Source organism: Janthinobacterium sp. BJB401 (assembly GCF_013372745.1).
In the GTDB taxonomy this organism is placed as follows: domain Bacteria; phylum Pseudomonadota; class Gammaproteobacteria; order Burkholderiales; family Burkholderiaceae_D; genus Janthinobacterium; species Janthinobacterium rivuli.
The window spans coordinates 1-56,374 of the sequence record NZ_JABXFH010000015.1 but is presented as its reverse complement, the minus strand read 5'-3'; the positions used below and the strand labels follow the sequence as shown (position 1 = coordinate 56,374).

Here is a 56,374-nt window from a genome sequence, read left to right as displayed (position 1 = left end):
GCTGGTGGAAGACGATCCGATGATCGGGGAAAGCCTGGTCGAGGGCTTGCGCGGCGAGTGCTATGCCGTCGACTGGGTGCGCGACGGCCACGATGCGGAGCTGGCGCTGGCTGGTTTCGCCTACGATTTGATGCTGCTGGACCTGGGCTTGCCCGGCAAGCAGGGCATGGACGTGCTGCGCAGCATGCGTGCGCGGGGCGCCGAGTTGCCCGTGCTGATCATCACGGCGCGCGACGGCACGCCGGCCCGCGTGGAAGGCCTGGACAGCGGCGCCGACGATTACCTGGTCAAGCCCTTCGACCTCGACGAGCTGCTGGCGCGCATCCGCGCCTTGCTGCGGCGCCGGGTCAGCCGTTCGCGCTCCGTCATCGAGCATGGCGCGCTGATCCTCGACCTGGCCAGCCACGACGTCACGTTTGAAGGTGAGCTGATCAAGCTGCCGCCGCGCGAGTTTTCCGTGCTGCGTGCCTTGCTCGACCATCCGGGCAAGGTGGTGTCGAAGCGCCAGCTGAGCGAAAAGCTGTACGGCTGGGATTGCGAAGTGGAAAGCAATACCGTCGACGTGTACGTGTACCAGTTGCGCAAGAAGCTCGGTGCTGACAGCATCCAGACCGTGCGCGGCGTGGGCTACAAGATGCGGGTGGCAGCATGCTGACCATCCGCCGTCAGTTGCTGCTCGGTTTGCTGGCCGCCACCTTGCTGTGCGTGCTGGGCGCCGGCATTTCGCTGTTCCGCTCTCTGCTGGAAGAAACCAATGAACTGGCCGACTTGCAGCTGCGCCAGCTGGCCGTGGCCTTGCCCGACGAGTTCGAGACGCAGACGGGCCTGGCCGCCGCGCAAGACCCGGAAGAAGCGTTCGTGCTGCAGGCGTGGGATGAAGACGGCCAGCCCTTGCCCGTCTTGCAGGGCCAGCCGGCACTGCCGCGCTATGCGCTGGCCGGCTTTGCCGATGTCGTGCTGCACGGCGAGGACTGGCGCCTGTACGGCGAAACTCGGCGCGGCCGCTACGTGCAGGTGGCGCAGGCGCAGGCCGTGCGCGACCAGCTGGCCTGGCAGATGACCACGCGCGCTGGCGCACCGCTGCTGGTGTTCGCGCTGATCCTGGCGCTGCTGATCGTCGCCGTGGTCGGGCGCGCGCTGGCGCCGCTGCACCGGCTGGCCGAATCCGTGGCGGGCCGTTCGCCGGACGCCCTGACGCCGCTGGCGGCCGACGACATGCCGCCCGAACTGCGGCCCGTGGCTTTGGCGCTGAATAGCCTGATGGGGCAGTTCGAGGCGGCGCTGACGGCGCAGCGCACCTTTGTCGCCGATGCCGCGCATGAATTGCGCTCGCCGCTGACGGCGCTGAAACTGCAGCTGCAGGTGGCCGAGCGGGCCGGCACCGAGGAAGAGCGCCGCGTGGCCCTGGCGCGGCTGCACGAACGGCTGGATCGCAGCACGCACCTCGTGCGCCAATTGCTCAGTCTGGCGCGCCATGAAACGGCGTTGACTTCCAGCCAGCTGCACACGGTGGACCTGGGGCAATTGCTGGAAGCGGCCGTGGCCGACCACAGCGCGCTGGCCGACAGCCGGGCGATCGACCTGGGCGTGGTGGAAGCGCCGCCGGCCAGGGTATTGGTGCAGGCCGATCCCGACGGCTTGCAAGTGTTGCTGAATAACCTGATCGACAACGCCTTGCGCTACACGCAGCAGGGCGGCAGGGTCGACTTGCAGGCGGCGCTGGAAGAGGGCCGGCCGCTGCTGCGCGTGTCCGACAACGGCCCCGGCGTGCCGCAACAGCACCATGCGCGCCTGTTCGACCGCTTCTTCCGTCCCGACGGCAACGACGCCTGGGGCTGCGGCCTGGGCCTGTCCATCGTGCGCCACATCGCCGAGCACCACCAAGCCGACATCGCGCTGGCCGATGGGGAAGAGGGACGGGGCCTGCAAGTGACGGTGCGCTTCCCGCAGCCAGCCTGAAAGCAAAAAAAGCGGATGCCGGCGAGGGCATCCGCTTTTCAGTCACGGGCGAGGCGCTGAAAACGCTTACGCCAGCTCGGTGATGAATTGCTCGCGCGCAGGGCGCACTTTTTTCAAGTCCACGAGCCAGTCGCCTGCGTCGGCGCGGTAGCCGAGCGGCAACATGACGACGGAACGCAGGCCTTTTTCGCGCAGGTTCAGGATTTCGTCGACCTTGGCCGGATCAAAACCTTCCATCGGCGTCGAATCGACCTTTTCCTGCGCTGCGGCGATCAGGGCCGTGCCCACGCCGATGTAGGCCTGGCGCGCCGCGTGCTGGTAGTTGGTTTCCGCATCGCGCTGCGGATATGTGGCCAGGATTTGCTGGCGGTACGCTTCCCAGCCTTCGTTCTTGAAGCCGCGCACTTCATTGACCAGGTCAAAGCGCGCGTTGATGCGTTCTACCGTGTAATTGTCCCAGGCGGCAAACACCAGCAGATGCGAGGCGTCCGTCACTTGCGACTGGTTCCATGCGTGCGGCTTGATCTGCTCGCGCAGGGCCGGATTCGTCACGACGAAGACTTCGTAAGGATGCAGTCCGCTGGAGCTGGCCGTCAGGCGCACGGCTTCCAGGATGCGCTCGACCTTGTCTTGCGGCACCGTTTTCGTCGGATCCATCTTCTTGGTGGCGTAGCGCCATTGCAGTGTTTCGAGCAGTGCGGACATGTCAATCTCTTTCATAATGAATAGTTCAGATTGGAAATGATAGCGGATTCGGGCATTTCAAGTGCGCTGGACAAAAAAGTACCGGTATAGCGCACTCATGCGCGGTTGTCTACAGGCCAAGCATGGCAAGCTCATGTTGCGGGTAGCGGGCGCCCTGCACGGCAGCGGGCGTGATGGCGGCGCCGATGGCGGCCAGCTCGGTGTCGCTCAGAAATATCTGCGCGGCGGCCACGTTCTCTTCCAGGTGCGCCAGGCTGCGGGCGCCCGGTATCGGCACGATGTCAGTACCTTGCGCCAGCAGCCAGGCCAGCGCCAGCTGGGCCGCCGTGGCGCCGCGCGCGGCCGCCAGGCGCTGCAGTTCGGCAACGAGATGGGCATTGGCGGCCATCGCGGGCGGCTGGAAGCGGGGCAGGCTGTGGCGGTAGTCGTCGGGCGCCAGTGCGGCGCTGGAAGTTAGCTGGCCCGTCAAAAATCCCCGGCCCAGCGGGCTGTAGGGTACGAAGCCGATGCCGAGCGCGCGGCAGGCGGGCAGCACCTCGGCTTCCACGTCGCGGCTCCACAGCGAATACTCGGACTGCACGGCCGTGATCGGGTGCACTGCGTGGGCGCGGCGCAGGGTGGCGGCCGACACTTCCGACAGTCCCAGGTGGCGCACCTTACCGGCCCGCACCAGATCGGTCATGGCGCCGACGACATCCTCGATGGGCACGGCGGGATCCACGCGGTGCTGGTACAGCAAGTCGATGCATTCGATGCCCAGCCTGGACAGCGACGCTTCCACCGCCTGGCGAATATGCTCGGGGCGGCTGTCGACACCGGCCATGCGTTCCACGCCTTGGCCGTGGGGCAATATCCTGAAGCCGAACTTGGTGGCGATGTGGACCTTGCCGCGCAATTGCTTCAGGGCGCGGCCTACCAGGTCCTCGTTGACGTAGGGGCCGTAGACTTCCGCCGTGTCAATCAGGGTCACGCCCAGTTCCACGGCGCGGTGCAGCACGCGCAGCGAGGTGGCCTCGTCCGCGCCGCCGTAGGCAAAGCTCATGCCCATGCAGCCCAGGCCGATGGGGGCGACGCGCAAGCCGGAGTTGCCCAGTGTTCTGTGTTCCATTTTTCACTCCTCTTCAAAAAAAGATGCAAGGAGTATGGGTGAAGCAACATCATGCGATAAGATGGTTAATCCTGCATGTATTGCTGAATGAAACTCATGAATGATGGCTGATCTGAACGAATTGGCGGCCTTTGCCGCCGTCGCCCGCCTGCGCAGCTTTCGCAAGGCGGCCCTGGAACGGGGCGTGTCCGCCTCCGCCCTCAGCCATGCGCTGCGCGCGCTGGAAGAGCGCCTGGGCGTGCGCCTCCTGAACCGCACCACGCGCAGCGTCACGCCGACCGAGGCAGGGCAGATGCTGCTGGCGCGGCTGGCGCCGGCCATGCGCGAAATCGATGATGCCTTGCTGGACTTGAGCACCTTGCAGGATGTGCCCACAGGCAAGCTGCGCCTGAACGTGCCCCGTCCGGCCGCCCGGCTGCTGCTCGCGCCCATGCTGGCCAGTTTTGTCGCCTGCTATCCGCGCGTGCAGGTCGAAGTGGTCACCGATGACGGCATGATCGATATCGTGCGCGACGGTTTTGACGCGGGTATCCGCTTCGGCGAGCAGGTGGCGGCCGACATGATCGCCGTGCCCGTGGGCGCGCCGCAACCGTTCGTGGTGGTGGCGTCGGCCGCCTACCTGGCGGCGCATGGGGCGCCAAGCACGCCGCGCAACTTGCTGGAACACGCCTGCATAGGCCGGCGTTTCCCCAGCGGGCGCCAGTATGCGTGGGAATTCGAGCAGGACGGGGAGGGTGTCAGCATCGCCGTCGGCGGCCCGCTCGTGTTCGACGACGATGAATTGATGTTGCGTGCGGCCCGCGATGGCGCGGGGCTGGCATACGTGTACGAAGCCGATGCGCGCGCCGATCTCGCGGCGGGGCGCCTGGCGTGCGTGCTGGAGCACTGCATGCCGCCGCCGTCGCGCTACTTCCTGTATTACCCGAGCCGGCGACAGATGCCGGCCGTGCTGCGCGCCTTTGTCGACTTGCTGCGCGCGCCGGCGTAGTCAGCCGGCGGGCGGCGGGGCGGCATGTTCGACCGGCCACTTGACGGTAAACACGCTGCCGCCCGCCTTGCCACGCGTGCAGACGGCGCTGCCGCCATGCGCGCGCGCGATGGCTTCAACCACGGCCAGTCCCAGGCCGCTGCCCGCGTTCAGGTCGACCCTGGCGCTGTCGCCGCGGCGGAACGCTTCGAATACATGCGGCGCCAGGTCTTCCGCGATGCCGGGACCCGCATCCTCGACGCTCAGATAGTACTGGCCGGCCTGCACGCGGGTGCGCACGCGCAGCAGGCCCGGATGCGCATAGCGGCGCGCGTTGTCGAGCAGGGCCAGCACGATTTGCCGGATGCGCGCCGCGTCGCAGCAGACGGGATGGTCGGACAGGTGCAGTTGCAACGTAAAGCCCGCCGCTTCCATCTCCTGCGCCAGCAGGCGGCGCACTTCGCCGATTTCCAGGGTCAGGTCCGTCCACGCCATGCGCAGCTGCATGTGGCCGCTGTCGGCCAGGCTCAGGGTGCGCAAGTCCTCGATCAGCCGTCCCAGGTCTTCCACTTGCGCCAACAGGCTGGAAAACGGCACTTCCTCGGGCTTGAACACGCCGTCGACGACGCCTTGCAAGGTGCCGCGCAGGATGGTCACGGGCGTGCGCAGTTCGTGCGCGATGGCCGCATTCCACGTTTCGCTTTCCTTGGCGCCCCGCTGCAGGCGCTCGGCCATGCTGTTGAAATCGTCGACCAGCATGGCCGTCTCGCCCAGGCTGCGGTCGCCCGCGAAGGCGCGCGCGGACAGGTCGCCATGCGCCACGCGGCGCACGCTGTCCATCACGGAATTGATCGGTTTGAGGATGCGCGAAGCGAGCTTGAGGGCGAAAAAGGCGGCCAGGCCCAGGCCAAAGATGGTGATGGCGAAAATCCACAGCCATTCGACGGTGCTGGGCGACCAGTCGTCCGGCTCGGACAGCATGCCGGGATCGATCTTGAAGGCGATGGCAAAGAAGGTCCAGGAACCGATCCAGATGATCAGGATGCTGCTGACCATCAGCACGGACATCGACAGGATGATTTGCCGGTTCAAGCCTGTGAAGCGCATCAGAGGTCGCTTTCCAGGCGGTAGCCCACGCCGCGCAGGCTGGCCGGCATGTTCAGCACGCCTGCTTCTTCCAGCTTCTTGCGCAGCTTGCTGACGTGGCTGTCCACCGTGCGTTCCATCGAATTGCTCTCGGGCATGCACGACTCCAGCAATTCCAGGCGGCTGCAGACGCGCCGCGGCGTGCGCGCCAGGTGCGCCAGCAGGCGGAACTCCGTCAACGTCAGGCTGAGCATGAGAGGCTGGGCCATGCCATCGCGCAGCACGCTGGCCACATAGGTTTCCTGGTCGATTTCGATGGGGCCGCAGCGCAGGCGCTGGCCGCCCACCGGGTGGTGGCGCACGCGCGAACGGCGCAGCACGGCCGCCACGCGCGCCACCACTTCGGCCGGATTGAAGGGTTTGATGATGTAGTCGTCGGCGCCCACGCGCAGGGCAGCCAGCTTGTCGGCATCCTGGTCGCGGGCTGTGAGCATGATGACGGGCGTTTCGCCGCGCCGCCGCACTTCCGCCAGCACGCCCCAGCCATCGACACGGGGCATTTGCACGTCGAGCAGCAGCAGGTCCGGCGCCAGCGCCAGGTGCTGCTGCAGCGCTTCCTGGCCATCGTGCGCAAAGGCCGTGCGGTAGCCGTCGCGCTCGAGGTAGCCGGCGAGGATGCGGGCGATTTGCGGTTCATCTTCGGCGATCAGGACGAGGGCGGAAGGCGGCGTGGTGGCAAGGAAGGAGGGCTGGCTGGCGCTGTGATGATAGTTCATCCAAATAGTCTAGCATTCTTCACGCTCTCCATCGAATCTCCACATTTCTTTGACGAAACATCCACGCAAGGCTTTTATGCTGCGGCCTATCTGTCGACCGGACCGCCGGTTGGGATCTGCCATAGAGAAAGACCATGCATCCGAGCACCTTCACCAAAAAAAATAGTTTGATCGCTGCGGCGCTGTTCAGCCTTGCCGCCTGTTCCCAACCCGCGCCGGAAGAAGGCGCCGCACCGCCCGCCGCCGTCACCGTGCTCAAGCTGCAAGCGGCGCCCGTCGTCCTCAGCGATGAATTGCCGGGCAGGGTGGCCGCCTTCCGCACGGCCGACATCCGTCCGCAAGTGGGCGGCATCGTGCTGCGCCGCCAGTTCGAGCAGGGCGCCGAAGTAAAAGCGGGCCAGAAGCTGTTCCAGCTGAACCCGGCCCCATTCCAGGCGGACGTCGATTCGGCCGCCGCTGCCCTGCAGCATGCGGTGGCCACGGCCAAGCGCGCCAGCAGCCAGGCCGACAGGTTAAAACCGCTGGTCGAGGCGGACGCCATCAGCCGCCAGGCGTATGACGACGCCGTGGCCCAGCGCGAGCAAGCCGTGGCCACCGTGGCGCAGGCGCGGGCCAGCCTGGCGCGCCGCCGCCTGGACCTGGCTTTTGCCAGCATCGAGGCGCCGATTGCAGGGCGCATCGGCTCCGAACTGGTGACGGAAGGCGCGCTCGTGGGCCTGGCCGATACCACGCCGATGGCGCGCATCCAGCAGATCGACAAGGTGTACGTCGACGTGCGCCAGCCGGCCGCCGCGCTGGCCGCCTTGCAAGCCTCGGATACCGGCGGCGCGGACAAGCTGCCCGTGACCATTTTGGGCGCCGATGGCCAGCCTCATCCCGTCACGGGCCGCATCCTGTTCTCGGGCATCAGCGTCGATGCGGGTACGGGCGACGCCGTCGTCCGCGTGCTGGTCGACAATCCGCAGCGCCAGCTGCTGCCCGGCATGTTCGTGCGCGCCCGCATTGCCCGCGCCGTGCAGGCAAATGGCGTGCTGTTGCCGCAGCAGGCCGTCTTGCGCAGCAGCGGCGGCCAGGCGCAGGCCTGGGTCCTCGATGGCACGAACAAAGCCAGCCTGAAAACGATCACTGTGGGCGACGTGGTCGAGCACCAGTACGTGGTCAACGGCGGCTTGAAGGCCGGCGAAACCGTCGTCATCGAAGGCCAGGAACGCTTGCAGCCTGGCGCCACCGCCGCGCCGCAGCCGTGGAAGCCGGCCGTCGTGGCAACGGCGGCTGCCGCCAAGGCGCGTTGATGCCCACTTTGAATACAATGAAAGCCTAACGACATGCCTCAATTTTTCATCAACCGCCCCGTCTTTGCGTGGGTGGTGGCGGTCTTCATCGTCCTGTTCGGACTGATCGCCATACCGCAATTGCCGATTGCGCGTTTCCCTTCGGTGGCGCCGCCCAGCGTCAGCATCAGCGCCAACTACCCTGGCGCCACGCCGCAAACCATGAACGATTCCGTGGTCGGCCTGATCGAGCGCGAACTGTCGGGCGTCAAGCACCTGCTGTATTTCGAGTCGTCCACCGACACGTCGGGGTCGGCTTCGATCACCGTCACCTTCCAGCCGGGAACGAACCCGGAAATGGCGCAGGTGGACGTGCAGAACCGCCTGAAAGCCATCGAGCCGCGCTTGCCGCAGGCCGTGCGGCAAAACGGCTTGACGGTGGAGTCGGCGTCGTCCGGCTTCCTGATGATCGTCAGCCTGATTTCCGAGAATGGCCAGCACGATGAAGTGGCGCTGGGCGACTACCTGGCGCGCAACGTGACGGAAGAACTGCGCCGCATTCCCGGCGTGGGCAAGGTGCAGCTGTTCGGTTCCGAGCGGGCCATGCGCATCTGGGTCGATCCGGCCAAGCTGGTGTCGTACAACATCGCCATGGGCGAGCTGACGGCCGCCATCGCGCAGCAAAATGCGCAGATCGCGCCGGGCCGCCTGGGCGATTCGCCGGCCGTGCACGGCCAGCGCGTGACCATTCCGCTGACGGTGCAGGGCCAGCTGCAAACGCCGGCCGAGTTTGCCGCCATCGTCCTGCGCGCGAATGCGGATGGCTCGAAAGTGACCATCGGCGACGTGGCGAAAGTGTCGCTGGGCGCGCAAAGCTTCAACTTCAGCATCCGCGAAAACGGGCAAGCCGCGTCGGGCGCCGCCATCATGCTGTCGCCCGGCGCCAACGCCGTGCAGACGGCGGCCGCCGTGCGCGCGCGCATGGCCGAACTGGCGCACACCATGCCGGCCGGGATCAAGTATTCGGTACCGTTCGACACGGCGCCGTTCGTGAAAATCTCGATCGAAAAGGTGATCGTCACCCTGCTGGAAGCGATGGTGCTGGTGTTCCTCGTCATGTATCTGTTCCTGCAAAAGATACGCTACACCCTGATTCCCGCCATCGTCGCGCCGATTGCCCTGATGGGCACCTTCACGGTCATGCTGATGGCCGGCTATTCCGTCAACGTGCTGACCATGTTCGGCATGGTGCTGGCCATCGGCATCATCGTCGACGATGCCATCGTGGTGGTGGAAGCGGTCGAGCGCCTGATGGCGACCGAGGGCTTGTCGCCGAAGGAAGCGACGTCAAAAGCCATGCGCGAAATCACCGGTGCGGTCGTGGGCATCACCCTGGTGCTGACGGCCGTGTTCATCCCGATGGCGCTGGCCAGCGGTTCCGTGGGCGCGATCTACCGCCAGTTCACCCTGGCCATGGCCGTGTCGATTTTGTTCTCGGCGTTCCTGGCCTTGACCCTGACGCCGGCGCTGTGCGCCACCATGCTCAAACCGATAGGCCCGCACGACCATGACAAGAAGGGCTTCTTCCTGTGGTTCGACCGCCAGTTTGAGCGCATGACGGCCCGCTATGAAAAGGGTGTTGTGGCGATGCTCAAACGCGCCGGCCGCTCGATGGTCGTGTATGGCGCCATCGTCGCGGCGCTGGGCGTGGCCTTCATGCAGCTGCCGTCGGCCTTTTTGCCGGAAGAAGACCAGGGATACTTCATCACCTCGATCCAGCTGCCGTCCGACGCGACGATGGAGCGCACGCTCGATGTCGTCAAACTGTACGAGCAGCACGTGGCCACGCGGCCCGGCATCGAAGTGAACCAGTCTATTCTTGGCTTCAGCTTTTCCGGCGCGGGGCCGAATGCGGGCCTGGCCTTCACCATGTTGAAAGACTGGAAACAGCGCAACGGCGCCACGGCGCAGGAAGAAGTGGCGCTGGCGCAGGAGGCCATGTCGCAGGCGAAGGAGGGCGTGATCATGAGTTTGATGCCGCCCGCCATCGATGAACTGGGCAACTCGTCCGGCTTTTCCATGCGCCTGCAAGACCGCGCCAACCAGGGCATCACTGCCCTGCAGGCGGCGCAGAACCAGTTGCTGGGCCTGGCCGCGCAAAGCGGCAAGGTGGCGGGCGTGTATCCGGACGGCTTGCCACCGGGCGCCAGCGTGCGCCTCGATATCGACCGCACCAAGGCCGAAGCGCTGGGCGTGTCGTTTACGGCGATTGCCGACATGCTGACGGCAGCCATGGGTTCGACCTATGTCAACGATTTCCCCAACGCTGGCCGCATGCAGCAGGTGATCATCCAGGCCGATGCGCCGTCGCGCATGCAGTTGAACGACGTGCTGGCCCTGCGCATCCGCAATAACGCGGGCGGCATGGTGGCGCTGGGTGAACTGGTGCGTCCCGTGTGGAGCGAGTCGCCGCTGCAGCTGGTGCGCTACCAGGGTTATCCTGCGGCGCGCATTTCGGGCAGCGCCGCACCGGGCGTATCGAGTGGCGACGCCATGCTGGAAATGGAGCGCCTCGTGAAACAGCTGCCACCGGGCTTTGCGCTGGCGTGGACGGGCCAGTCGCTGCAAGAGAAGGAATCGGCCTCGCAAGCACCCATGCTGATGGCGCTGTCGATGCTGGTGGTCTTCCTCGTGCTGGCGGCCTTGTATGAAAGCTGGTCGATTCCCGTCTCCGTGATGCTGGTCGTGCCTTTGGGCTTGCTGGGCGCCGTGCTGGCCGTGATGTTGCGCGGCATGCCGAACGACGTCTTCTTCAAGGTGGGCATGATCACGATCATCGGCCTGTCGGCGAAGAACGCCATTTTAATCGTCGAGTATGCGCGCCAGCTGCAGGCGCAAGGGCGTGGACTGGTCGAAGCGACCGTGGAAGCGGCTAGATTGCGCTTGCGCCCGATCCTGATGACGTCATTGGCGTTTGCGCTGGGCGTGGTGCCGCTGATGCTGGCCACGGGCGCCAGCGCCGAGACGCAGCACGCGATCGGCACGGGCGTGTTCGGCGGCATGATCACCGCCACCGTGCTGGCCGTGTTTTTCGTGCCCGTGTTCTTTGTCGTGGTGCTGGGCGCCGTCGACAAGATGGGCGCGTACTTCAACAAACGCAGTAACCGCATCGCCGTCAAGGCGGTGGAAGGAGAATCGTAATGCGTTTATTCTTTATCACACCCCTGGCCGCGCTGGCCCTGTCGGCGTGTTCCTTGACGCCGCCGCTGGTCAAGCCGGCGGCGCCGATCCCTGCCAGCTATGGCGAACTCGCTGCGCAGGGTAGCGCCGCGGACCTGGGCTGGCGTCAGATGCTGCTCGATGCGCGCCTGCAGCGCCTGGTCGACATCGCGCTGGAAAACAACCGCGACTTGCGCGTCGCGTCCCTCAACGTGGAGGCCGTGCGGGCCCAGTACCAGATCCAGGATGCGGGCCGTTATCCCGCCATCGGCGCGAATGCGGGCGGCGTGCGCCAGCGCGGCGCCGATGCGGTGACGCAAAACCAGTTCACTGCCGGCATCGCCATGAGCGCGTTCGAGATCGACCTGTTCGGCCGCCTGCGCTCGCTGTCGGACGCCGCGTTTGCCCGCTACCTGGCCACGCAGCAGGGCCAGCGCGCCGCGCACATGGCCCTGATCGGCGCCGTGGCCGACGCCTACCTGGAACAGCGGCTGGCGGAGGAACAGCTGGCGCTGGCGCGGCAAACCCTGCTCGACTGGCGCCAGGCCTTGCTCCTGACGCAGCGCCTGTACGGCGCGCAGCAGGGCAGCGGCCTGGACGTGGCGCAGGCCGAAGGGCAGGCGGCGACGGCGGAAGCGGACGTGCAGGCACGCGAGCGGGCCAGTCTACTTTCGCGCAACAACCTGGAATTGCTGCTCGGCGCGCCGCTGCCAACGGACTTGCCGGCAGGCCGGCCGCTCGATGGCCAGCCCGTGCTGACGCAGCTGCCGCCCGGCTTGCCATCGGACTTGCTGGCCCGTCGCCCCGACATCCTGCAGGCCGAATATGCGCTGGTGGCGGCGAATGCGGAAATCGGCGCCGCCCGCGCAGCCTTCTTCCCGCGCCTGTCGCTGACGGCGTCGCTGGGCTTTGCCAGCCCGGAACTGGGTGATTTGTTCCGCGGCAGCGCGCGCAGCTGGTCGTTCGCGCCGCAAGTGACGCAACCGCTGTTCCAGGGCGGCCAGCTGCGCGCGGAACTGCAGCTGTCGCGCCTGCGCAAGGACGTGGCCGTGCTGCAGTACGAACAGGCGATACAGGCGGCGTTCCGCGACGTGCGCGACGGCCTGGCCGGCAGCGCCACGTATGCGCAGCAGATCGCCGCGCAAGAACGCGTGGTGGTGGCGGCGCGGCAGCGTCAGCGGTTGTCGCAGCTGCGCTACGACGCGGGCCAGGATAGCCGCCTGGAATTGCTCGATGCGCAGCGCCAGTCGTACGCGGCGCAGCAAATCCTGCTCGATGCGCGGCGCGACCAGTTCAAGTCGGCCGTGGCCCTGTACAAGGCGCTGGGGGGAGGGCTGGAAGAGTAGCGGCCTTGCGGGCTTGGCGCCTTTCTACGACAGGCAGCCTTTCAGCCGGTGTGGTTTGGTCCAGCCCGCTTCGCTGGCGCTGTCGACAAAACAGATGGCCAGTTGCGCGAAGCCTGGCGAGGTGAAGTACATGCTGGCCGTCGCATCCTGGCGCTCACGGGTGATGAACCACTGCGCGTCGCCATGCGCCAGGCCGTAGCTGGCCGCGCGGTGCACCAGCAAGTCGGCGTTGCCACGCTGCACGATGGCGACCCGTACGTCGGCTTCGCCCATGTTGTTGGTTTGATAGATGCGCGCCACTTTCCTGACCCCGGTTTTAATCGTGCCTGCGACTATACACCGATTAAGTTGCCTAAAGACAACCACCAGCTGCGACGGCAAAACTTTTTTTGCGCCGCTGCATCCAAACGCGCGCATGGCAAGTAGTACAGGGGTGCGCTCGCCGCAAACGCGGCATGAGCGGCACCTTCACTCACTCTTACAGGGGCCACGACCATGCCACATTTGCCAACCTTGCCATACGCCAAGCTGCTGCTCGTTTCCGCCGTCGCCATGTCGCTTTCCGCCTGCGGCGGCGGCAGCGACCATGACGATGTTGTTGTTCCGCCACCGCCACCCGTGGTGGTGCCCGGCGACGTCTTCGTGCTCACCGCCAGTAATAAACTGCTGTCGTTCGACCGCGCCACGCCAGCCACCATCCGCACCACGGTCACGGTCACGGGCTTGCAAGCTGGCGAAAACCTGCTGGGCATCGATTTCCGTCCCGCCGATGGCCAGCTGTACGGCGTCGGCAGCACGGGACGCATCTATACCCTGAATGGCGTGACGGGCGCCGCCACCGTCAAAGCCACCCTGGCGGCCGATGCGGCCGACGCGACGGCGCCTTACACGGCGCTGGCCGGCACGGAGTTCGGCGTCGATTTCAACCCCGTCGCCGACCGCCTGCGCATCGTCAGCAACACGGGGCAAAGCCTGCGCATCAATGTCGATACGGGCGCCACCACGACCGATGGCAATATCAATGGCGGCGCGGCCAATACGGCCATCACGGCGGCCGCCTACAGCAACAGCTTCGCGGGCACGGCCAGCACGACCCTGTTCGTCATCGACGCGGCCAACGCCACCCTGTACACGCAAAATCCGCCGAACAACGGTACCCTGGCCAGCGCCGTGCCGCTGGGCGTGGCAGCCACCGGCGTGGCCGGTTTCGACATCGATGCGCGCACGAATACGGGCTACGCCGTCATGACGGTGGCCGGCGCGCGCAACCTGTACACCCTGAACCTGGCGGCCAGCACGGCACCGGCGACCCTGGTGGCGGCCATCGGCGTGACCGAGGAATTGCGCGGCATCGCCCTGAAAGCGCCGGCGGCGCCCGTCGCCTACGGCCTGACGGACGACAATCGCATCGTCAGCTTCAAGACGGCCACCCCGAACACGCTGGACGCGAACGTGGCCGTGACGGGCCTGGCGGCGGGCGAGCGCCTGCTGGGTTTTGACATCCGTCCCAAGGATGGCTTGCTGTACGGGATATCGTCGGCGGGGCGCATCGTCACCATCGCCCCGGACACGGGCACCGTCACCGTCAAGGCGACACTGGCCGCCGATGCGGCGGATGCCAGCGCGCCGTACACGGCCATCGCCGGTACGGCCTTTGGCGTCGATTTCAACCCCGTCGCCGACCGCCTGCGCGTGATCGGCAACACGGGGCAAAGCCTGCGCATCAATGTCGACACGGGTGCCACCACCACCGACGGCGCCGTCAACCGCGCCGGAGCAACGCCGGCCGTCACGGCAGCCGCCTACAGCAACAGCTTTGCCGGCACGACGGCGACCATGCTGTTCGATATCGACACGGCCAGCGCCAGTCTCGCCCTGCAAAATCCGCCGAACGACGGCACCCTCGTCAACGTCGGCGCGCTTGGCGTGGCGGTGGCGGGCGACGCGGGCTTCGACATCGCGGGCGGCGCCAACGGCCTGGCTCTGGCGGCCTTGCGCACGTCGGCCACGGGACCGAGCTCGCTGTACCGCATCGACCTGGCGACGGGTGCGGCCGTGCTGAGCGGCGGGGCGGCCACGCCGGCCGCTTCCGCCATCGGCAACGGGTCGGTGGGCTTGGTCGATATTGCCATCGCGCTCAAGTAAGGAAACACGCCGCAGCTTTGCTTCGATTCAATAATTCCAGTATTATAGAATTATTGTTGATATTCAATGGCTGCGGCGCATGGTGCCCGCGATGCCGCAACGAACGGGACCTCATGCTCACCGCTTTCCTCATCTTTCTCACCACATTAGTCCTCGTCATCTGGCAGCCGCGCGGCCTGGGCATCGGCTGGAGCGCCGTCATCGGCGCTGGTGTCGCCTTGCTAGCGGGCGTGATCCACTGGGGCGACATCCCCGTCGTCTGGCATATCGTCTGGAACGCCACCGGCACGTTTGTTGCCGTGATCATCATCAGCCTGCTGCTCGACGCGGCCGGCTTCTTTGAATGGGCCGCGCTGCACGTGGCGCGCTGGGGCGGCGGCAGCGGACGCAAACTGTTCGTGCTGCTGGTCTTGCTGGGCGCGCTCGTCTCCGCCGTGTTCGCCAATGACGGCGCCGCGCTGATCCTGACGCCCATCGTCATCGCCATGCTGCGCGCCCTGAAATTTTCCGCCAAGGCCACCCTGGCCTACGTGATGGCCGCCGGTTTTATTGCGGACACGGCCAGCCTGCCGCTGGTGGTGTCGAACCTGGTGAATATCGTTTCGGCCGATTTCTTCAAGATCGGCTTTGCCGAGTACGCTGCCGTGATGGTGCCCGTCAACGTTGTCGCCGTGCTGGCAACCCTGGCGGCCTTGCTGATCTTTTTCCGCAAGGATATTCCGACTGACTACGCCGTGACGCAGCTCAAGCAGCCTGGCGCCGCCATCCGCGACCCGGGCACCTTCCGCGCCGGCTGGCTGGTGCTGGCGCTGCTGCTGGTGGGATTTTTCTCGCAAGAAGCCTTGGGCGTGCCCATCAGCCTGATCGCCGCCGTGGGCGCGGCGCTGCTGCTGGCCGTGGCCGGCAAGGGCCACGTGATTTCCACGCGCCACGTGCTGCGCCATGCGCCGTGGCAGATCGTCGTCTTTTCGCTGGGCATGTATCTCGTCGTGTACGGCTTGCGCAATGCGGGCCTGACGGCTTACCTGACGGGCATGCTGAACCACTTCGCGCAGTACGGCGTGTGGGGCGCGGCCATGGGCACGGGCGTGCTGACGGCGTTATTGTCTTCCGTGATGAACAACCTGCCGACGGTGCTGGTGGGCGCGCTGGCCATCGATCCGACGACGGCGCAGGGGGCCGTGCGCGAAGCGATGATTTACGCGAACGTCATCGGCAGCGACCTGGGACCGAAGATCACGCCCATCGGCAGCCTGGCCACCTTGCTGTGGCTGCACGTGCTCGACAGCAAGAACATCCACATTTCCTGGGGCTACTATTTCCGCGTCGGCATCGTGCTGACGGTGCCCGTGCTGCTGGTGACCCTGGCCGCGCTGGCGCTGCGCCTGGGGTGATGGCGCAGCAGGGGATAGTTTACTAGACGACCGGTCAGATTTTTTGCTATACTGGCCGCATGAGCAAAAAATCTTCCGCTGACATGCGCCAGCACCTGATCGACATCGCCAAGGCCCTGATGGCCGAGAAGGGCTATACGGCCGTGGGCCTGGCGGAACTGGTGGCGGCGGCCGGCGTGCCGAAAGGCTCGTTCTACTATTATTTCAAGTCGAAGGAAGAGTTTGGGCAAGCCTTGCTCGACGATTACTTCACCACCTATCTGCAGACGGTTGACGCCTTGCTGGACGGCCCGGGCAATGCCCGCGAGCGCCTGCTGGCCTATTTTGACTACTGGAGCGCCACCCAGGCCGGCAGCGCGCCGGAAGGCAAATGCCTGGTGGTCAAGCTGGGCGCCGAAGTGTGCGACCTGTCCGTGGACATGGGCGCCGTGCTGCAGCAGGGCACGGGCGCCATCCTGGAGCGCCTGACGCAGTGTATCGAAGCGGGCCACCTCGACGGTTCCGTGGCGGCGGCGACGCCGGCGCGCGTGCTGGCCGAATCGCTGTACCAGCTGTGGCTGGGCGCTTCGCTGATGGTCAAGGTGGCCAGGAACGGCGGACCGTTCGACGCTGCCATGTCGACCACGCAACGGCTGTTGTCCTAGCCGTTTTTTTTAACCATTAACTAGACGACCGGTCAGTTATTTTGACCTCTCGCACAATATGAAAGCAGTACGATGACCGAACAGCATGAAAGCGATCTATTTTCTCCAGTCGACCTGGGCGCGCTGGCCCTGGCCAACCGCATCGTCATGGCGCCGCTCACGCGCAGCCGCATGGGCGATGATGGCGTGCCGAACGCCATGCACGCCGAGTACTATGCCCAGCGGGCTAGCGCCGGCCTGATCATCAGCGAGGCGACGAATATCTCGCCCCAGGCGCGCGGCTATGCGATGACACCGGGCATCTGGACGGACGAGCAGGTGGCGGGCTGGAAGCTGGTGACCGATGCCGTGCATGCGGCCGGTGGCAAGATCGTTTGCCAGCTGTGGCATGTGGGGCGTTTTTCGCACGCCAGCCTGCAGCCCGGCGGCGCCGCACCCGTCGCGCCTTCCGCCATCCGGGCCGAAGGCAGCACCTACACGGCCAGCGGCATGCAGCCCGTATCGATGCCGCGCGCGCTGGAAACGCGGGAAATCGCTGGTATCGTGGCGCAGTATGCGCATGCGGCCGCATGCGCGCTGCGCGCCGGTTTCGACGGCGTCGAGGTGCATTCGGCCAACAGCTACCTGCTCGACCAGTTCCTGCGCGATTCCACCAACCGGCGCACGGATGCGTATGGCGGCAGCATCGACAACCGCACGCGGCTGACCCTGGAAGTGACCGACGCCGTGGTGCAAGTGTGGGGCGCATCAAGGGTCGGCATCCGTTTGTCGCCCGTCACGCCCGACGCGGGCAACACGCCTGTCGACAGCGATGTGATGGCCACCTATGGCTACCTGATCGAGCAACTGAACCGCCACGCTCTGGCCTACCTGCACTTCGTCGAGGGCGCCACAGCCACCTCGCGCGACGTGCCAGATGGCGTCGATCTCGACGCGCTGCGCGCGCTGTTCACCGGCCCCTACATCGGCAACAACCATTACGATTTGCCGCTGGCGCAGGCGCGCCGCGCGCAAGGCAAGGTCGATGCGGTGGCCTTTGGCCGTCCCTTCATCGCCAACCCGGACCTCGTGGCGCGCCTGCGCCATGGCGTGCCGCTGGCCGTGGCGCCGCGCGCGGCGTATTACGGCGGCGGCGCCGTCGGCTACACCGACTGGCCCGCCAGCCAGTCCTGATTTTTTCACCCACCCCAAGGAGCGCAATATGAACACCACCACTTACGTGCAGGATTACCAGGCCATCGTCGCCGTGCTGAATCAATACAATGCAGGCGGGGCGCAGGCAGACAGCAGCATCATGCGCCCGGCCTTCAGCAGCGAGGCCACCATTTTCGGCGTCGATGGCGACGATCAACTGACGGGCGGGCCCATCGAGGGCCTGTTCGAGATCATCGACAGCGCCTTCCGCCCATCGCCGCAGGCCAGGGCGGCCATCGTGCGCGTCGATATCGTGGGCACGGCAGCCAGCGCGCGCGTCGATACGGACGACATCTCGGGCTTCTGCTTCACCGACTTTTTCAATCTGCTCAAGGTGCAGGGCGAGTGGACCATCGTCAGCAAGATCTATCACACGCACGCGGGCGCCTGATACTGTATCGTGTGGCGTCCAGTGTATGCGGGAGAAGGAATGAAACTGATACTGATAGGCGCCACGGGCCTGGTGGGCCGCGAAGTGCTGCGCCTGGCGCTGGCTGATGCGCGCGTCACGGTCATCGTCGCGCCCGTGCGCAAGCCCTTGCCGGCGCATCCCAAGCTCGATGCGCCGCTCGTCGATTTCGACCGCTTGCCGGCGGACGCGCCCTGGTGGCAGGCGGACGCCGTCATCTGCACCTTGGGCACGACCATGAAGGTGGCGGGTACACGGCAGGCGTTCTGGCGGGTCGACCACGACTATCCGCTGGCCGCGGCGCGCCTGGCGCTGGCGGCCGGCACGCGCACGTATGCGCTCAATTCCGCCGCCGGTGCCAACGCCACCTCGCGCTTTTTCTACAACCGCGTCAAGGGCGAGCTGGAACGCGACCTGGAAGCGCTGGGTTTTGGTTCGCTCACGCACGTGCGTCCCGGTCTGATCGGCGGCGAACGCGACGTGGCGCGGGCGGGCGAGGGCGCCGCCTTGCGCCTGCTGCGCGTGCTCGGTCCCGTGCTGCCGCGCCGCTGGCGCATCAATCCCGCGCCACGCATCGCCAGCGCCTTGCTGGCAGCGGCGCTGGCCAGCGCGCCGGGCGTGCACGTCGTCAGCCCGGAGCAGCTGGTTTGAACGCGCCGCCCGTATAATTCCCGATCATCTACTTGCGAGTACAGACAATGCAGACAGTACGTGTTTACCAGGCCGGCGACCGCGACGCCTGCCTGGCCCTTTTTGACGGCAATACGCCGCGCTTTTTCGACCCGTCCGAGCGCGCCAGCTTTGTCGCCTGGCTGGAAAATTCGACACATCCTTATCTGGTCATCGAACGCGACGGACGCGTCGTCGCCTGCGGCGGCCATGCGCTCGATGCGAGCGGCACGGTGGCCAGCCTGTGCTGGGGCATGGTGGCGCGGGATATGCACGGTCAGGGTCTGGGCCGCGTGCTGACGCAGGCGCGCCTGGACGCCATCCGCACCGTGCCGGGCGTGGCCAGGGTGAGCATGCATACCAGCCAGCACACGCAGGCCTTTTATGCGCGCTTCGGCTTTGAACCGGTCAAGGTGACGCCGGACGGCTTCGGGCCCGGCATCGACCAGTGGGACATGCTGCTGTCGCTAAATGAACGGGACCACATCGCCGCCGTGCCACTGGAAAAAGCCTACCGGCTGCTCAATCACGGCCCGTCTATTCTCGTTTCGGCGCGCCATGCGGGCATCGACAACGTGATGGCCGCCGCGTGGGCTTGCGCCCTCGATTTCGCGCCGCCCAAACTGACCGTGGTGCTGGACAAGGCCACGCGCACGCGCGCGCTGGTCGAAGGCAGCGGCAGCTTCGTCATCCAGGTGCCGACGGCGGCGCAGTTGCAGCTCACGCATGCGGTGGGCACGCACAGCCTCGATGCGCAGCCCGATAAACTGGCGCGCGCCGGGGTAGGGCTGTTCCATCGGGAAGGGTTTGATCTGCCGTTCGTGGCCGGATGCTCGGCCTGGCTGGCTTGCCGCCTGCTGCCGGAGCCGCACAACCAGCAGGCATATGATTTGTTCATTGGCGAAGTGGTGGGCGCCTGGGCCGACACGCGCGTGTTCCGCGACGGGCACTGGCATTTCGAGGATGCCGATCCATCGTGGCGCAGCTTGCACTACATCGCCGGCGGGCGCTTTTATGCGATCGGCGAAGCGCTCGACGCGGACAAATGATCAGTCGAGGGCGATGACCCTGTCGTTCGCGCCTGGAATACAGCCGTCGGCGATCGCATCCCAGCCCCGGTGCACCACCACCTGCTTGCCGTCGTGGCAGATTTCCACGCGTTCGCTGGCGGGCAGGCGCTGGCGCGCGAACGCTTCCAGGCTGGCCGGCAGGCTCACTGCCAGCTGCATCGTGCCGATGGCTTCCGGCGGGTGGTCGTCCATGTGCACGAGCGGCACGAAGATCGATCCCAGCATCAGCCAGCGCGCACCCACGTCGACGGCGGCGGGCGCGTAGGGCGCGGCGCGCAGCCAGTCCTGGGCGCGCGCGCGCAAGTCGCCGCCGGCCGCCAGTTCGCCCCAGGCGGCGGCCAGCATTTCCACCACCCACTGATTGCAGTTCTGGTATTTCAAATTGAAGGCGTACGCGTTGGCGCTGTAGCGGCCCGCCAGCAACTGCTGCACGCGCACGGGGTCGAGCAGGGCGCGGCGCAGGGGCGGCACGGTTTCGGCCGGCAGTTTCACGAGGGAGATGTAGCCGAGCGCGGGATTTTCCGTGCCCATGGCGAAACCGGCCGTGCCCTGGTCAAAGATGCGCGGGCGGCCTTCGTCGCAGGCGTAGTACAGCTGGCGCGCGGACCAGCCGCTGTCATTGTCGTGGCGCCAGGCCAGCGCCGCATGCGAATAGCGGATGCCGAAGCGGGCCAGGTCCAGGCCCGAGCGGCTGATCAGGGCCACGCTGCCTTCGCTGGCGGCCAGTTCTTCGCGCACGACGGCGGCAAAGCGCAACAGGCGGTCCTGTTCCGTGGCCGTGAGTTCCTGCGCGCGGTCGCAAAAGCGCGAGGAGGCGAGCGAGGTGCCCGCCTGCGCCGCGCCGGCGCCGACGAGGGCGCAAACGCCCAGCAGCAGCGCCGGGCGGCGCAGGAGAAAACGAATCAAAGGCTGACGGGACGCGTGGCCATTTCGCCGTACCAGTCGTCGGCCAGCACGAGGAAGAATGCGGCGCGCGTGTCGTTGCGCGAAAATTCGATGCCGTAGGCGCGGTTTTGCGCATGCACCACGTCGCCCTGCGCCAGTTGCTGCTTGTCGAGCGCCGCTTGCGGCAAGTCCAGCACCAGCGGCGTTGCCGTGGCGTCGGCCTGCATGGTCAGGCGCGTCATGCCGTCGCGGCCGGGCACGGCGGCCACGTCGATGATGCGGTAGGGGCCATTGGCCACCTTGTTGTCGCGCGAGGAGCTGTTGCTCGAACCGTTGAGCGAATCGGAAATGCTGCCGCTCGACTGGGAACCGGCGCTGGAGGCCGAGGAAACGAAGCTGTCGGCGTTGGCGTTGCACGCCATGGTCAGAGCTGCGGCCAGGCCGAGCATGCGTAAGGAGGTAGTCAAGGCAGTTTTCCAGTGGACGTCAATGAAAGCAGGCCGGATCCATTCCGGCCTGCGCCATCATAGCAGATAGGCCATCAGCTGAGCAGTACCTCGATCAGGCCCTTCGCTTCGGCCGACGGTTGCGTGCGCAGCGCCTGCAGCACGGGATCATTTTCCAGATACGCTTGCAGCGGCGCGCTGATGGTGATGCCGGCCTGCGGCAGCGGCGAAGGCACGGGCGCCAGCGCCTTGGCCAGCAGCAGGGTGTCGCGCAAGCCCTCGGGCGGCAGCATGATGGTCGAGCCGGGCAAGGTATTGACGGCATCGGCTACCTGCAGCGGCACGCCCAGCTGGCGCATCAGCGCGCGGCCGATCACTTCCAGGGCGGACGCCATCTGCGTTTCCAGGTGGGCGTACAGACCCGGGGTCTTGTCGGCCTGGGCCAGCAAATAAAAACCGGCCACTTCATGCACGATGCCGGCGAACAGGGCCGTATCGGCATCCGTGTGCGTGACGGCGCCTGCCAGGCCATGCGCCAGCGCCGCCACGTGCACGGTGTGCGCCCACAGCTGGGTGGCGCGGGCGCGCAAGGCTTCGTCGCGGATGCCCGCGTTCAGCTGGCGGATGACGGCCGCCGTCGCCAGCGCATACAGGTTGCGGTGGCCCAGCCGCTCGACGGCGGCGCGCACGCTGGTGATGGCGGGCGACTGGCCGGGCGCAAACAGGGCCGAATTGGCCAGCGCCACGGCGCGCGCCGACAAGGTCGGTTCGCACAGCAGCAGCCGGCTGATGTCGGCCGAGTGGCAATCGGGATTGGCCAGTTCCTTTTGCAGGAGCAGGGCCGTATTGATGCTGGTGGGAAAGGCCAGGGTTTCCGTTTCGGCGCTGGCCAAAAGTTGCGCCAGGCTGCTGAGCGTGTTGACGTGCATGGGTAGGGGAGCGGGAAGTAGCAATGCTCCCATAGTATCAGGCAATCCGGCCTGCATGGCGCCCGGCAGCCTTTTCAGCCATGCGCCTGTCAGGGAAGCAGCAATGCATGCTGGCCGGCCGTATGAAAGTCGCGCCACACGCGGTTGATGGTCGTGTCTTCGCGGGCCGCGTACAGGCCGCAGTACGGATACAGGCCATCGACTGCCGCGCGGCACACGGCGACCAGCTCCAGAGAACGCTCTTGCACGGCCTGCATGGCGTCCGCGTCAAGCGCCGCGCCGCCTGCCACCGTTGCCCAGCTGTCGTCCAGCACGGCGTAAAAACGGGTGCGTGCGGCAGCGTAAACATCTTTCTTTGCTTGCAACATGGCCGCCACCTCCGGTACCTCCAGCAGCGGCAAGCCTGCGCGCGCGTGGCGGCGGTGGCGCATGCATTCTTCGGCCAGTTGCATGAAATGCGCGGCCATGCCGGCCACGTTGGCGGCCAGGGTCACGTAGGCGAGTGAATAGAAAGGGTAGCGGTACAGGGGGCCGCCGGCCGTCGCGGCGCTGGCGTCGATGGTGAAACCGTGTTCCTTGGCAATCCACTGGCCGTCGATCCGATAACTGTGCGAGGCGCTGGCGCGCATGCCGATGCTGGTCCACGAAGGCAGCAGCTGCACCAGCGCGGCGGGCACGAGGAAGGCGCGGATGCGCGGCTTGCCTTCGTCATCGAGCAGGAGCTGGCCATCGCGCCGCAGCCGGGCGTTCAGGGTGAAGTGGGTCGCCATGGGCGCGCCGCTGGCGTAGTCCCAGCTGCCCGTGATGCGGTAGCCGTCGCCTTCTTCCTCCGCGTAGCCGGTGGCCGCGCCGCTGCCGCCCAGGCAGACCCGCGGCGTGCCGATGATGGCCTGCGCCAGCTCAGGTTCCAGGAAACCCGCGAACCAGCCCGCGCCCGCGCACAGGGTCAGCACCCAGCCCATGCTGCCATCGACGGCGGCCACGGCTTCTTCCAGGCGCACCACTTGCGGCAAGGGCAGCTCGGCGCCGCCCGCGCTGCGCGGCGCCAGCATCGTCAGCCAGCCGCGCCGGTGCAGCAAGGCTTGCTGCACCGGATGCAGGAAGCGGGCCGCATCAGCCGCCTGGGCGTGGCGGGCGATGCGGCGTGCGTCGCGTTCGAAAAGGAGATCAATGGCAGCGTGCGGCATGGGCAAAGTCCGTCTATGGCAGAGGCGGGCATTTTCGCACAGCGCGCACGCTTGCGGGGGGGCGGCGGGTTTGGCTAGGCAGTGCGCCGCCGGTACTCGTCCGGCGTCTCGCCCGTCACCTTGCGGAACATGGTGATGAAGGCCGAGGAGCTGGCATACGCGAGGTCGAATGCGATGCTTTCGACTGTCTGGCCCGCTTCCAGCATGGCCATGGCCTTGATGACGCGCAGGCGCGCGCGCCATTGGGCAAAGCTCATGCCCAGGTCGCGCTGGCAGCGGCGCATCAGGGTGCGCTCGGTGGTGTTGACGGCCTGCGCCAGCGCGGCCAGCGGGCGGTGGTCGCCGGGGTTGCTGTCGAGCATGGCCAATACCTTGCCCAGCATGGGGTCATCCGAGCTGGGCAGGTAACTGCCCACGGGCGTGGCGCGTGCCAACTGGTCCAGCAAGACATGCAAGAGGCGCTCTTCATGGATAGTCTGCGGCAAGCCGGGCGGGTGCGCGTGCAAGTGCTCGTGCATGGCGCGCACGAAGGGCGTGACGGCCAGTGCGCATGGCGCGGCGGGTAGCTCCCGGCACAGTGCTTCACTCACATACAGCGAGCTGTGGAAGGCGGGATGGCGATTTTGTCCCGTATGCGCCACGCGCGGCGGCAGCCAGATGCCGTACTGGGGCGGCACCAGGTAGTGTTTTTCTGCCACCAGCACCTCCACCACGCCACCAAGCGCATACACGAATTCGCCCCAGGAGTGGCTGTGGCTGGGATACATGGCCGCAGCGGGCATGGCGGCGCTGCGAAAGCAGATGGGGGCGGGCAAGACGCCGCTGTAGGGTGCTGTCAGCAAGTGTCTGGTAGTGGACATGGGAATGTTTGCAGGTGGCTGTATTGCGCGAGGTACTGTCGGATTCTCACTATATCAAGAAAAGCCGCACCCTTCATACTAGCCGCTCCGGATTAGCTGAGGGAATACTGTGGAAACGCGCAAGGCAATGGATGGGCAGGCGGTGGTCGTCATGACCCTGCTGTGCCTCGTATGGAGTTTGCAGCAGGTGGGTATCAAGGCGGTGGCGCATGACATGGCGCCGGTGCTGCAGATCGCGCTGCGTTCGGGCTTGGCCGCCATGCTGGTGATACTGCTGATGCTGGCGCGCCGCGAAAATCTGGGGCCGGCGCGCGCCGCCTGGCGCCCTGGCTTGCTGGCCGGCAGCCTGTTTGCGCTCGAATACCTACTGCTGGGGGCTGGATTGCAATATACGAGCGCGGCGCATGCCGTGGTGTTTCTCTACACGGGGCCGCTCTTCGTGGCGCTGGGCCTGCATTTCAGGCTGGCGTCGGAGCGCCTGGCTCCGCCACAATGGGCCGGCGTGGCGCTGGCCTTTACCGGCATCGTCGTCGCCTTTGTGCCTGGCGCTGCGCCAGCGGGCGCGCCGGCCGACCCGCGCGGCTTGCTGGGCGATCTGCTGTGCCTGGCCGCTGGCGCGGCCTGGGGCGCGACGACCCTGGTGGTGCGCTGTTCGCGCCTGGCGCAGGTGCCGGTCACGCAGGTGGTGCTGTACCAGTTGACGGCGGGCTGCGTGCTGCTGCTGGGCGCGGCTGCAATGCTGGGTCAGCTGGCCTTCGCGGCCACGCCCCTGGTGATCGGCAACCTGGTGTTCCAGTCCCTGGTCGTCTCGTTTGCCAGCCTGCTGGCGTGGTTTCATTTGCTGCGCCGCTATCTGGCGTCGCGCCTGGGTATTTTTTCCTTCCTGACGCCGCTGTTCGGCGTGCTGCTGGGCGCAATGTTGCTGGACGAACACGTATCGACGGCTTTTCTCATCGGCGCGGCGCTGGTGCTGGCCGGCATCGTGCTGGTCAGTGCAAGCGGTCCGCTGACGCTGCGGTTCGCGGCGCGTCAGAAGCAGGGTAGAGTGGAGCTGTAATCATTTTCCCCAGTTCACTTGAGAAAGCAGTCCACGATGACCCGACTTCCTGACCCGCAATTCGCCGATCGCGTCCGCGCCAGTTTTGATTTGCAGAACGCCATGACCTTGATCAAGGCCAGCCTGCCCGTGGTGACGCATGGCAGCACGGAAATCCACGTGCCGCACTGGAGCGGCATCGAGCAGCAGCACGGCTTCGTGCATGGCGGCGTGGTGGGCATGATTGCGGACTCGGCCGCCGGTTATGCGGCCATGACCATGGTGCCGGACGGTGCGTCCGTGCTGACGGTGGAATACAAGATGAACCTGCTGGCGCCCGCCGACGGCGAGAAACTGATCGCGCGTGGCAATGTGGTGCGTCCGGGACGCACCCTGATCGTTACGCAAGCCGAAGTGTTTGCCGTACGCAATGGCAAGGAAACCCTGTGCGCGCTGATGCAGCAAACCATCATGGTGATGCACGGCAAGTCCGAAAAAACGTAACTTCATGAAATGAGAGAACATGCCCACCCCAGACCACAATGAACACCTGCCGCATAGCAAACCGTTGACGGCGCCAGCCTTGCTGGCCATGCGCGATAGGGGGCAAAAAATTGCCGCACTGACTTGTTATGACGCCAGTTTCGCCACCCTGATGAACGCTTGCGGCGTGGAACTGTTGCTGGTCGGCGATTCGCTGGGGAATGTGGTGCAGGGGCAGGGCACGACCTTGCCCGTCAGCGTGGCCGACATCGCTTATCACACGGCCAGCGTGGCGCGCGGCAACCGCACGGCCGTGCTGGCGGCCGACATGCCGTTCGGCAGCTATGCCACGCCGCAAGTGGCGTATGCCAATGCCGTCCAGCTGATGCAGGCGGGCGCCCACATGGTCAAGCTGGAGGGCGGCAGCTGGCTATGCGACACGGTACGCTTCCTGACCGTACGGGGCATTCCCGTATTCGCCCACCTGGGCCTGACGCCGCAGTCCGTACATCAGTTGGGCGGCTTCAAGGTGCAGGGCAAGACGGCGCAAAGTGCGGCAGTCTTGAAAGCCGACGCGCTGGCCCTGCAGGCGGCCGGCGCCACGCTATTGCTGCTCGAAGCCATCCCGGCCGCGCTGGGCAAGGAAGTGTCGGAACTGCTGGCCATTCCCACCATCGGCATCGGCGCCGGGCCCGATTGTTCGGGTCAGATCCTCGTCATGCACGATATGCTCAACGTGTTTCCCGGCAAGAAGGCGCGCTTCGTGCGCGACTTCATGACAGGGCAGGCCAGCATCGGCGGCGCCTTCACGGCCTATGTCGGCGCCGTCAAGGAACGGTCTTTCCCTGCACCGCAACACTGCTTTTAAGACGCCTTGGCCAATCCTTCCGCTTCCCAGGCAGCCTTGACGCTGTCGCGCTGGGCCACTCTTGTCAGGAAGGCTTGCAGATTCGCCAGTGCGGACAAATCCACGCCCACGCCTGGCGCCCAGCCCGTGATGACGAACAGGTAGGCGTCAGCGACCGTGAACGTGTCGCCCGTCAGGTAGTCCTGGCCTTCCAGGCGGCTGTCCACCCACTTGTATTTCTTGCCAAGTTGCTCAATGAACAATGTCTTGGTGGCGGCGTCGATGCGGGAATCGAACAGCGGACTGAACGATTTATGCAGCTCGGACGTGATGTAGTTCTGCCACTCCAGCACCTTGTAGCGGGCCAGATTGCCCACGGGCGGCAGCAGGTCTTGCTTGCCGGCCCGTTCGGCGATGTACTGGGCGATGACGGGGCCTTCGCTCAAGGTCGTGCCATCGTCGAGCGCCAGCAGCGGCACTTGTCCCTTCGGGTTGAGTTCATAGTAATTGCCGCCTTCCTGCGTCCGGTGCTGGCCCAGGTCGACCTTGACCAGGGTGAACGGCGTGCCTGTTTCGCGCAGGAGGATGTGCGGCGCCTGCGAGCAGGCGCCCGGAGAATAAAAGAGTTTCATGGCGATCCTGTCCTTGAAAAGGTGGGGAAGATGCCACTATAGACCTGCGCCGCCGCGCGGTAAACGCGTGTTCGCGCAAGTGGCCGTGCACGCTCGAAGGAGGCTTGCGCTGGCTCAAATGGCCGCCGGCGCCGGGCAGTCTACCGCCATCGTGGCGCTGGTCCGACGGGACGGGTCTGGCGGAACAGTTCCGTTTCCACGGGGCATGGCGTGACCGCATTGGCCGTCACGCCGTGCTCGGCCAATTCCAGGGCCCAGGTTCTCGTGCAGCCGACCAGGGCGCTTTTGGCCGCGGAATAGGCGGTGCGGTTCGCGTTGCCGTAGATGGCCCGGCTGCAGATATTCACGATGCGGCCATAGCGGCGCTGCTTCATCGCCGCCACGAACTGCTGCGTCACCTGGATGGCGGCGCGCACGTTCAGATCGAAGACATTCTGCAAGTTGGCAAAGTCGATCTGCCCCAGTGGCAGGCCACCAAGGTGCCTGGAAAGTCCACGCCTTCAGTATGCCGGGCGATGCCAACGACCCGGTGGCCGTGCTGATGCAGCAGGGTGCTGATGGCATAACCGATACCGCGTGTCGCGCCAGTGACGAGAAAAGTACGGGATGTCATGGAGAGGATTTCTTTTGGCCTGAAAATGAACACTTGGGAAGGCTATACTCTTTGGCTCTGTCATCGGCAAGTAGGGGAAATGCCGGAATCTTCCTGTGACCGTGCTGTCTGACTCTGCATACCCACCCTGCAGGAGCAGATCATGCGGCCAGCCGAATGGATCACCTTGATTGCGCAGTTTGCTCAGCTGAGCCAACGCCAGCGGCACGCAGGCATTGCCCTATTGCGTGGCAACTCTCCACAAGACGCGACCGTCGCGCTGCTAGAAAGTGTGGCCCAACCGCGATTGGCCTGTCCCGCCTGCCATTCAGACCACTTGCACCGGCATGGCCATGCGCACGGTTTGCAGCGCTACCGCTGCGTGTCCTGCGGCCGCACCTTCAATGCCTTGACGGGCACGCCGCTGGCCCGCTTGCGCCACAAGGCGCTGTGGCTCGATTATGCCGATTACCTGCTGGCATCGGATTCCGTGCGCAAGGCGGCGTTACAGCTGGGCGTACACCGCAACACGACGTTCCGCTGGCGCCACCGGTTTTTGTCGTTGGCAAAGACGGACAGACCGCATGGTTTGCACGGCATTGCCGAAGCCGACGAGTTATATCTGCTGGAATCGGAAAAGGGATCCAGAAACATGACGCGTCCGGCGCGCCGCCGGGGCGGCCATGTCCACAAGCGCGGCATTTCCAATGAACAGGTCTGCATCCTGGTGGCACGCGACCGCACGGGGCAGACGCTCGATTTTGTCACGGGGAAAGGGACGTTGACGAAAGCGCAGCTGCATCATTGCTTGTTGCCTGTCATCGACAAGGACGTGCTGCTGGTGACTGATGGCCATGCCGCCTACCGGGCCTTTGCGAGGGAAGCGGGCATCAGCCACCAGGCCGTCAACTTGCGCGCCGGCATCCGCGTGCAGGGCGCCGCCCATGTGCAGAACGTCAATGCCTATCACAGCCGTTTGCGGCAATGGCTGGGTCCGTTTCATGGCGTGGCGACGCGCTACCTGCCGAACTACCTGGGATGGCGCTGGATACTCGACGCCAGGCGTATCCGCTCACCGGAAACATTATTGAAAGCAACGCTGGGCGCATTCCCACATTTGACGGTGACATAGCCTACTCTTTTGCCATTGCATGCATCGCTGCCGCAGTGTCGCCGGATTTCGCCGGGCTTGCTTGATCATATTTTTTTTGCAATTTATCCGCTTTTCGGAGTGCTCCTATATGGCATGTGCCGTTGGGGCCATACACTTCTTCCCGCTACAACACAGTAGCGCTGGCGCGCAAGCATGCTTCCCTGCAGCGTGCCGGACATTCCCGGTTCCCGGTTGTCACGGACCGGTTGCAATAGTCAATTGAGCGATTGCCACGCCGCCAAGGCAACAGTCAGTTGCATCCATCAATATATAAAGGTTGCGTTATGCAGATAGCCTATTTACTCAAATCGGCGGTAGCCGTCGCGCTACTGTGGGCGGTGAGCAATCCGGCCTTCGCGGTCACCTGCACTTACATGGATGGCATCCAGCCGGCCGTGGGCGCCATGCCCTTGCAGGGGTCGGCGATCACCGTCGGGCGCGAGGTGCCGTTGGGCACCGAGGTGTATCGCCAGACATTCAAAGTGGCCAGCGGCCAGGCAGTGAAACTGGATTGCCTGTATGCCCCGTATCAACAGTATACCGAGCTGACGGTTGATGGCGGCTTCCTCTTGGCAAACTGGTCCAGCGGGAAGTATGCGAATAAAGTCTACAGCACCAACCTTCCTGGGCTGGGGATTGCCTTCAACAGTGTCGGCGGTCCGCTGCCCAGACAGTCAAGCAAGGCATGGACCGGTTGCACGGCAGGCAAAAACTGCATTGTTCCTTTTGACGCGCCGTCCAATTTTGAACTGCTGCTGATCAAGGTAGGCGAGGTGACGCCCGGGGTGCTGAGAGGCGATACGCTGCCGGGCGTCAGCCTGTTCGGTAATTTCGGCGATGCCAGAATGCTTGGTTTCAAGATGGGCATTTCCGGCAACCTTCGGATAGCCTCGAAGACCTGCAGTACTCCCGATGTCGCGGTGCCCATGGGCAAGTATAAAACCAAAGATTTTAGCGGGATCAACGGCGCTACGGGCTGGAAGGACTTTTCCATCAACTTGAATGATTGCCCGGCGTTCTATGGAACAGTGAGCACCACCGCTGTCAGCTGGATATCGCAAAGCGGCACGTCACCGAGCGGCACGGCTGGCGCCGTAAGCCGCGACAATAACAGCCTGCGCTACCGCATCGATCCCGTTCGCACGCCCATCAACGCAGGCAATGGCGTGCTGAGCCTCGACCCCAGCGCCGCAGGCCGTCCTCCCGCCGCCACCGGCATTGGCCTGCAAATAGCCACCCAGGCCGGCAACGCGCTGCCGCTGGCAAACTTGCAGAGCGGCGGCCTGGGCCTGAGTAGCTTCGAAACCAGCTATTCCATTCCCCTGCGGGCACGCTACCTGCTGACGGGCGGCAAGATATCGCCCGGTCCGGCAAATGCGTCGGCAACGTTTACGATAAGTTATGAATAACTACATTAAGGAAACACCAGGGCGCGCAGCAGAATGGCTTGTATGCTGACCCTTGCGTCAGTTGCACCAATCAATATAGATAAGGTCGCGTCATGCATATCGGCTCTTTACTCAAATCGGCGGTAGCCGTCGCGCTACTGTGGGTGGTCGCCAATCCGGCTTTAGCAATCACCTGTAGCTACATGTACGGCGTTCAGCCGGCAATAGGCACCATGCCTTTTCAGACATCGGCGATCAGCGTCGGACGCGAGGTGCCGGTGGGCACGGAGGTGTATCGCCAGACATACAGGGCGCGGTCCGGCCAGACGGTGACACTCGACTGCCTGTATGCTCCGTTCCAGATGTTTACCGAGCTGACGGTGGATACCAGCTCCGCCCTGGCCGCCTGGTCCACCGGGAAGTATGCCAATAAAGTCTACAAAACCAGCATTGAGGGGCTGGGGGTTGTGTTCAACAGTACCGGCGGTCTGCTGCCCAGACGGACATCTTCGCAGCCGAGCACTTGCACGCCGGGCTATCGCTGCATTATTCCTTTTGCCGATTCGAACACCAATACCGGGCCGGCCAATTTTGAATTGATATTGATTAAGATTGGGGCTGTCACACCCGGGGTGCTGAGCGGCAGCTCCTTGCCGATCGTCAGTTTGTTCGGCAATTTCGGCGATGCCAGAATGCTGGGCTTCCAGATGGGCATCTCCGGCAACCTGCAGATAGTCTCGCGGACCTGCAGTACGCCGGATGTCACGGTGCCCATGGGCACGTATAAATCCAAGGATTTTACCGGGATCAACAGCTCCAGCGGCTGGAAGGATTTTGCCATACGCCTCAACGATTGCCCGGCGTTCCATGGAACAGTTGGCAAGACCGCTGCAAGCTGGCTGTCGGACAGCGGCAACTCGCCGGGCGGCACGGGAACGAAGGGCGTGCGTGAAATGAACAGCCTGCGCTACCGCATCGACCCCGTGCGCACGGCCATCAGCCTCGGCAACGGCGTACTGAGCCTCGATCCCAGCGCCCCCGGCCGTCCTTCCGCCGCCACCGGCATTGGCTTGCAGATAGCCACCCAGGCCACTAGTACGCTGTCCTTGGCAAGCCTGGAGAGCAGCGGCCTGACCTTGAGCGACTTCGAACGCAGCTATTCCATCCCCCTGCGCGCCCGCTACCTGCAGACCGGCAGCAGGGTGACGCCGGGACCGGCAAACGCCTCGGCGACATTCACGATCAGTTATGACTAGGCTGCTGCGGGAGGTCGATCAAACAGAAAGGCGGGGCATGACTCGCCGCCTGAAGGCGTGTGGAATGGACACAAGCGCTCGGCTATAATCCGGGGACGTTGGCAGGTGTTGCGCAACGTCATCACGGAGCCGCACATGCACAAACTGATTTCTGAACTGAACCGCCTGTATCTGTTCGACGAGCAACAGCAATACGTCGAGGCGGATGGCAGCGCGCAGGCGCTGACGCCGGCCGTGCTGGCCCATCATCTGTCGGGTGAGCAGACGCTGGCGGTGCGGTTGGTCAGCGAGCACGGCCTGGCGCGCGCGCTGGTGCTGGAGTTTGGCGGCAAGGGCGGCGGCGAAGCGCACTGGAGCGCGCTGTGCACGATCGCCAACGCCGTGCAGCACGAGCTGGACTTGCCGGCGCCCGCCGTCAGCATCTCGGGCACGGCGTTCCAGCTGTGGCTGTCACTGGCCACGCCCGTACCCGTCGCGCAGGCGCGCCAGTTCGTCCAATTGCTGCGCTCGACTTTCCTGCCAGCATCGACCGACATCCTCGCTATCGCGCCGCCAGACTACGTGGAACAGGCGGCGCTGCCGCCGTGCCTGCAGCCGACGGGCAAGTGGGCCGCCTTCATCCACCCCAGCATGGGCGCCGCCTTTGTTGACGAGCCAGGCCTGGACATGCCGCCGCCGCCCGCCGCCCAGCTGGGTTTCCTGGAAAGCTTGCGCAGCATCAATCCGGGACAATTCGCGCAAGCGCTTGCCAAGCTGCAGGGACATGCGGGCCTGCTTGACGCCGTGCCCGCTCCTGTCGCCGTCACATTGCCAGTGGCAACATCCGCCGCTGCGCCGGGCTTGCTGCTGCAGGACGCCAGCCTGGAAGACATCGTCCGTTGGCTGCATGCGCGCAACATCGAGCCGACTTTCCGGCACCGGCTGCCGTAGCGGGGCGCGCGTTCTCCCTGACTGCAGACTACGTTAGACACCCAGGAGGCAACATGACAGTCAAGCGCATGGACAACGTCGGCATCGTGGTAGAAGACATCGATGCCGCCATTGCATTCTTCACCGAACTTGGTCTCGTTCTCGAAGGGCGCGCCCCGGTTGAAGGAGAATGGGCAGATGGCGTCACCGGACTGCACGGCATGCGCGTCGAGATTGCCATGATGCGTACGCCGGACGGTCACAGCCGTCTGGAATTATCCCGCTTCCTCGCGCCGCCCGTGGTCGCCGATCACCGCAACGCCCCAGTGAACGCGCTCGGCTACCTGCGCGTCATGTTTACCGTCGAGAATATCGACGATACGCTCGTCCGGCTCGTCAAACGCGGCGCGAAGCTGGTCGGCGAAGTAGTCCAGTACGAAAACATGTACCGGCTCTGCTATATTCGTGGTCCGGAAGGAATCCTCATCGGGCTTGCCGAACAGCTTGAGCAGAAGATATCTTGAGGCAATCCCACCGGATCGGCGTCCATCCGTTAGCGAAGCAGGCCTGCGCGAAAGACGCGAAGGTACGATGAATGTATGCGTTATAGGCGTCTACTATCGGGCAGAATCTGTCAACGACGGCAAGCGGCCCAAACCGGTCGTTCCACAACATAAGGAAAATGATGCTGCAATTACGCCCAAACTGTGAATGCTGCGATAAGGACTTGCCACCGGAATCTACCGAGGCAAGGATTTGTTCCTTTGAATGCACCTTCTGTAGTGATTGCACTACGAGCTTATTGAAAAACAAGTGCCCAAATTGTGGAGGCGAGCTAGTCACACGCCCTAGAAGGCCATTGGAAAAGCTCGTCAACAATCCTGCAACCACTGAGCGAGTGTTGAAGCAGAGCGGTTGCGAACAGGCGGCAAAGCGCTGAATGTTTGGTTGCTTTCTTGTTACCAGTCGCTTTAAGCCGAAGGTAGTATCGGGAATGTGTGACCGTCCGTAACGGGGTGAAAGCGGACACTGCAATGCCGTCGCAGCGTCTAGCCAAGACGGCATGCAACCAAGGGCTTCCTTGTCCTGGCCGCCCGCATATCAGCGGCGTGCTGAAATCAGCGCGCCATTTCCCTGGCCAGTGTCAACACCAGTTCCTCCGCCCCCATTTCCCTGGCCAGCGGCGCGCCCTGGCCAGCCCATTGCGCGGCAAATTCGCTGTTGCCGTGCTGGCTGGCCAGCGCGTTCAGTTGCTTGGCGGCATCGTAGGCGACGGGGTAGTCGGCTGGTGGCGGGCTGCCCGGCGCCTCGCCATACTCGATCAAGTGGTTCACCATGCCGCGCGCGAGGCGGCCCGAGAGCACGCTGGTCAGGCGCGTGGCCGATGCCCGCTCGCTTTTCAGGTTGGCGCGGTAGCCGGCATTGGCCGACGATTCCGGGCATAGCACGAAGGCCGTGCCCAGCTGCGCGGCTGCCGCGCCCAAGTCCAGCGCGGCGCGGATGCCTTGCCCATCCATGATGCCGCCGGCGGCGATCAGGGGCAGGGCGGTGCGGTCCGCCAGCAGGCGCAGCAGCACGCTGGTGCTGTGGCGTTCGTCCGGCGCTTGCGGGTCGAACACGCCGCGATGGCCGCCCGCTTCCACGCCTTGCGCCACGATGGCGTCGACGCCGGCCTGTTCGATCAGCAACGCCTCGCGCGGATTGGTGGCCGTGGCCATGGTGTAGATGCCGGCCTGGCGCAGGGCCCGGACTTGCTGCGGCGTCGGCAAGCCGAAATGGAAGCTGACGACGGCGGGCCGCTGTTCCAGCAACAGATCGAATGCCGCCTCATTGCCGATGAACGTTGCGTAGATTTCATCGAGTTCCACGGGCACGCTTGCCCCCAGCTCCGCGAACAGGGGCGCCAGATGGGCCAGCCAGGCGGCTTCGCGCCGCGCATCCCGCACGGCCGGCGCATGGCAAAACACATTCACATTGAAGGGACGGTCCGTCAGCGCGCGCGTGTCGGCTATCACCTGGCGCGCCTGCGCCACCGTGCCCGCGCCGATGGCCAGCGAACCGAGGCCGCCCGCGTTCGAGACGGCGGCGACCATGCGCGGCGTGGAGACGCCGGCCATTGGCGCCTGGATGATGGGCAGTTGCAAGCCGAGACGGTCGAGGAAGGGCTGGATTGAAGTCATGATGTTTCCTTCATGAAGTTGAGGATGCTGCATTCAATTCGTATTTTGAGAATATAATAGCATAATCATTTTTAAATGGAGAATGCGATGGAGTCGGAATCATTGCGGATTTTTTGCTCTGTCGCCAGTGAGCTGAGCGTGACCCAGGCCGCAGCCAGGCTGGGCCGCGCGCCGTCCAGCGTCACCACGCGCATCCAGCAGCTGGAAGCCGATATCGGCGCGGAACTGTTCGTGCGCACCAATAAACGCATGGCCCTGACGGCGGCCGGCGAGCGCTTTCTCGAGTATGCGCAGCGTTTGCTGGCGCTGGCGGAAGAAGCGCGGCACGTCGTCACGGGCGGGAGAGAGGGCGGCACCTTGCGCGTCGGTAGCATGGAAAGCACGGCGGCCAGCCGGCTGCCGGCCCTGCTGGCCGCGTATCACGCCCGCCATCCGGCCACGCGCCTGGCGCTGAGCACGGGGCCGTCGCGCCCCCTGATCGAGCAGGTGCGCACGGGCTTGCTCGACTGTGCTTTCGTCGCCTTGCCGCCCGCCTTCGGCGGCGCCGCCGCATTGGAAGAGCTGGGCCTGGCATCGACAGCCGTGTGGCGCGAGGAACTGTGTTTGCTGCTGCCGGCCAGCGAAGGGCAGGTGCGCCGCGCCTCGGACGTGCGCACGCGCTCGCTGGCGGCGTTTCCGCAGGGCTGCACCTATCGCGGCATCGCCGAAGAGCTGCTGGGCGTGGCCGGCAGCACGCAGTGGCAGGTGCAGGAGCTGAGTTCGTATCACACCATGATCGCCTGCGTGGCGGCCGGCGCCTGCGTGACCCTGCTGCCGGCCAGTGTGCTGGCGCTGTCGGACGCACCCGCCACCTTGACAACCTTGTCCGCCGGGCAGATTGACACCGTGCTGGTGTGGCGCGCCGGGTTCGACGTGCCCGCCTTCCAGCATTTGCTGGCGCAAGTGGGCCAGGCGGCGCCGTGAACGCGCCGGCCAGGCTGCGCGCGGCCATCGCCGCGGCCGCCATCCTCGCCATCGGCATGGGTTTTGGCCGCTTCGCCTTCACTGCCATCTACCCGCACATGGTGGAGGAAGGCGTGTTGAGCTTGCGCGACGGCAGCCTGGCCGCCTCGGCCAACTATGGCGGTTACTTGCTGGGCGCCATCCTGGCCATGCGCGCGCGGGCGCACAACGCGCACCGGCTGTGCCTGTGGTCGGTGGCCGGCACGGCCATCTGCCTGGGCGTGCTGGCCTTGACTATGCCCGTCTGGTTCATCGTGGCCGTGCGCGGCGTGGCGGGCGTCTTCAGCGCCCTGGCCATGGTGGCGGCCTCGCTGTGGCTGCTGGTGCAGCGCCGGCAGGCGCGCGGCGCGCCGCTGCTGTACGCGGGCGTGGGCGCCGGCATCGCCATCTCGGCCGAATTGCTGGTGCTGGCGTCGCACCTGGGCTGGCACAGCGCCGGCATGTGGCTGCTGCTGGCCGGCGTCACCGTGCTGGCGGGGCTGGCGGCCGCGCCCGCCATTGCCGCCAGCGGCCAGTCGGCGCCGGATGCGCCGGATGCGCCGGCGCAAGTTGGCGCAACCGCGTTGGCGCCCGTGGCGCCGTGGCCGCTGGTGCTGATCTACGGACTGGCGGGACTCGGCTACATCGTCACGGCCACGTATTTGCCCGTGCTGGTCGGCGCGGCCTTGCCCGGGCTCAATTCCGCCCATGTGTGGGCCGTCTTCGGCCTCGGTGCGGCGCCCTCGTGTTTCCTGTGGCACCGCCTGCACGAGAGACTTGGCACGCGCCAGGTGCTCAGGCTGAACTTGCTGCTGCAGGCGCTGGGCGTGGCCTTGCCCGTGCTGGCGCCCTCGGCCGCCGGTTATCTGCTCAGCGCCATTCTCGTCGGCGGCACGTTTGTCGGCACGGTGACCATCGCCATGCCTGCCGCGCAGCGGGCCGCAGTCAAGGCCGGCAGCAACATGATGGCCATCATGACGGTGGTGTACGGCATCGGCCAGATCCTCGGCCCCGTGCTGGCCGGCAGCCTGTATGCGCAGTCGCATAGTTTCAATAATGCATTATTGGCGGCGGCTGGCGCGCTGCTGCTGGCGATTGTCGTCAGCCTGCGGCTGTAAGCCGCCGCTTTAAATGCTCGCTGGGAATTTTAGGACTGTTCTGATTTCGGTCAAGAAAGTCTGTCGCTACACTTCAAGTCATCACCGGTTCGCGCCAGCCGCCATGCGCATGGCGCGGCCGGTTCCTGACCTTCCATATTGAAAGTAGCAGCTATGACAAAGCAAATACAGCAGCATCCCCCACGCGTGACGGGATTACGCAACCGGCTTCCTCTGAATGCCGCAAGCGGTTTTCGCAATGCCGATCTGCTCGATGTGCTTATCGATTTCCTGGGTTTGAAGAACGATGCGGCCCTGGGGCGCGAATTGCAGGTATCGGCGCCCATCCTTTCCAAAATCAGACATGGTTCGCTGCCAGTGAGCGCCGCCATCCTCATACGCATGCACGAAGTGAGCCGCTTGAGTATTCAAGAGCTGCGGGCATGCATGGGCGATCATCGCACGCGTTTCGGCATGCCCGATGAAGAGGACAGCAATTAAGAGGTTTGCCGCCCGTCATTTTCTGGCGTTCCCACTCTTTGTTCACCCATGCGTCTTAACCCAAGGAAAACTTCCGTGAAAACCATCAGCTCCCCTGTGCGTAGCGAATTCCATTGCCTGCGCGTGCTGACCTTGACGCCTGATACGGACAAGAGTGGTGCCCGATGGCTGGGCACGATGCTGAGTGCCATCAATGTCGCAGACGTGAAAAGTATCAATTCCTTGAGCTTGATTCCCTCGCTGTTGCGCGAAGGGAAGGTTGACGTGATCGTCGCGGATGTCGAACATGGTGGCCTGATGGTGCCGACCTTGCTCAAGACGCTCGATGCGGCCAACCCGCTGGCGCGTTTTCCGCATGTGCTGTGGGTCGGCCAGCCGACACTGCTCAATTTGCTGCATGGGCAAGCCGCGGCGATGCTGGAAAAACCGGCGGTTGCCCGCATCGGCGGCCTGTCCGTGTCGGCATTATTGGCGCTTGCCCGGCTGGCGCATCGCGCCGGCATCAATGTCGGCATGGTCTACGGCGGCGGCAACGCCGCGTTTGCCGAGGCCTTGCGCGCCTTGTTGCTGGTCCCGTCGATCAAGCGGGAGGCATCCTGTTTTGCGCCGCCCGACGGTCCGACGGAAGCCGATGTGATCGAAGCGTTGACGACAGGCAAGAATCTGCGCGTGATGCTGCAGCCGCAGTACGATTTGCGTACCAGGCGCATCATCGGCGCCGAGGCGCTGCTGCGCTGGAATCATCCCGGCGTTGGCGAAGTGCCGCCATCGGTGCTGATTCCCATGGTCAACCGCCTGGGCCTGCACTTGCTGTTGTTCAGCTTTATCGAGACGCGCGTGATCGACGTCCTGCTGGTGCTCAAGAGCCGCCAGGTGACCTTGCCCATCGCCCTGAATGCTTCTGCCGAAACCGTGTGTACGCCAGGCCTCGCGCAGCGGCTGGCTGAAAAGATGCAGCGGGCAGGCGTGCCGCCGCAATTGCTGAAAATTGAATTGACTGGCGATCTGCCGGTCGACGATGAACTGCTGCTGTCCGCCTCGCTCAATACGCTGCGCGCGAAAGGATTTCCCGTTTCGCTCGATGATTTTGGGCAAGGTTCATCAACCCTGAATCTGCTGGCCAAGATGACCTTTGACGAGGTCAAGATCGATGGCGCGTTTGTGCGCGACATGAAAACCAGTGCTTCCGCGCAGGCCGTCATTGCCGCGACGGTCAATCTGGCACGGCTGATGAATCTGAAAGTGGTGGCGGAAGGAATCGAGGATTCGTCATGCATCGAGGCGCTGTGCCAGCTTGGCTGCCCCACGGGACAAGGCTATGCATTGGCGCGCCCCATGGAATTGCGCGACTTTTTCGCCAGCGTCAGCAATAAATAATGCGTGCCTTCGCTAGTGCAATAAAAGTAATTTTATTGTAATGTGAATCTGAAGGCGGGTAAATCGAAGCATTTTTGTTGCACAGGAGCACCTATGTTAATAAACTGCATCTCGTATGGTGGTGGTGGCGTAAATAGGAGTAATCTCATCAAAAGAAACTTTTTTCATACAGCGTCTGGTCCTTGCCCATGCCTATGAAACGCTTACGTATTGCCTTGCTCGACGATCACGCCGTGGTGCGGCACGGTCTCGTCGCCCGCCTCTCGGCCGAACAGGATATCGACGTCGTGGGTGCCTACAGTACCAGCCGCGAGCTGATCGCGGGCTTGCTCGCGACGCCTGCCGACGTCATTTTGCTCGACTATGCGCTGGGTCCGGACGAACTCGATGGCGTGTCGTTGATCCGTGCGCTGCGGGCCAAATTCCCCGATTGCCCCATCCTCGTGTTGTCCACGCATCATGAGCCGGCCACGGTGGCGCTGGCCTTGCGCGTCGGCGCCCGCGGTTTTGCCGGGAAGGGCGAGGAAATGTCGGAACTGGTCAAGGCGCTGCGCAAGGTGGTGTCGGGCGCCGTGTACCTGAGCGCCGAGATGTCCTATCGGGTGGCGGAAGCGAGCACCACCTTTGATGCGCGAGAGGGTGAGGACGGCGCGGATGCGCTGCTGCTGGGGGCGGCGCTGTCGGCGCGCGAGCGCGAGGTGATCCGCTGTTATCTGGCGGGGATGACGGTGACGGAAATCGCCGAAAAATTCAAGCGCAGCATCAAGACCATCAGCTCGCAAAAGACCACCGCCTTCCGCAAGCTCGGTGTCACGTCGAATAATGAACTGTTCAAGATCAGGCATACCATAGGCGAAGCATGAGGCGCTGGCGAGCCGGCATCGCCGCTTTCCTGCTGGCCGTTTGCTGCATGGCGGCGCAGGGGCAGGAAAGGGCGTATGCGCTCAGCGCTGCGGAGCAAGCCTGGGTGCGCGCGCATCCCGTGTTGAAGCTGGGCATGCTGCAAAACCGGCCACCGTTCGAATCTATCCAGCGTGGCGCTATCGGGGTTGGCATCGGCCCCGATTACATCAAAATCATTGAGCGGCATAGCGGCCTGGACTTTGACATCGTGACCTTGGCCGAAACGGACAACGGCCTGGCCGCGTTGCGTGAAGGACGGGTCGATTGCCTGTCTGCGGTGCGCAGTATCGGCACACCGCCGCAAGTGCCCGGCATCAGCTACAGCTTGCCCTACCTCTCGACCACGGCTATCGCCGCCACGCGTGAGCAGGGTGAACCTGGTGCCGATGGCATCGCATTCGATGGCAAGACCGTGGCGCTGCCGGCCGCGGAAGCTGGCCTGTTCGGTCCCTTCCTGCGTGAACGCCACGACGGCATGCGCATCGTTGTCAGCCCCACCATGCGCCAGGCGCTGGCGCTGCTGTCGAAAGGCGGCGCCGACGTCGCCATCGGCAGCAAGGCGCAGTTATTGCCGGGATTGATGCGCGAGGAAGGCGCGGACCTGCATTTTACGGAACTGCCCGTGGCGATGACGTCGGACGTGCGCATGGCGCTGCGCGATAGCGATCCCTTGCTGGTATCGATCGTGAACAAGTCGCTGGCCGCGATGACCCCGGCCCAGATCCGGCTGGTACGCCAGGATTGGCTGGGAGCACCGGGCGATGATCACTCGGGCATGCTGTTCTCCGCGGACCACTTTGGCGAACATGTGGGCCTGGCTGTGGCCTTGCTGCTGATCCTGGCGGGTCTGGCGTACCAGGCCTACGGTGCGCACCGGCGTGCCTTGCGCAACGAGCGCAGGGCGGCCATGTTCCTGGCCGTGATGAGCCATGAAATCCGCTCGCCCATGAATGCCGTGCTGGCCGCCGTGGAATTGCTGCGCTCCACGCCCATGAATGCGGAGCAGCGTCACTTTGTCGACCTGGCCAGCAACGGCGGGAATATCCTGCTGCGCTTGCTCGACGACGTGCTCGATGTCTCCAAGCTGGAGGCGGGGCAACTCACGCTCAGCCTCGATGCGGTCGATGTCGCAGCCCTGGCCAACGACGTGGCGGCCCTGCAGCAGCTGCGGGCGCGGGAGAAGGGCATTACGCTCGATGTAGTGCTGCCCGTGGCGGTGCCGCTGCTGATGCTGGACGAGGCCAGGCTGTTGCAGGTGCTGCACAACCTGGTCTCGAACGCCATCAAATTTACGGCAAGCGGCGGCGTCGAGATACAGATTGCCATGCTGGACGACGGGCAGGGCCAGGCGCGCCTGGAAATTGCCGTTGCCGATACGGGCACTGGCATAGCCGCCGCCACGCAGGCGAGCCTGTTCCGGCCGTATGTGCAGGTGGAGGGTACCTACAAGCGTTCGGGCGGCACCGGCCTGGGTCTCGTCATTTGCCGCGAATTGGTGACATTGATGCAGGGCACGATCACCATCGACAGCGAGATGGGCAGGGGCACGCGCATGCTGATTTCCTTGCCTGCGGATATGGCGCCCGGCTCCGCTGCTGCGGCCGACGTGGTCGCTACCCGGCCCGCTCCGGTGGGTGGCGCGGCGGCGCAGCGCCTGTCGATCCTGGTGGTTGAGGATGTGCCGGCCAACCAGGCCGTGTTGCGGGCCCAGCTCGCCAGCCTGGGCTGCGATGCCGACATTGCCGAGAATGGCGCCAGGGCCCTGGCCTGTTTCCAGCTGCGCGAATATGACCTGGTGCTGATGGATTGCGACTTGCCCGACATCGACGGCTACAGCCTGACGGCCGAATGGCGCAGGCGCGAAGCGGATCTGGAGCAGGCGCGCTGCCCGGTCATCGCGATTTCCGCCTCGACGGGCGAGGATCATGCGGAACGCTGCTTTGAGGCCGGCATGGATGGCATATTGAGCAAGCCGATCCGGTTGGCGAAACTGCAGGATATCGTCGAACTCTGGTGCGACGTGACCTTGGCGCTGCATGCGCCGCCGATGGAAACCCTGGCGGTCTTCGATATGCCGCAGGTGCGCGCAGCGTTCGCCAACGATATGGGCGAGTTGCTGCAGGCCATGGTCATGCACGAACCGGATGGTGCGGTGCGTGCCGCGCATCGCCTGCATGGCGCGGCCCTGGCCATGCAATGGACGGAGATGGCGCAGCCGGCAAGGCAGCTCGAGAGCCTGTTGCGCGGTGCGGAAGTGCTCGGCGATGCGCGTTGCGAGCAGCTTTTGCAGGACGTCGTGGCCGCCTGGCGTAGCCGCGGCCAGCATTGATTTCAATTTGAAGGAGCATCATGTTGCGCAGGATGAACAAGAATAAAAAAGAGGCCATGGGGATGCTGGCGTTGATGTTGCCTACTACCTTGCTGTTCCTGGTGCTGTCCAACATGGATCCGGCGCTGCTGCCATTGGCATCCCAGCCTTTGCCATTCGGCCTGCCTGACACACTCGGCAATCTCCCGATAGCCGCAGTGCTCCTTTTTGCCAGCATGGGGTTAACGGGACTCGTGCTGGCAGTCCTGCCAGCAACCTTGTCGCGCAAGAAAATATTGCTCAGCGGATTCCTACTGCTTGCGGTGGCTGCGTTAATGGGCCTGTTTTCCCGCTCGCCATTTGAGCTGTGCTGCTGGAGCTTGCTGGGTGGTATAGGGTGTACGATGAATATCTGTGCCTGGATTAGTATCGCGGCCACGTATTTTCCGCGCCATTGTGCCTTAGTGGTGGGACTCATGAACTGTCTTGCCACGGCCGTTAACATGGTCGCTAACAGACTTACCGCCATTCACGATGCTATCAATGAGCAGGGGGAGCTGCCTCTGTTACCGGCCCTGGTTGGCATGCTCATCCTGATTCTTCTGTATATCCTGATCTGGCATTTTTTTCAGCAGATCAGTACCGCCGACGAACGCAGTTTCGTCCGTCCTGAAGTCAGAAGCCCGGTGGGGGAGGTCTGGTCTCGAGGCCCGCTGTTGCTGTTTCTGGCAGCCGTATGCATGCCAGTGAGCGCGGGTAAGTTTGAATACCTGTGTGGCGCGCACCTGCGCGAGATATTGGAACTTCCCATCAAGACAGTACACATGGTGATAAGTGTCGCCATGATTTCCGCCTTGCTGTCGCCGCTGGCTGGCTGGCTGGGGGACCGGTACGGTGCCATGAAAACGCTGCTGATTGTTCTTCCCATCATAGCCGCTGTCAGTGGTCTGCTATTTTGCGGATGGCATATGACCTTGGATATTCTCATGTTATTGGCGTTCCTGGTGGGTTTTGGTTTGACCTCGGTATTTTTTGTCAATATCCTGGCGGCCCTGATTCAAGCGGTGCCACCTATGCAGAACATGCGGGCCGTGGGCTTGTTCTATGTCGCGTTCAACCTGGGGATTCTTGTCGCGGAGGTGGTTTTCACTCATCTGAAAGAGATGGTCGGCTGGACGGCGCTGGTGTTGGTGCAGCTTGTCTTGCCCCTTGTGCTGGCGACCGTGCTGGTCTGGCTGGCGCAGAGAGTATTGATGCCGGCAGACAAGGTGGTGGCGCCTGGCTGATTGGCCGGCCGTCATGTACCCCGCTTGCAAGCACCACCTTGCAGGCTTTCCCATCGCTTTCATCCCCGCACTGCCTCCCCCCATTCTCTCCAGCCACGCCGCAACGTCAGTTTGCCAGGCCGCTTGCATCCTGTGCGTGTTGTTGCCGATGTGTGCGTCTATTTGCACATGTCTTATCCGGCGGCGCGGATTTTTAAGACCATTCTCATATCGACAACTACCGCGGCTCTGTAAAGTACGTATCTGCAACAACAGCCGCGTTCCTACATTAACTGGTGCGCATTTACCTTTATCTTTCAGGAGTAGTCTCAATGAAATCCCAAGTCCGTATCCTCGCCGTTCTGCTGGCCGCCGCTGCAACCCAATCCGCTTTCGCCGCCGATGGCAAGATCAATTTCGAAGGTGTACTGTCCGATTCGACTTGCGTCGTTACTGTCAACGGCGCTGTCGGCCCTGCGCCTGCGACCGTGAAATTGCCAAAAATCTCGGCTGCCCAGCTGAAAACTGCTGCAGAAGTTGCAGGTAAGACCGGTTTTAACATTACGCTCAGTGCTTGTACCGGTACGACCACCAAGGCTGCCGCATTTTTCGAGCCGGGCAGCACTGTTGATCCTTTGACCCATAACCTGACAAATACAATTGCCGACCCCGCCGTCGGCGCCAAGAATGTTCAGCTGCAACTGCTCGATGGCACCAACGGCAAGGCGATCAAGGCCGGTGATTCCGCGCAAGTTACCGATACCGAGAAGGTTACGAAGAATACGGCTGGCGACACGGTTCTGCCGTATGCCGTGCAATACATTTCCACCGGCCTTGCCACTGCCGGCACGATCAATAGCAACGTTACCTACTCCATTTCTTACGAGTAATCCACACGCCAGGGAAGCACGTCCTCGCCGCCCAGGCGGGACGCGCCTCCCGTCTACATTCTGAGGTCTTCCATGTCCCCCTATCATTCATTGCACAGTTCGTTATTGCTCAGCCTGGCCTTGCTGTTTTGCTCTTCCTCCATGGCCAGCGTGGTGATCACGGGAACGCGGCAGATTTATCCGGCGAAGCAAAAGGAAATCACGGTCAAGCTCAATAACGATGGCGCAGTGCCGGCGCTGGTACAGGCGTGGGTCGATGCCGGCGATGTCGTATCGACGCCGGCATCGGCCAAAGTTCCTTTTGTGCTCACGCCACCGCTGGCCCGCATCGATCCCGGCAAGGGGCAGAGTCTGCGCCTGATGTTTGTCGGTCCGGCCTTGCCGGCGGCGAAGGAATCGGTGTTCTGGCTGAATGTGCTGGAGATTCCGCCCAAATCGCAAGACGCCGATGTGAATTCGCTGCAGATGGCGTTCCGCTCACGCGTCAAGATTTTTTATCGCCCCGAGGGGCTCGCTGGCAATCCTGTCGACGCGATCGAACAAGTGCAATGGCGTGCCGTGCCTGCCAGCCATGGCAAGGGCTTTGCCCTGGAAGCGTATAACCCGTCCGCCTTTCACGTGTCGCTGGCGTCGCTGTCGCTGATGGTCGGCGCCGTGCGCAGCGAGAGTGATGGCGGCATGGTGGCGCCAGGCGAGACCAAACAATTTGCGCTGCCCACCCTGAATGCCTTGCCTGGCGCCGGCGCACAGGTGGAGTTTAGCGCCATCAATGATTATGGTGTCCCGATGCCGACGCGGCGCACCCTTTCGGCGCCCGCCAGCCGGCCCGCTCCTTAAGGTCTGAATCATGCATACTCATCGCCATATTCGCTACTATCCTCAAGTAATGCCTGGTCCGGGCGTCAATGGGCTCGTTGGCAGCGTGGTCAAGGCGGTGGCGTTCAGTTCATGTGCGTTGCTCATGCCGGTGGCGCATGCCGATCAGGTCGAATTCAATGGCGCGTTTTTGCCGGCAGGCTCGCGCAGTCTGGACCTGGTCGCGTATCAGAATGGCAATCCCGTCTTGCCAGGCACTTACCGTGCCGATATCGCCCTCAACGGCCAGCTGAAAAACCGCCAGGATATCAAGATTCACGCCAATGACGATGGCAGCCATCCCGTGGTGTGCGTGTCGCGCAGGCTGCTCGAACTGCTCGGTGTCGACATGGCGCGCCTGTCGCCGGAAGCGACGGCCTTGCTGGAGGCGGGCAACTGTGCCGATCTGAGCAAGCTTATCGAAAATGCGACGGCCAAGTTCGTGCCGGAGAGTCAGCAAGTCGACATCAGTATTCCGCAGATTTCACTGCGGCGCGATGCGCGCGGCTATGTCAGCCCGGAACTGTGGGACAGCGGCGTGACGTCCGGCATGCTCGGCTACAACTTCAACAGCAATCACAATAAAAGTGGCGACAGCGCCTTCAATTCAGCCTACCTGGGTCTCGATGGCGGCTTCAATCTCGGCGCCTGGCGTCTGCGCCACAAGGGTGCGCTGAGCTGGCAGCAAGCGGGCGGCAGCCGCTATCAGGTGCTCGACACCTATCTCCGGCGCGATGTTACCTCGCTGAAAAGCCAGCTGACATTGGGCGACTCAAATACCAGCGGCGAGATTTTCGATACACAGTCCTTCCGCGGCGTGCAATTGGCCAGCGACGACCGCATGCTGCCGAACTCGCTGCGCGGCTACGCGCCCGTGGTGCGCGGCATCGCCCGCACCAGCGCCCGCGTGACGATACGCCAGGCAGGCAATATTTTGCTGGAAACGACGGTGGCGCCGGGCGCCTTCGTCATCGATGACCTGTATGCCACCGGCTACGGCGGCGACCTGAATGTGACCGTGTCCGAAGCGGACGGCAGCGAACAGCGCTTCGTGGTGCCGTATGCCGCCGTGACGCAGCTGCTGCGTCCGGGAACCCTGCGTTTCGGCGCGACTGCCGGCGTGACGCGCAATAATCACCTGAGCCAGCAGGCCGGCTTCCTGCAAGGCACCGTGCAATATGGATTGAACAACAGCCTGACGGGCTACGGCGGCGTGCAAGCCAGCGCCGACTATCTGTCGCTGCTGGGCGGCATGGCGTTTGCCACGCCGATCGGCGCCATGTCCGTCGATCTGAGCCATGCGCAGACCGACCTCGACGCTGAGAAGGCCAAGGGCCAGAGTATGCGTATGTCGTACAGCAAGAATATCCTGAGCACCGGCAGTAATTTTTCGATGGCCGCCTACCGCTTTTCCACCAGCGGCTACCTGGATTTCGCCAACGCCATGCAGGCGCTTGACACCGAGCGGCAGGGCTATCCAACGACCATGCTGGACCGCCCCCGCAACCGGCTGTCGCTGACGGCCGACCAGAGCCTGGGCGAGTGGGGCAACGTCAGCATCAGCGGGTATACGCAAAATTACTGGAACCGGGAAGGGCAGGACTTGCAATACCAGCTCAGCTATAACAAGCGCGTGGGGCGCATCAGCTATGGCATCAGTGCCAACCGCGGCAGGACGTCGTCAGGCGGTATGGAAAACCGCTTGCTGCTGTCCGTCAACCTGCCGCTGGGCAGCAGCGCCAGCGTGGACATGCCGTACATGTCGGCCCAGCTGGAGCGCAACGCCGATGGCCGCTACAGCCAGCTGGCCACCGTCAGCGGCACGGCCGGTGAAGAACGCCAGTTCGGCTATGGCGCGTCAGTCAGCCGCGATGGCAGCAGCGGCAGCAGCAGCGGCACCCTGAGCGGCCAGTATACGGGAGCGCGGACCTTCGTTGGCGCCTCGGTCGGGCGTGGGAAGGACTATACGAGCGCCTCGTTCAACATGAGCGGCAGCGTGGTGGCCCATCCTGGCGGCGTGACCCTGTCGCCGCACCGCGGCGACACCATGGCCGTGGTGCATGCGCCTGGCGCCGCTGGCGCCACTGTGGCCGGTTATCCGGGTCTCAGGCTCGACGCCAGCGGCAATGCGGTGGTGCCGTATCTGCGTCCGTATGAACTGAACGAAGTGGCGATCGATCCTGTGGGCTCGTCGATGGACGTGGAAATGCGCGAAACAAGCCAGCAGGTGGCGCCGCGCGACGGCGCCGTCGTCTTCCTCAAATACAGCACCAGCACGGGCCGGGCAGTTTTGTTCCAGGTGCGCCTGGCGGGCGGCGACGTGCTGCCGTTTGGCGCCACGGTCAAGGATGAGCAAGGGCAGTCGGTGGGCATGGTGGGCCAGAATGGCCAGCTGTACGCACGCTTGCAGGAAACCAGCCGGCAACTGTCGATTTCGTGGGGCGGCAGGGCGCATGAGCGCTGCTCGCTGCCGGTGCCTGCGTCGTTGATGCAGGGCGAAGGCGGCCAGCTGCAGCAAGCCGAGGCCGTGTGCGTGCCGGAATTGATCAATGCCAAGGCGCCGCCCGCTGAAGAGCGCAGCGCTGACTTGCAGGGCGGCACGTATTCAGTCGATATCTTCGTCAATGGCCAGCGCATGGAGCGGCGCGAGGTGGCGTTCCTGCCGGTGGCTGGGGGGCAAGATGCGTCTCCTTGCATGAGTACGGTTGATTTGCAGGCGTATGGGGTGCAGCTTTCCAAGGAGCAATTGCTGCAGCCATGCCAACTGGTGCTGCAGTCGATTCCCGGCGCCAGCTGGAGTCATGAGGCAGCCGTGCAGCGTCTCGATCTGCAGGTGCCGCCTGCATTTATGGCCGCGCTGGTGCCACGCCAGGATTTGCAGGTCGCCGCAGCCAGAAAATATGAAGAAACCGCGCTTAAAATCAACCAAAAAAGAAAACCATGAACGTTCGGGAAGTACTGTCTCTGCTGGCCGGATTGCTCGTGTGTGCTGCGCCGCAGCTGGCTCAGGCGTTCGAATGCCGCATCTCCGATGGCGCTGCTACCACTGCAACGATGGCCCTCCAGATCAGCAGCCTTACCGTGCCGCGTGATGCACCCAACGGCACCTATCTCTACACCCAGGCTTTTCAGAATGCCGATGCTGGTATCCAACGGATTGTCTGCACGGATGCGATCGAGTCTGAAGGCGAGGGATACGGGTATGTTGCAGGCGTACTTGGCAGTGTCAGCTCCAGCGCTGTTCCCGCAATGGCCGGGAAAATTTATGAAACCGGGGTGCCCGGCATCGGTGTGGTATGGCAGGTCACCTCGGATACCTCGCTGAATGTCGGCAAAGGTACGTACTTTTACTGGCCCATTAAGTGCCTAGCTTCTTCTAACTCACGGGCAGAATGCTATACAGGCAGGTCCGGGTCGGTGAGAGTACCAACTACTTTCAGGGTCGCGCTCGTAAAGACTGGACCGGTGGGCATAGGCGTTATACCGGCAAGCGCTTGGGCCGGGCGATTCTCCGTATACGATTTTCATATTTATCCGGTAGCACTAGTAGCAACGAAGTTGACGTCGTGACACTGGGATTGACAGGCAGCATACGCGTTGTCAGTAAAACCTGCACGACGTCTGATGTCAGCGTACCACTTGGCCGTAGCAAGATAATGCCCCTGAAAGGGGGAGGCATGTCCCTGCCGGCGGTCAACTTCGAAATCCGCTTGACCGATTGCCCAGGGTTTCCTGGTAGTATTGCTAGCGGGGGCGGTGGTGCAGTTTCTTCGCAAAATGGTGGCGTCATTGGCCCCAGCAGATCGCCGAATACCCGCAAGATACGTATAGACTCGGTGGCAACGGCGATCAATGCCAGCAAAGGCGTGCTGAGTCTGACGGCGGAAAAAGGGAAACGGGTCGCCACTGGCGTGGGAGTGCAACTGTTAGACGAGTCAGGTCAACCCTGGATATTGTCGCAGGACGTCGGCGTGCCCAATCTCAATGCGAATACCACTTCGTTGACCATCAAGCTGGGTGCGCGCTATTTGCAAACGGCAGCCGAGGTAAAGCCCGGCTTGTCCAATGCCGTGGCGACGTACACGCTGAATTATCAGTAGCTTTCTTGCTGGGTTGAAAGGTCGCCAATTGCGTGTGCGCAGGCTGGCGGCCAGAAGGAAAAACTACTCGCAAGTGTCATGCCGTTCAGTTAAGACTGAACGGCATTTTTATTTTCTGGGTTGTAACCGCCAGAAGAGGCTGTTAACCTGCCGGGCATGCTTGATGACACAATTCATTTTTGACGGAGACCCATGAGGCGTCCGATGGAAAGCGTCTGGGGTAACGTTTTTCGCTCGAGTAGGGCGAGCAAACGGTTCGTTACACGGGCGAGGCGAGTAGACAGCACCCGCGCTTGCCTGCGGACCAAGTGGCATGCCTGGTGGTGGCGTGGCGCTGGCATTGTACCGGCATCAATCGATACGCGAAGTGCAAGATGACCTGAACCTTGCGCTGCGGGATCTGCAAACACCGGGTGTTCTAGGTGAAGATGGTCTCGAGCTACTCCATGGTGCCGCGTTTGGCCCCTACGGTACCAACGAAATGCAATATGCCAAGGAGTTGTTGCCATCGATTCCCGACCACTCGCTGACCGCCTTGGATAAAAGCTTCATGTCGGCGGAAATCCGTTGTTAACTAAGAAACAATGGCAACAATCGACACTTCATCATTTCCGCCAAATCGAATACGACGTGGAGACCGCTGGCGCTGGCAGGTGATGATGCGCTGATCGAGATGAAACCGGCACAGCAGGTCCGCAAAAAATGGCCGGATCGGCCACCATCTGGGCGGGCACGCACCATTGCCTTGGTCGATGGCCAATGGCGAAAGCGGTATTGGCGGTGAAATGCGATCCCACTGAAATCTGCTTTGTACGGGCCATCCACGTCATCCAATATGAGCTGCCCTGGTCGCCATCGTGCGCTCCCAGGGCAAGTTGCCAGCCTTGATGCAACGCCTGCGTCAGCGGCTAACCAAGTCGCTGAATGAAGAACGGCCCGATCGCCAATTCGACCGGGCCGTTAAAGCCGTGCCTCAGCGTTACACCGTCCGGCTCATGAAACGAGACCTTAACTGAACGGCATTACACCCGTGAGGGCGCGTTGTCGTGTATGGACAGCGGGCCTCCAGAGCTTCAGGACGGCAAGCGATGCCGGCAGGGGGGCAACAGTGCCCGTAGTTCGCCGATGGACAGGCCCGATGCTTCGTGCATGCGTATCAGCATGTCGGTATCGAGCGCGGCGTTGCCTCTTCTTAGCTTGCTGATCGCAAAGGGCGGCACGCCCAGTTCGCGCGCCAGGCAGGCGTCATTGCGCAGTCCCATGTAGGCGAGCAGGCGTTCGACCAGCGCCGCGGCATCGTGCGTGTGGACGCTTGTGCCGGCAGCCATGGCATCGGTGGTCAAGATCAGCGGTAATTGCTTCATGTCGCTCATGTCACATCGCCTTCAGTGTCATTGCCATTGCCACGGGCCTGGTCAGTTGACGCTGGATAAACTTTTCGCGCTCCATCGGGCGCGCCAGCGCATAGCCCTGGCCGATATGGCAGCCGATGTCCAGCAAGGCCGCCAGCAGCGATTCGTTCTCGATGCCTTCGGCCACCAGCTTGAGGTTGAGTCTTTGTGCCAGTGAAATGAGGGTGGCGACGATGGCGTGCGAATGGGCGTTGGTTTCCATGTCGCGAATGAAGGCGCCGTCGATCTTGACTTCATCGAAAGGCATCTTGAACAGGACGTTGAAGGTGGCGGAACCGGCGCCGAAATCGTCGAGCGACAGGGGAAAGCCCTTCGCCCGCAAGGTGTTGAGGCAAGCCGACAGGCACAATTCGTCGAGGACCGGCAAGTCTTCGGTGACTTCGACTTTCAGCAGCCGCGTCGGCAGGCAGGCATCCCACATTCTTGTGGCAAGCAGATCGGCCATGCCGGGCGTGCACACGGTATCGATCGAGGCGTTGACGGCAACGGGCACGTCGCCACCTTGACGGCGCAGGTGCTGCAACATGGCGATGACTTCCTTGACGACCAGGTCGAACAGCGGCAGATGCAGGCCGAGCCGGTTCACCATGGGAATGAGTACCGACGGCGGCACGCTGCCATGCTGTGGATGGTCCCAGCGTAGCAGCGCTTCCGCGCTGACAACGCGCCGGCTGTGCAAGTCATACTGGGGCTGGTAGACGACACGCAGCCCGTCACCCGAATGGATGGCATGGATGACGTCCGCGTCGCTGGGCACGGTGAAGGGGCGCGCCGGCAGGCGCTGCCTCATCGTGGTGGATGAAAGGGCATACACGGCTGCGCTCATGGCGATTTTCCCGACAGGTTAAGATGGACGAAGTATAGGAACTTCGGCATCCACGGAAAATCGGACTGTTCTGAAAAGCGGCGTGGCTTCAGAGATCGAATGCGCAGCGCATGAAGTCGCGCCGGATGTCGTTGATCCTGTCGAACTCGCGCGTGTAATACAGCTTGTTCGTCAGCAGCATCGCATAGCGGCCGCGCCTCGGGCTGATCCACATGGCCGTGCCCGTAAAGCCCAGGTGGCACCAGACATCGTCTTGCGGCCCGGTGCCTGCCGCCGGATGCCAGAACAGGCCGCGCGACGGCTGCAGCTTGCCCGTCCGCACCGTCAGCGAATCGCGCACCCAGCCGGCGTCGAACACCTTGCCGTCCGGCGCCAGCATCGCCCGCAGGAAGCGCTGCAGGTCCGGTACGTTGGAAAACAGCCCGGAAATGCCGCACACGCCGCCCAGCAGCCGGGCCGAAAAATCATGCACCACGCCGCACAGGTGGGTGCCCGCCTGTTCGCAATACTCGGTCGGCGCGACCAGCTGGCCGTGCCGGGGCGCCACAGGACCGTAGCCCGTGGCGGCCATGCCCAGCGGCTGCAGTACATGCTCGGCCAGCGCCACGTCCAGCGGCATGCCCAGCAGCCGCTCGATGACCAGGCCGAGGATCAGGGCCGCGCGGTCCGTGTATTCGACAGCCCGGCCTGGTATGCCTTCCAGCGGCTCGCGCAGCACGCCGCGCACGATATCGTCGTACACCTCGCCATAGCTGGCGCGCAGGCGGGCGCGCAGCGGCAAGCCGGCCGTGTGCGTCAGCAGCTGGAAAATCGTGATGGGCGCCAGCGCGTATCCCACTGTGCCGGGCAGCAGGTCCGCCAGCCGGCTATCGAGGCGTAGGCGTTCCTGCTTTACCAGCTGGCCGGTCAGCGACCAGACGCTGATGATCTTGGTCAGCGACGCGATGTCGAACAAGGTGTCGACTTGCATCGCGGCACTGGACGCTTCGGGCGTGAGCCGCCCGGCCGCGCCTGCCACGCCGTGGTCGACGCTGCCCACGGCCCAGGCCGCGCCCGGAAAAATCTGTTCGCGTACGCCGGCTTCCACCAGCGCCGTCAGTTGGTCGGTATGGTTGCTTATTTGCATGATGATAGTGCCGTGCTTGTCTTGTCATGCTCTGCCGCTGCCACCCCCAGCCAGCGCGCCACCGATTGCGCCACCCATTGCCCTTCGTCGAGCGGCAAGTCGTGACCGGCGTCGCCGTGGATCAAACAATCGGCTTGCCAGGCGCGCGCCAGACGCTGCGAGCAGCGGTGGTCGACCAATCGGTCCAGCGCGCCGGCCATCACCAGTACCGGCATGGCCGGGCGGATTGCCGGGGCGCGGTAGCGGGCGGCAGACAGCAACTGGCGCAGCGCGTTGCGCCGGCTAATCGGATATTGCTGCTGGTAACTGAGCCAGTCGGCCAGCAGCGCGGGATTGCCGCCAGCATGCCGCTGGCTCGTCAGACGCAGGATCAGCGCTTCCTGGCTACTTTTGTCGCCCAGCAGCAGCTGGCGCACCAGCGCGCCATAGTTTTGCCAGCGCAGGCGCCGGTAAAACGGACTATATGGCCGCATGCTGGTATTGAGCAGCACGCAGCGGGCGATTTCCTGCGGATAGCGGTGAGCCCATTCCACGGCCACCATGCCGCCCAGGGACAGGGCCAGCAAGTGGTACGGCGCCGGGATGCCGCGCGCCTGCAGCTCCTGGCGGCAGGCTTCCACCATGTCGGCCACGCGGGTGGCGCTGTCCTGCGCGTGGCGCCCGCCATTGCCGGGGAAGTCGGGCGTGACGATGTGGGCGCCGGGCAGGGCGCGCGCCAGGGTGGCGGGAAAGCTGCCCCAGTGGCGTTGTTCGCGCATCAGGCCGCGCAGCAGGATCCAGGTGGGCGCGTCGCTCATGACTCGTACCATTGCGCCAGCGCGCGCCGTCGTTGCGCCTTGCGCAGCAAGCCTTCCGGCATCCAGCGGCCGTGGCTGCTGGCGGCGCGCATGAGGAAATCGAACCACACGAGGTGCCGGCGCAGCACGCGCTGCAGGCGGTGCGCGGCCGTGGGGTTGAAGATGCTGACCCTGTTGAACAACTGGCGCGGGTTTTTCTTGACCCAGCGCCATGAACCCATTTCCAGGGTCAGCGGCAGGAACACGCGCCCGCTGTAGCTGGTGCCGTTCAGGTATAGATAGTCCCACAGGTCGCCATGCGTGCGGTATTGGCGGCTTTGCGGCTCGAATACATAGTTGTGGTTGGGATAGCTCTGGCTGAACAGCTCTTCCAGCGCGCCGATCTCGGCCAGGTGCTCGATTGGCACCTGGGTATGCGCGTGGGGAAACCAGATGCGGTCGCGCAAGCCGAAACCGGAATGGCAATCGAGGGCGATGCTGAACTGGCGCGACAGCAGTTCGCGCTCGACGAGGTCGCACACGGCCTGGCTTTCCACCTCCATCGGTCCCCCGGCCGCGCCGCGGTACCAGGGCAGGCGGGCGCTGTAGCGTTGTCCACCGAGCATGAACGGCACTTTTTCGCGTGCGCTCAATGGCGCATTGCGCATCAGGTCCACCCCCTGCGGATTGCAGCGCGTGGCTTGCCACATGCCGCCCGGATTGACCAGCGGCATGAACACGAGGCGCATGCTTTCCAGTTGCTGGTGCAGGGTGGCATCCCAGCGCAGGCGCGCGACCAGGCTTTCCAGGAAAGACAGGATGACTTGCGTGCCGATGCGTTCGAGGCCGTGGATGCCGCCGAAAAAGCCCAGCACGGGCACGTCGGGGCTCGGATTGCCCAGCGCAATCGTGTACACGGGAAACTCGCGCCCATCCATGGCGATGCTGCAGGGCGCGGCCACTTCCAGGTGGCTGCCGCCCTCGTCGATGAGGCGCTTCAGCATGACCAGCTCGGGCAGATTCTTTTCGATCATCAGGCGTCTGAAAGGGAGAGTAGCAGCCAGTGTAGCCGAAATCGCCGCCGCACCCGACGTCCCGCATGGCGAAATTTGCGCACGCCGCTGATGTCACGAAGCCGTCATTTTTTGTGTGTAGGCTATTGCAGTTGATGCAAGAATTGTTACTTGGCAATGCCTTGTTTCCACGCATTTCTCCCTCACACGATAGCGACTCGATAGCGATATGACAGGCAGCCCGGCATCCGTCCATGTGCTCGCGCTGGCGGGATACCTGGTTTTGCTGGGTTTCCTGGCCGCGGTGGGACCGGTGCGGGCGCAGCCGGCCGATGGCGCCGTGCTGCAGTTCGATATCGCTGCGCAAAACCTCGGCGACGCGCTCGACCTGTACAGCCGCCGCACGGGCATCGCCGTGCTGATGGACCAGCGCTACGCGCAGCGCCAGTCGGCCGCCGTGCGCGGCCCCCATGCGGCCGGCGCGGCCCTGCAAGCCTTGCTGGAAGGCACGGGCCTGCAATCGCGCCTGTCCGATGCGCAAGCCGTCATCGTGTATGCGCCGGCCGCAGCTGACTTGCCGCAAGTCAGCGTCGTGGCCGCCGCCGACATCCCCGGCGCCACGCAGGGCGGCGGCGACCATGCGGCCTATGTCAGCCGCTTGCAGCACGTGCTGCTGGGACTGCTGTGCCGCGCGGCGCAGACGCGTCCCGGCGGCTACCGGCTGGCGCTGCAACTGTATCTGAACCGCGCCGGCGTGGTGGACCGCGTGCACCTGCTCGACAGCACAGGCTTGCGCGCGCGCGACACGGCCATTGCGCGCGTGGTGCTGGGCATGCGAGTGGGCGCCGCGCCGCTGCCGTCGATGCCGCAGCCCGTTTCCATCCTGCTGCTGCCGCAGGGGCCGGGCAGCGAAGTCGATTGCGGCCCCGGCACGACGGCAAGGCTTGCGCCATGAGCATGCCCGACCTGCGCACCAAGCTCAAACGCCACCTCAGTTCGCGCTACGCCGTGCTGCGCTGGCGCCTGGAGCGCGTGGTCGGCTGCAAGCACCATGCGGCCGATGCGCTGCAGGAAACCTGGCTGCGCCTCGAAGCGATGGTGGCGCCTGGCCCGGCCGCCGCGCCCGTCCACAATCCCGACGCCTATCTGCTGCGCATGGCGGCCAATATCGCCACCGACGCGTACCGGCGCGACCGCATCATCGTCACGGAGCGCGAACGCGAAGAACTGATGCACATGGCCGACGAGGCCGGCGACGACATCAGCGACCCGGCGCGCATCGTCTCGGCGCGGCTCGACGTGCAGGCGCTCGACGCTGCGCTGGCAGGCCTGTCGCCGCGCCGCCGCGCCATCCTGACGGCGGCGCGCATCGACGGCATGCTCAATGCGGACATCGCCGAGCGCTTCGGCATTTCCGTGGCGATGGTCAAGAAAGAATTGCAGGCCGCCATGCAACACTGTAAAACGTGCATGGCCGGCGCCGAGGCCGTCCAGCGCAGCGATGTGTCGGGCCGCCGTAAATATTGATGAATCCCATGACTGCTCCTGACCGCGATCCACGCGACGTTTTTGAACATACCGACACGGCCATCGGCCGGGAAGCCGCCGCCTGGTGGGCGCGGCTGCGTGCCGACGATTTTACGCAGGCCGACGCCGACGCCTTGCGCGCCTGGTGCGCGCGCAGCCCCGGCCATGCGCGCGCCTGGCGCGAGCTCAAGCAAGTGTGGCAGGCGCTCGACCCCGCCTTGACCCGCGCCGCCGTCGCGCCGCAGGGGGAAAACGTGCTGGCGTTCCCGGCGCGCCCCGGCCGGCGGGCGTTTCTCGGTGGCGCGCTGGCGGCCGGCGTGGCCGTGCTGGCTTTGCGTCCACCCTTGGGCGCCTGGCCGTCGCTGCAGGAATTCTCCGCCGACTACCGCACGGGCACGGGCGAGCAGCGGCAAGTGGCCTTGTCGCAGCAGATGACGGTGCAGATGAATACGCAGACGCGCATCGATGTGCGCGCGCCCGAGTCCATCGAATTGCTGGGCGGCGAGGCGGAAATCCTCGCCAGCGGCGCGCGCCAGCCCGTCACGGTGCTGGCGGGCGCGGGGCGCCTGCTGGCGCAGTCGGCCCGCTTCAATGTGCGCCATACGGACGACGCCGTGTGCGTCACCTGCCTGGCGGGCGCCGTGGAGGTGGTGGGGGGGGCGCGCCGCCCCC

At 64.3% G+C, this 56,374-nt stretch carries 55 protein-coding genes and 2 pseudogenes (1 of these 57 cut by a window edge); 39 read left to right on the top strand and 18 right to left on the bottom strand.

Annotation, left to right across the window (positions count from 1 at the left end):
- Both HWE17_RS12335 and HWE17_RS12330 read left to right on the top strand, forming a co-directional pair.
- Nucleotides 1–655: the 3' portion of a response regulator transcription factor gene (locus HWE17_RS12335; RefSeq protein WP_099403404.1), read on the top strand. 11 nt of this gene lie to the left of the window's left edge; the window shows 655 of its 666 coding nt (coding positions 12–666); its start codon lies beyond the left edge, outside the window; its stop codon occupies nt 653–655.
- On the top strand, nt 649–1,959 hold the full coding sequence (locus tag HWE17_RS12330) for an ATP-binding protein (protein WP_035818231.1): 1,311 nt from the start codon (nt 649–651) through the stop codon (nt 1,957–1,959). Before HWE17_RS12335 ends, HWE17_RS12330 begins: the two co-directional genes overlap by 7 nt.
- 66 nt (nt 1,960–2,025) lie before the next feature.
- Here the strand turns inward: HWE17_RS12330 and HWE17_RS12325 are convergent, their stop codons facing one another.
- Both HWE17_RS12325 and HWE17_RS12320 read right to left on the bottom strand, forming a co-directional pair.
- Entirely contained in the window at nt 2,026–2,664 is a 639-nt protein-coding gene (locus tag HWE17_RS12325) for an NAD(P)H-dependent oxidoreductase (RefSeq protein WP_035818233.1), read from the bottom strand.
- Nucleotides 2,665–2,773: 109 nt separating this feature from the next.
- On the bottom strand, nt 2,774–3,772 hold the full coding sequence (locus HWE17_RS12320) for an aldo/keto reductase (protein WP_176388940.1): 999 nt from the start codon (nt 3,770–3,772) through the stop codon (nt 2,774–2,776).
- Nucleotides 3,773–3,872: 100 nt separating this feature from the next.
- Here HWE17_RS12320 and HWE17_RS12315 point away from each other — a divergent pair, with 100 nt between their 5' ends.
- Nucleotides 3,873–4,760, top strand: coding sequence for a LysR family transcriptional regulator (locus HWE17_RS12315; RefSeq protein ID WP_369681727.1), 888 nt, complete (start codon nt 3,873–3,875; stop codon nt 4,758–4,760).
- Here the strand turns inward: HWE17_RS12315 and HWE17_RS12310 are convergent, their stop codons facing one another.
- Entirely contained in the window at nt 4,761–5,846 is a 1,086-nt protein-coding gene (locus tag HWE17_RS12310) for an ATP-binding protein (protein ID WP_176388939.1), read from the bottom strand.
- A complete protein-coding gene (locus HWE17_RS12305) occupies nt 5,846–6,601 on the bottom strand; it encodes a response regulator (protein ID WP_176388938.1) in 756 nt (251 codons plus the stop codon). The genes HWE17_RS12310 and HWE17_RS12305 overlap by 1 nt, the downstream gene beginning before the upstream one ends.
- Before the next feature lie 134 nt (nt 6,602–6,735).
- On the opposite strand from HWE17_RS12305, the gene HWE17_RS12300 reads away from it, so the two are divergent.
- Genes HWE17_RS12300 through HWE17_RS12290 form a run of 3 tightly spaced genes read left to right on the top strand, consistent with a single transcriptional unit; the run spans nt 6,736 to nt 12,437 of the window.
- Nucleotides 6,736–7,893 carry an efflux RND transporter periplasmic adaptor subunit gene (locus HWE17_RS12300; protein ID WP_176388937.1) on the top strand — a complete coding sequence of 386 codons (1,158 nt, stop codon included), beginning with the start codon at nt 6,736–6,738 and terminating at the stop codon, nt 7,891–7,893.
- A gap of 33 nt (nt 7,894–7,926) precedes the next feature.
- On the top strand, nt 7,927–11,073 hold the full coding sequence (locus HWE17_RS12295) for an efflux RND transporter permease subunit (protein WP_176388936.1): 3,147 nt from the start codon (nt 7,927–7,929) through the stop codon (nt 11,071–11,073).
- Entirely contained in the window at nt 11,073–12,437 is a 1,365-nt protein-coding gene (locus HWE17_RS12290; RefSeq protein WP_176388935.1) for an efflux transporter outer membrane subunit, read from the top strand. The genes HWE17_RS12295 and HWE17_RS12290 overlap by 1 nt, the downstream gene beginning before the upstream one ends.
- Before the next feature lie 24 nt (nt 12,438–12,461).
- On the opposite strand, the gene HWE17_RS28665 is transcribed toward HWE17_RS12290, so the two are convergent.
- Nucleotides 12,462–12,737, bottom strand: coding sequence for a DUF6150 family protein (locus tag HWE17_RS28665; protein ID WP_035818247.1), 276 nt, complete (start codon nt 12,735–12,737; stop codon nt 12,462–12,464).
- 195 nt (nt 12,738–12,932) lie between these two features.
- Between HWE17_RS28665 and HWE17_RS12280 the strand changes: the two genes are divergently transcribed.
- The 8 genes and pseudogenes from HWE17_RS12280 to HWE17_RS28655 all read left to right on the top strand — a co-directional run bounded on the left by HWE17_RS12280 (nt 12,933) and on the right by HWE17_RS28655 (nt 19,941).
- On the top strand, nt 12,933–14,582 hold the full coding sequence (locus HWE17_RS12280) for a DUF4394 domain-containing protein (protein ID WP_255206223.1): 1,650 nt from the start codon (nt 12,933–12,935) through the stop codon (nt 14,580–14,582).
- A gap of 113 nt (nt 14,583–14,695) precedes the next feature.
- Nucleotides 14,696–15,976, top strand: coding sequence for an arsenic transporter (locus HWE17_RS12275; protein ID WP_176388934.1), 1,281 nt, complete (start codon nt 14,696–14,698; stop codon nt 15,974–15,976).
- Between the two features lie 59 nt (nt 15,977–16,035).
- A complete protein-coding gene (locus HWE17_RS12270; protein ID WP_200880243.1) occupies nt 16,036–16,620 on the top strand; it encodes a TetR/AcrR family transcriptional regulator in 585 nt (194 codons plus the stop codon).
- 72 nt (nt 16,621–16,692) lie between these two features.
- Entirely contained in the window at nt 16,693–17,793 is a 1,101-nt protein-coding gene (locus HWE17_RS12265; protein ID WP_176388933.1) for an alkene reductase, read from the top strand.
- 28 nt (nt 17,794–17,821) lie between these two features.
- Nucleotides 17,822–18,205, top strand: a complete 384-nt coding sequence (locus HWE17_RS12260) for a nuclear transport factor 2 family protein (protein ID WP_176388932.1) — start codon at nt 17,822–17,824, stop codon at nt 18,203–18,205.
- 39 nt (nt 18,206–18,244) lie between these two features.
- Nucleotides 18,245–18,874, top strand: a complete 630-nt coding sequence (locus HWE17_RS12255; protein ID WP_176388931.1) for an NAD-dependent dehydratase — start codon at nt 18,245–18,247, stop codon at nt 18,872–18,874.
- A 47-nt stretch (nt 18,875–18,921) separates the two neighbouring features.
- Nucleotides 18,922–19,338, top strand: a pseudogene (locus tag HWE17_RS28660) (GNAT family N-acetyltransferase); the annotation flags it as partial.
- Between the two features lie 9 nt (nt 19,339–19,347).
- Entirely contained in the window at nt 19,348–19,941 is a 594-nt protein-coding gene (locus HWE17_RS28655) for a flavin reductase family protein (protein ID WP_035826983.1), read from the top strand.
- On the opposite strand, the gene HWE17_RS12240 is transcribed toward HWE17_RS28655, so the two are convergent.
- From HWE17_RS12240 to HWE17_RS12220, 5 genes are all read right to left on the bottom strand, one after another.
- Nucleotides 19,942–20,868 (bottom strand): DUF2145 domain-containing protein, encoded by a 927-nt coding sequence (locus HWE17_RS12240; RefSeq protein WP_255206222.1) that lies wholly within the window; start codon nt 20,866–20,868, stop codon nt 19,942–19,944.
- Nucleotides 20,865–21,296: a hypothetical protein gene (locus HWE17_RS12235; RefSeq protein ID WP_034788152.1), complete on the bottom strand. Its 432-nt coding sequence runs from the start codon at nt 21,294–21,296 to the stop codon at nt 20,865–20,867. The genes HWE17_RS12240 and HWE17_RS12235 overlap by 4 nt, the downstream gene beginning before the upstream one ends.
- Before the next feature lie 92 nt (nt 21,297–21,388).
- A complete protein-coding gene (locus HWE17_RS12230; protein WP_225241008.1) occupies nt 21,389–22,255 on the bottom strand; it encodes an HDOD domain-containing protein in 867 nt (288 codons plus the stop codon).
- Nucleotides 22,256–22,311: 56 nt separating this feature from the next.
- Entirely contained in the window at nt 22,312–23,409 is a 1,098-nt protein-coding gene (locus tag HWE17_RS12225; protein WP_176388930.1) for an acyl-CoA dehydrogenase, read from the bottom strand.
- 74 nt (nt 23,410–23,483) lie between these two features.
- A complete protein-coding gene (locus tag HWE17_RS12220; protein WP_035818269.1) occupies nt 23,484–24,269 on the bottom strand; it encodes a helix-turn-helix domain-containing protein in 786 nt (261 codons plus the stop codon).
- Nucleotides 24,270–24,378: 109 nt separating this feature from the next.
- Between HWE17_RS12220 and HWE17_RS12215 the strand changes: the two genes are divergently transcribed.
- The 3 genes from HWE17_RS12215 to panB are packed head-to-tail and all read left to right on the top strand — an operon-like array spanning nt 24,379 to nt 26,656.
- The gene (locus HWE17_RS12215) at nt 24,379–25,326 is read left to right on the top strand and encodes a DMT family transporter (RefSeq protein ID WP_176388929.1); all 948 of its coding nucleotides are present in this window, start codon (nt 24,379–24,381) and stop codon (nt 25,324–25,326) included.
- A 36-nt stretch (nt 25,327–25,362) separates the two neighbouring features.
- Nucleotides 25,363–25,809, top strand: coding sequence for a PaaI family thioesterase (locus HWE17_RS12210; RefSeq protein ID WP_176388928.1), 447 nt, complete (start codon nt 25,363–25,365; stop codon nt 25,807–25,809).
- Between the two features lie 19 nt (nt 25,810–25,828).
- Nucleotides 25,829–26,656 (top strand): 3-methyl-2-oxobutanoate hydroxymethyltransferase, encoded by an 828-nt coding sequence (panB, locus tag HWE17_RS12205; protein WP_176388927.1) that lies wholly within the window; start codon nt 25,829–25,831, stop codon nt 26,654–26,656.
- On the opposite strand, the gene gstA is transcribed toward panB, so the two are convergent.
- Together gstA and HWE17_RS12195 are read right to left on the bottom strand one after the other, a co-directional pair.
- Nucleotides 26,653–27,267, bottom strand: a complete 615-nt coding sequence (gstA, locus tag HWE17_RS12200; RefSeq protein ID WP_176388926.1) for a glutathione transferase GstA — start codon at nt 27,265–27,267, stop codon at nt 26,653–26,655. The two genes, panB and gstA, sit on opposite strands and share 4 nt — an antisense overlap.
- 167 nt (nt 27,268–27,434) lie before the next feature.
- Nucleotides 27,435–27,880, bottom strand: a pseudogene (locus HWE17_RS12195) (SDR family NAD(P)-dependent oxidoreductase); the annotation flags it as partial.
- A 142-nt stretch (nt 27,881–28,022) separates the two neighbouring features.
- On the opposite strand from HWE17_RS12195, the gene HWE17_RS12190 reads away from it, so the two are divergent.
- The 6 genes from HWE17_RS12190 to HWE17_RS12165 all read left to right on the top strand — a co-directional run bounded on the left by HWE17_RS12190 (nt 28,023) and on the right by HWE17_RS12165 (nt 33,505).
- Nucleotides 28,023–28,991, top strand: a complete 969-nt coding sequence (locus tag HWE17_RS12190; protein ID WP_176388925.1) for an IS1595 family transposase — start codon at nt 28,023–28,025, stop codon at nt 28,989–28,991.
- Between the two features lie 305 nt (nt 28,992–29,296).
- Nucleotides 29,297–30,421, top strand: a complete 1,125-nt coding sequence (locus HWE17_RS12185; protein ID WP_176388924.1) for a fimbrial protein — start codon at nt 29,297–29,299, stop codon at nt 30,419–30,421.
- Nucleotides 30,422–30,513: 92 nt separating this feature from the next.
- Entirely contained in the window at nt 30,514–31,656 is a 1,143-nt protein-coding gene (locus tag HWE17_RS12180; RefSeq protein ID WP_176388923.1) for a fimbrial protein, read from the top strand.
- Nucleotides 31,657–31,791: 135 nt separating this feature from the next.
- A complete protein-coding gene (locus HWE17_RS12175) occupies nt 31,792–32,586 on the top strand; it encodes a hypothetical protein (RefSeq protein ID WP_176388922.1) in 795 nt (264 codons plus the stop codon).
- Nucleotides 32,587–32,639: 53 nt separating this feature from the next.
- Nucleotides 32,640–33,089 carry a VOC family protein gene (locus tag HWE17_RS12170; protein WP_176388921.1) on the top strand — a complete coding sequence of 150 codons (450 nt, stop codon included), beginning with the start codon at nt 32,640–32,642 and terminating at the stop codon, nt 33,087–33,089.
- Between the two features lie 161 nt (nt 33,090–33,250).
- Nucleotides 33,251–33,505, top strand: coding sequence for a DUF1272 domain-containing protein (locus HWE17_RS12165; RefSeq protein WP_176388969.1), 255 nt, complete (start codon nt 33,251–33,253; stop codon nt 33,503–33,505).
- A 178-nt stretch (nt 33,506–33,683) separates the two neighbouring features.
- Here HWE17_RS12165 and HWE17_RS12160 read toward each other — a convergent pair whose 3' ends face one another.
- Nucleotides 33,684–34,745: a nitronate monooxygenase family protein gene (locus HWE17_RS12160; protein WP_176388920.1), complete on the bottom strand. Its 1,062-nt coding sequence runs from the start codon at nt 34,743–34,745 to the stop codon at nt 33,684–33,686.
- 87 nt (nt 34,746–34,832) lie between these two features.
- On the opposite strand from HWE17_RS12160, the gene HWE17_RS12155 reads away from it, so the two are divergent.
- The 13 genes from HWE17_RS12155 to HWE17_RS12095 all read left to right on the top strand — a co-directional run bounded on the left by HWE17_RS12155 (nt 34,833) and on the right by HWE17_RS12095 (nt 49,596).
- Nucleotides 34,833–35,708 carry a LysR family transcriptional regulator gene (locus HWE17_RS12155; protein ID WP_176388919.1) on the top strand — a complete coding sequence of 292 codons (876 nt, stop codon included), beginning with the start codon at nt 34,833–34,835 and terminating at the stop codon, nt 35,706–35,708.
- Nucleotides 35,705–36,844 (top strand): YbfB/YjiJ family MFS transporter, encoded by a 1,140-nt coding sequence (locus HWE17_RS12150; protein ID WP_369681726.1) that lies wholly within the window; start codon nt 35,705–35,707, stop codon nt 36,842–36,844. Before HWE17_RS12155 ends, HWE17_RS12150 begins: the two co-directional genes overlap by 4 nt.
- Nucleotides 36,845–36,997: 153 nt before the next feature.
- The gene (locus HWE17_RS12145) at nt 36,998–37,324 is read left to right on the top strand and encodes a hypothetical protein (protein ID WP_255206221.1); all 327 of its coding nucleotides are present in this window, start codon (nt 36,998–37,000) and stop codon (nt 37,322–37,324) included.
- Between the two features lie 75 nt (nt 37,325–37,399).
- Nucleotides 37,400–38,701 (top strand): EAL domain-containing protein, encoded by a 1,302-nt coding sequence (locus tag HWE17_RS12140; RefSeq protein ID WP_176388918.1) that lies wholly within the window; start codon nt 37,400–37,402, stop codon nt 38,699–38,701.
- A gap of 194 nt (nt 38,702–38,895) precedes the next feature.
- Nucleotides 38,896–39,564 carry a response regulator transcription factor gene (locus tag HWE17_RS12135; RefSeq protein ID WP_176388917.1) on the top strand — a complete coding sequence of 223 codons (669 nt, stop codon included), beginning with the start codon at nt 38,896–38,898 and terminating at the stop codon, nt 39,562–39,564.
- Nucleotides 39,561–41,933, top strand: coding sequence for an ATP-binding protein (locus HWE17_RS12130; protein WP_176388916.1), 2,373 nt, complete (start codon nt 39,561–39,563; stop codon nt 41,931–41,933). The genes HWE17_RS12135 and HWE17_RS12130 overlap by 4 nt, the downstream gene beginning before the upstream one ends.
- Nucleotides 41,934–41,953: 20 nt before the next feature.
- Nucleotides 41,954–43,198 (top strand): MFS transporter, encoded by a 1,245-nt coding sequence (locus tag HWE17_RS12125; RefSeq protein ID WP_176388915.1) that lies wholly within the window; start codon nt 41,954–41,956, stop codon nt 43,196–43,198.
- 311 nt (nt 43,199–43,509) lie between these two features.
- A complete protein-coding gene (locus HWE17_RS12120) occupies nt 43,510–44,067 on the top strand; it encodes a fimbrial protein (protein ID WP_176388914.1) in 558 nt (185 codons plus the stop codon).
- Between the two features lie 72 nt (nt 44,068–44,139).
- The gene (locus tag HWE17_RS12115) at nt 44,140–44,904 is read left to right on the top strand and encodes a molecular chaperone (protein ID WP_176388913.1); all 765 of its coding nucleotides are present in this window, start codon (nt 44,140–44,142) and stop codon (nt 44,902–44,904) included.
- Between the two features lie 124 nt (nt 44,905–45,028).
- Nucleotides 45,029–47,866, top strand: a complete 2,838-nt coding sequence (locus tag HWE17_RS12110; RefSeq protein ID WP_176388912.1) for a fimbria/pilus outer membrane usher protein — start codon at nt 45,029–45,031, stop codon at nt 47,864–47,866.
- The gene (locus HWE17_RS12105; RefSeq protein ID WP_176388911.1) at nt 47,863–48,492 is read left to right on the top strand and encodes a hypothetical protein; all 630 of its coding nucleotides are present in this window, start codon (nt 47,863–47,865) and stop codon (nt 48,490–48,492) included. Before HWE17_RS12110 ends, HWE17_RS12105 begins: the two co-directional genes overlap by 4 nt.
- A complete protein-coding gene (locus tag HWE17_RS12100) occupies nt 48,489–49,022 on the top strand; it encodes a fimbrial protein (RefSeq protein ID WP_176388910.1) in 534 nt (177 codons plus the stop codon). The genes HWE17_RS12105 and HWE17_RS12100 overlap by 4 nt, the downstream gene beginning before the upstream one ends.
- A 328-nt stretch (nt 49,023–49,350) precedes the next feature.
- On the top strand, nt 49,351–49,596 hold the full coding sequence (locus tag HWE17_RS12095) for a hypothetical protein (protein ID WP_176388909.1): 246 nt from the start codon (nt 49,351–49,353) through the stop codon (nt 49,594–49,596).
- A gap of 499 nt (nt 49,597–50,095) precedes the next feature.
- Here HWE17_RS12095 and HWE17_RS12090 read toward each other — a convergent pair whose 3' ends face one another.
- From HWE17_RS12090 to HWE17_RS12070, 5 genes are all read right to left on the bottom strand, one after another.
- Complete coding sequence (locus HWE17_RS12090) at nt 50,096–50,395, bottom strand: hypothetical protein (RefSeq protein ID WP_255206219.1); 300 nt, start codon at nt 50,393–50,395, stop codon at nt 50,096–50,098.
- 1 nt (nt 50,396) lies between these two features.
- Nucleotides 50,397–51,260 carry an EAL domain-containing protein gene (locus HWE17_RS12085; RefSeq protein WP_176388908.1) on the bottom strand — a complete coding sequence of 288 codons (864 nt, stop codon included), beginning with the start codon at nt 51,258–51,260 and terminating at the stop codon, nt 50,397–50,399.
- Nucleotides 51,261–51,348: 88 nt separating this feature from the next.
- Entirely contained in the window at nt 51,349–52,386 is a 1,038-nt protein-coding gene (locus HWE17_RS12080) for a serine hydrolase (RefSeq protein ID WP_176388907.1), read from the bottom strand.
- Nucleotides 52,377–53,183, bottom strand: coding sequence for an alpha/beta fold hydrolase (locus tag HWE17_RS12075; RefSeq protein ID WP_176388906.1), 807 nt, complete (start codon nt 53,181–53,183; stop codon nt 52,377–52,379). Before HWE17_RS12075 ends, HWE17_RS12080 begins: the two co-directional genes overlap by 10 nt.
- Nucleotides 53,180–54,196, bottom strand: a complete 1,017-nt coding sequence (locus HWE17_RS12070; RefSeq protein WP_176388905.1) for a M14 family zinc carboxypeptidase — start codon at nt 54,194–54,196, stop codon at nt 53,180–53,182. Before HWE17_RS12070 ends, HWE17_RS12075 begins: the two co-directional genes overlap by 4 nt.
- A 208-nt stretch (nt 54,197–54,404) precedes the next feature.
- Here HWE17_RS12070 and HWE17_RS12065 point away from each other — a divergent pair, with 208 nt between their 5' ends.
- From HWE17_RS12065 to HWE17_RS12055, 3 genes are all read left to right on the top strand, one after another.
- On the top strand, nt 54,405–55,130 hold the full coding sequence (locus tag HWE17_RS12065) for a hypothetical protein (protein WP_176388904.1): 726 nt from the start codon (nt 54,405–54,407) through the stop codon (nt 55,128–55,130).
- The gene (locus HWE17_RS12060; RefSeq protein WP_176388903.1) at nt 55,127–55,702 is read left to right on the top strand and encodes an RNA polymerase sigma factor; all 576 of its coding nucleotides are present in this window, start codon (nt 55,127–55,129) and stop codon (nt 55,700–55,702) included. The genes HWE17_RS12065 and HWE17_RS12060 overlap by 4 nt, the downstream gene beginning before the upstream one ends.
- A gap of 8 nt (nt 55,703–55,710) precedes the next feature.
- Nucleotides 55,711–56,374: FecR domain-containing protein (locus HWE17_RS12055; protein WP_255206218.1), on the top strand; the 664-nt coding region annotated here is incomplete at its 3' end.

Coding starts and splice junctions, on each gene's coding strand:
- HWE17_RS12330 (WP_035818231.1), top strand. CDS start 649: ATGCTGACCATCCGCCGTCAGTTGCTGCTCGGTTTGCTGGCCGCCACC.
- HWE17_RS12325 (WP_035818233.1), bottom strand. CDS start 2,664: ATGTCCGCACTGCTCGAAACACTGCAATGGCGCTACGCCACCAAGAAG.
- HWE17_RS12320 (WP_176388940.1), bottom strand. CDS start 3,772: ATGGAACACAGAACACTGGGCAACTCCGGCTTGCGCGTCGCCCCCATC.
- HWE17_RS12315 (WP_369681727.1), top strand. CDS start 3,873: ATGATGGCTGATCTGAACGAATTGGCGGCCTTTGCCGCCGTCGCCCGC.
- HWE17_RS12310 (WP_176388939.1), bottom strand. CDS start 5,846: ATGCGCTTCACAGGCTTGAACCGGCAAATCATCCTGTCGATGTCCGTG.
- HWE17_RS12305 (WP_176388938.1), bottom strand. CDS start 6,601: ATGAACTATCATCACAGCGCCAGCCAGCCCTCCTTCCTTGCCACCACG.
- HWE17_RS12300 (WP_176388937.1), top strand. CDS start 6,736: ATGCATCCGAGCACCTTCACCAAAAAAAATAGTTTGATCGCTGCGGCG.
- HWE17_RS12295 (WP_176388936.1), top strand. CDS start 7,927: ATGCCTCAATTTTTCATCAACCGCCCCGTCTTTGCGTGGGTGGTGGCG.
- HWE17_RS12290 (WP_176388935.1), top strand. CDS start 11,073: ATGCGTTTATTCTTTATCACACCCCTGGCCGCGCTGGCCCTGTCGGCG.
- HWE17_RS12280 (WP_255206223.1), top strand. CDS start 12,933: ATGCCACATTTGCCAACCTTGCCATACGCCAAGCTGCTGCTCGTTTCC.
- HWE17_RS12275 (WP_176388934.1), top strand. CDS start 14,696: ATGCTCACCGCTTTCCTCATCTTTCTCACCACATTAGTCCTCGTCATC.
- HWE17_RS12270 (WP_200880243.1), top strand. CDS start 16,036: ATGAGCAAAAAATCTTCCGCTGACATGCGCCAGCACCTGATCGACATC.
- HWE17_RS12265 (WP_176388933.1), top strand. CDS start 16,693: ATGACCGAACAGCATGAAAGCGATCTATTTTCTCCAGTCGACCTGGGC.
- HWE17_RS12260 (WP_176388932.1), top strand. CDS start 17,822: ATGAACACCACCACTTACGTGCAGGATTACCAGGCCATCGTCGCCGTG.
- HWE17_RS12255 (WP_176388931.1), top strand. CDS start 18,245: ATGAAACTGATACTGATAGGCGCCACGGGCCTGGTGGGCCGCGAAGTG.
- HWE17_RS28655 (WP_035826983.1), top strand. CDS start 19,348: ATGCTGCTGTCGCTAAATGAACGGGACCACATCGCCGCCGTGCCACTG.
- HWE17_RS12235 (WP_034788152.1), bottom strand. CDS start 21,296: ATGCTCGGCCTGGCCGCAGCTCTGACCATGGCGTGCAACGCCAACGCC.
- HWE17_RS12230 (WP_225241008.1), bottom strand. CDS start 22,255: ATGGGAGCATTGCTACTTCCCGCTCCCCTACCCATGCACGTCAACACG.
- HWE17_RS12225 (WP_176388930.1), bottom strand. CDS start 23,409: ATGCCGCACGCTGCCATTGATCTCCTTTTCGAACGCGACGCACGCCGC.
- HWE17_RS12220 (WP_035818269.1), bottom strand. CDS start 24,269: ATGTCCACTACCAGACACTTGCTGACAGCACCCTACAGCGGCGTCTTG.
- HWE17_RS12210 (WP_176388928.1), top strand. CDS start 25,363: ATGACCCGACTTCCTGACCCGCAATTCGCCGATCGCGTCCGCGCCAGT.
- panB (WP_176388927.1), top strand. CDS start 25,829: ATGCCCACCCCAGACCACAATGAACACCTGCCGCATAGCAAACCGTTG.
- gstA (WP_176388926.1), bottom strand. CDS start 27,267: ATGAAACTCTTTTATTCTCCGGGCGCCTGCTCGCAGGCGCCGCACATC.
- HWE17_RS12190 (WP_176388925.1), top strand. CDS start 28,023: ATGCGGCCAGCCGAATGGATCACCTTGATTGCGCAGTTTGCTCAGCTG.
- HWE17_RS12185 (WP_176388924.1), top strand. CDS start 29,297: ATGCAGATAGCCTATTTACTCAAATCGGCGGTAGCCGTCGCGCTACTG.
- HWE17_RS12180 (WP_176388923.1), top strand. CDS start 30,514: ATGCATATCGGCTCTTTACTCAAATCGGCGGTAGCCGTCGCGCTACTG.
- HWE17_RS12175 (WP_176388922.1), top strand. CDS start 31,792: ATGCACAAACTGATTTCTGAACTGAACCGCCTGTATCTGTTCGACGAG.
- HWE17_RS12170 (WP_176388921.1), top strand. CDS start 32,640: ATGACAGTCAAGCGCATGGACAACGTCGGCATCGTGGTAGAAGACATC.
- HWE17_RS12165 (WP_176388969.1), top strand. CDS start 33,251: ATGCTGCAATTACGCCCAAACTGTGAATGCTGCGATAAGGACTTGCCA.
- HWE17_RS12160 (WP_176388920.1), bottom strand. CDS start 34,745: ATGACTTCAATCCAGCCCTTCCTCGACCGTCTCGGCTTGCAACTGCCC.
- HWE17_RS12155 (WP_176388919.1), top strand. CDS start 34,833: ATGGAGTCGGAATCATTGCGGATTTTTTGCTCTGTCGCCAGTGAGCTG.
- HWE17_RS12145 (WP_255206221.1), top strand. CDS start 36,998: ATGACAAAGCAAATACAGCAGCATCCCCCACGCGTGACGGGATTACGC.
- HWE17_RS12135 (WP_176388917.1), top strand. CDS start 38,896: ATGAAACGCTTACGTATTGCCTTGCTCGACGATCACGCCGTGGTGCGG.
- HWE17_RS12130 (WP_176388916.1), top strand. CDS start 39,561: ATGAGGCGCTGGCGAGCCGGCATCGCCGCTTTCCTGCTGGCCGTTTGC.
- HWE17_RS12125 (WP_176388915.1), top strand. CDS start 41,954: ATGTTGCGCAGGATGAACAAGAATAAAAAAGAGGCCATGGGGATGCTG.
- HWE17_RS12120 (WP_176388914.1), top strand. CDS start 43,510: ATGAAATCCCAAGTCCGTATCCTCGCCGTTCTGCTGGCCGCCGCTGCA.
- HWE17_RS12115 (WP_176388913.1), top strand. CDS start 44,140: ATGTCCCCCTATCATTCATTGCACAGTTCGTTATTGCTCAGCCTGGCC.
- HWE17_RS12110 (WP_176388912.1), top strand. CDS start 45,029: ATGCCGGTGGCGCATGCCGATCAGGTCGAATTCAATGGCGCGTTTTTG.
- HWE17_RS12105 (WP_176388911.1), top strand. CDS start 47,863: ATGAACGTTCGGGAAGTACTGTCTCTGCTGGCCGGATTGCTCGTGTGT.
- HWE17_RS12090 (WP_255206219.1), bottom strand. CDS start 50,395: ATGAGCGACATGAAGCAATTACCGCTGATCTTGACCACCGATGCCATG.
- HWE17_RS12085 (WP_176388908.1), bottom strand. CDS start 51,260: ATGAGCGCAGCCGTGTATGCCCTTTCATCCACCACGATGAGGCAGCGC.
- HWE17_RS12080 (WP_176388907.1), bottom strand. CDS start 52,386: ATGCAAATAAGCAACCATACCGACCAACTGACGGCGCTGGTGGAAGCC.
- HWE17_RS12075 (WP_176388906.1), bottom strand. CDS start 53,183: ATGAGCGACGCGCCCACCTGGATCCTGCTGCGCGGCCTGATGCGCGAA.
- HWE17_RS12070 (WP_176388905.1), bottom strand. CDS start 54,196: ATGATCGAAAAGAATCTGCCCGAGCTGGTCATGCTGAAGCGCCTCATC.
- HWE17_RS12065 (WP_176388904.1), top strand. CDS start 54,405: ATGACAGGCAGCCCGGCATCCGTCCATGTGCTCGCGCTGGCGGGATAC.
- HWE17_RS12060 (WP_176388903.1), top strand. CDS start 55,127: ATGAGCATGCCCGACCTGCGCACCAAGCTCAAACGCCACCTCAGTTCG.